Here is a 55892-nt window from a genome sequence, read left to right as displayed (position 1 = left end):
CGTCTGAACGACGCGCGGCGTGATGAAAACTGCCAGTTCGCTGCGTTGGTCGCGATGAGCCCGATGGCGGAAAAGCGCACCTAGAATCGGTATTTTGCCCAGGAGCGGCACCCGAGTCACATCGTCCCGGCCGTCGGTCGCGTAAATTCCTCCAATCGACACCGTACCACCGTCTTCCACCTCGACCCGCGTCTGCACGTGCTTCGTGTTGATTGCAGGCCCGGCGTCGGTCTGTTCGCCGACGCTGTCCTTGGCAACATCCAGGTCCAGCACCACGCGGCCGTCCGGCATGATCTGCGGCTCGACTTCGAGCTTCAGCGTGGCGCGGCGAAATTGCACACCCGATACGCCCTGCCCGACTTTGGCCTGATAAGGCAACTCGGTGCCTTGCTCGACCACGGCCTTCATCCGGTCGGCGGTAACGACGCGCGGACTTGAGACGATTTCGCCGCGCCCCTCGGCCTCCAACGCGCTCAGCTCGACGTTCAGAAGCCGCGTCGCGCCCGCCGCGAACAGCGTCAAGCCGGCCGTCGCCGCGTCGAAACCCGCAATCGGGCGGGCAGACAGATCGTAGACGAGACCGTCCTTGCCGCCGCTCAAACCACGCGTGGTGCCGTCGGCGTTCGTACCCGCCATCGAGAGCCGCACGCCGAGATTGCGAGAAAAACCATACTCACCTTCGACGATGCGCGCCTCGATCAGCACCTGGCGCGTGGGCCGGTCGACGGAAGCAAGCAGCGCGGCAATCTGCGCGAGGCGCCCCTCCAGATCCGTGACGAACAGTAGATTGGTGCGCGGATCGGCAGTCACCGCGCCGCGTTTGGACAACACCCGCTGATTCCCCGAGCCGGTCAGCAGGCGCCGCACGTCCTCGGCGCGCGCGTAGTGCAGCTCGAACGTGCGGCTTGCGAGCGGCTCAAGATCTGCCGTCCGCGCGTGCGCCTCGAAGCGCTGCCGCTCGCGCGCAGCCAGATCTGCGATCGGCGCAACCCAGACCACGTTGCCGTGGCGCTCCATGGCGAGACCGTTGACGTCGAGCAGCGTGTCGAACGCGACGCGCCACGGAACCTTGTCGAGGCGCAGTGAAACGGCCCCGCGCACTCTCTCGCTCGCGACGATGTTCAAGCCGGTGAACTGTGCGAACGCATTGAGCACGGCACCGAGTTCGGCGCGCTGAAAGTTGAGCGAAATCGGCTTGTCGTCGGCGGCAAGCGACGCGTCCGCGGCGGTTTTCGGTGCGCCGCTCAGACGCGCGAGCGGAGGCAATGGCACCGGCGGACCTTCGAGCGCCGACGCGCTCGCGCCGGCCTGGCTGGTGGCAGCGGCAGGTTGCCGGCCGAGAGGCACTGAGCCATCGGCGTCGTCCATTGCATCGTCTGGGCGGCTTTGCCGCGCCTCCGTCGGCGTGCGCGAGACGGCGGTGGCATCCGCGGAATCCTCGCGGAACGGGTTCGGTGTTTCGGAGGCTGAACCGCGAGGCAGCGGCGGCGCATTGTATGGCGAGTCGGACGATGCCACCGCATCGTCGAGCGGCATGTAAGCAGGCAACGGAGGCAGCGATGGAATCGCAGCACCTGCCGCGCCGGTGGTTAGCGCCGCGCCGAGAAACAAGGTCACCGACAGTCCCACGCGAACGCGGGCACGAACACTCAAGACTGCGGCAACACCGATAGATGCATGCCGGTCGCCGCGCAATAGCTCCGTTGTGCTCATGACGAAGCCTCTGCGAGATCGAGCGTCCGCGTTGCAGCGCCTTTGGCGAGCGTGATGCCGAACGTGTCGAAGCGCGTGACGCGCTCGTCGCCGATCTGCTGGCCGGACGCGACAGTGGTCGCGCCCTCGGGCGTATCGAACAATGCGAGCCCGCGCGCGCGATCGTGCAGCAATCCGACAAGACGTAGTTGCGGCTGCCCGGGCAAATCGACAGTCGCCTGCATTTGCGCGGGCGAGAATGGATCGAAGAACACCACGTCTTCTTCGTCATCCGAATCAAGGCTCGCGTCGGCAAGCTCCTGCGTCGTGAGGCCGGCAGGCGCCGGGCGTAGACCGCTGTACACGCGCAGTGCCGCGCTCACCGAAAGCGCAGACCCGTCGCGCTTGATGACGACATCGACGGGAACCATCAGCACCGGCAGTTCGACCAGTCCACGCATGAATGACATCAGGTGAATGAAGTCGGTGCGCGCGGCAAGCTGAAGCGGACGCTCGCTCTGAGCGCCCGTTCCGCTCGCGGCGCCGGGCTCGACCGCCAGTAACGCCACGCCGTTCTGCGCGGCGAGTTCTGAAACGACGCGCACGTCATCGGCCGAAGTCCATTGCTTCGACGCACGCGATGCAGTGACTATGGCCGCGGGGGTGGCGTCTGACGCCGTGTCTTCGCGGCGCAGCGACGGCAATTGCGCAAGCGCTCGCCTTGCGTCGGCTAGATGGTCCGCGCTTGCAAGGAGCGCCGCGCGGCTCGCTGCCAGACGCCCCAGATCGGCCACGATCCAGCCGTGCGCCCCAAGGCTGAACACGACGAGCGCAATCAACAACGCAATCGCCCAGCGGCGACGCGGGCTCCAGGTGTGAAGCGGCGCGCGCAGGCGTTTGAGCGCATGCGACAGCGACACTCGAGGCCGCGGCACGCCGCTAAATCCGGCAAATGTCGTACTCATTTCGAACCTCCAATGTGCCCGGCTTTTGCTATTTGCGATGCCGCGACGCCAGCGCGTTTGTCTGTCATGTTCGCAGCGCCCTCCCAATGCAGGCGAGCGCCGAACTCAAATGCAGCGGCTGCTCCTGCGCTTGCATTCGTAGCTGGACTCGCATGCGGCGACGAGCGGTGCGACTCGCTCATTTCCGCCCCTGTCACGCCGGGAATCCCACCGAGGCGCTTAAGCCACTGCGCAGAATCGATATGCGCTCGCGAGGTCGCCACCAGTTCCGTCTCGTGCTCGCGCTGGCGAAGCTGCTGCAATAGAACGCCGTCGCCGGGTTCGAAACTCAGCGCGTCGAGCAAGTCGCGCAGATAGGTGAGCGGCTCGGACAAACGCTTTGCGCGAGCGGCCTTGTCGCGTTGCTCGTCGCGCGCCCGTAGCAGGCGCGCATGCTCGGCGAGCGGCGCGGCGAGTTGCGCAAGCGACTGCTCGATCGACGCACGCTGTGACTCGAGCCGCGCCTTTTCTATCGCCTGATATCCGGCAAGCGCGAAGACCGCTGCGCAACCGGCCAACGCTGCAATCGCCAATGTCAGCAGACATCGCCGACGCGCGAGCCGGGCTTTGCGTTGCCGGTGAGGCAGTAAATTGAAGCCGCCGAGCCATGGCTTGACAGGACGAACGGCGCGCCGCCCGCGCATGTCGCGCCCGACATGAAGTCGCGCCGCCGCGTTGAAGCGGCCTTCATCGAAAACCGCGGCGCTCATTCGAATACCCCGCGCAATGCAAGCCCGAACGCGACGGCGCCCGCCGCTTCATGCAGGAGCGGATCGTTCAATTGACGTGGTACAGCGCCCAGCGCCGCGCACTCGAACGGCAGGACCGTGCAGCCCAGAATGTCTGCGATATCCGCGATCGAAAAGCCAACGCCCTCCAGCAGTTCCACCTCGCCGCTCACGAGCGCGCAGTCGAGCATCGGACCATGCGCGAGGTCGCGCAACGCGTCTGCGAGATCCGAATGCTCCGGCGCGGGGTAGTGCATCTCGGCTGCGATGGTGTCGTCGACGAGACGCCAGCCATGCACGCCGTCCGTGCCGATCCATAACGCGACATACGGTTCGTGCGGATCGAGTTCATGACTCGCCGCGTAGCGCATGGCCCGCAGCGCGGCATGCGGTTCGCCGTCGATCGCTGTGAGCGATATGCCCGCGGCGGCCGCGCATTCGATCCGCGCTTCGAGATGTTGACGCCCGGTCGCGGCAATCGTCACAGAACGAGCGAGCGACGGCCTGTCGTCGACGAACCAGTCGACAGCCAGCGCGTGCCGCTCGAGTCCTGCAATGCGTTCCACTTCGTTCATGACTGCCGGTTCGAGCTCGGCGAGTTCGTGCCCGCCGTCTTCCGCGCAACCGCTTTGCATCGCAAGCCGCGCGAGCGGCACAGTGGCGGTCATCGTTGCTGATGCGGGCACGGCCATCGCGCATCGCAACGCCTGTGTCGCGCAAGAGTGAGGCATATCGGCGAACGCGTCGCGCAACGCGCGAGCGACTGACTGCCGGTCAGCGATCTCGTTGCCGGCCATCGCATTAGCGGGAAGCGGCACTGTGCACGCATACTCGATCTGCATCGAAGCGCATGCGCGTGCACGCTGGCTCACTACGACGAGCCGCACGTTTTGCGAACTCACGTCGATACCTGCAGCGAAACGCTGCACCCCTGCCTGCACGGCTTCAAGCCATGAATTTCTTAACGTCATCACGCCCTCCCTGAGACTCACGCGGCGAACCATTCGAGCGCGAGTAGCGAGAGAGAATTGTGCGTAAGCACGCCGCTGGGCGACACTCAGCCAAACGGCTAACGTTGAAGGCCGGCCGCCCCGACGTTCGTCAAAGCAGCTACAGTGAAGCCTCATTTCACGCGGTGCAGAGACTTGTAAAGAACTGTCGGTAAGCACGCCGAAAGCTGAAAAGCTGGGCGGCTATAATCGCGGGACTGTTTTTTGGTGCCTATATGCAATCCACGTCTCCCACGTCTCCGCCGCCCGCGCCGCAGAAGCGCAAACGCCCGTTGTGGCTCAAGCTCCTGCTGGGCTTTTTCGGGTTGATCGTCGCGGGCATTGTGTGCGTGCTGCTGGTGGTCGGCTATGCGCTCGTCGTGGCCACGCCCAATCTGCCCTCGCTCGACGCGCTTACCGACTACCGGCCGAAAGTGCCGCTGCGCATCTATACCGCCGACCACGTGCTGATCGGCGAATTCGGCGAAGAACGGCGCGACATCGTCCGCATTCAGGAGGTGCCCGACAGCCTGAAGAAAGCCGTGCTCGCCATCGAAGACGCGCGCTTTTACGACCATGGCGGCGTCGACCTGACCGGTATCGCTCGCGCCGGTATCGTCGCGCTGACCAATGGCCATGCGACGCAAGGTGCAAGCACGATCACGATGCAGGTCGCGCGCAACTTCTTCCTTTCAAGCGAGAAGACGTACACGCGCAAGATTTACGAGATGCTGCTCGCCTACAAGATCGAGTCGAAGCTTTCGAAAGATCAGATTCTCGAGGTCTACATGAATCAGATCTATCTCGGCCAGCGCGCGTACGGTTTCGCGAGCGCGGCGCGCGTGTACTTCGGCAAGGACATGAAAGATCTGACGCTCGCGGAGTCCGCCATGCTGGCGGGCTTGCCGAAAGCGCCGTCCGCGTATAACCCGGTGGTGAATCCGAAGCGCGCGAAGGTGCGTCAGGAGTACATTCTTCAACGCATGTACGAGCTGCATTACATCAACCAGCAGCAATACGACGAAGCGAGCCGTCAGGCTCTCGTCGTAAAGGGCGCTGGCAAGGAATTCAGCGTGCACGCCGAGTACGTGGCGGAAATGGTGCGGCAGATGATGTACGCGCAATACCGCGAGGAAGCGTACACGCGTGGTCTGAACGTAGTCACGACGATCGACTCCGCGGACCAGGACGTCGCCTACCGCGCCTTGCGCAAAGGCTTGATGGACTATGAGCGGCGCCACGGCTATCGCGGCCCCGAAGCGTTCATCAATCTGCCGTCCGACGCGGACGACCGCGAGCAGGCCATCGACGACGCCTTGCTCGAACATCCGGACAACGGCGAAATCATTGCGGCGGTTGTGACAGCGGCGAGCCCGAAGCAGGTGCAGGCGACGTTCATCGACGGCAATGTGGCGACCGTTCAGGGTGACGGGCTGCGCTTTGCGCAGTTCGCATTGAGCGCGCGCGCTCAGCCGAACCAGCGCGTGCGGCCGGGCGCGATCGTTCGCCTCGTCAAGAACGACGACGGTCAGTGGGCAATCACGCAATTGCCGCAAGTAGAAGGTGCGTTTGTTTCCGTGGTGCCGCAAGACGGTGCGATTCGCGCGCTCGTCGGCGGCTTCGACTTCAACAAGAACAAGTTCAACCATGTCACGCAGGCATGGCGTCAGCCGGGCTCGAGCTTCAAGCCGTTCATCTATTCCGCGTCGCTTGAAAAAGGGCTTGGACCGGCAACCGTGATCAACGACGCGCCGCTATTTTTCAGCGCAGCGGAGACGGGCGGCCAGGCGTGGGAACCGAAGAATTACGGCGGCGGCTTCGACGGTCCTATGACCATGCGCACCGCGTTGCAGAAGTCGAAGAACCTGGTGTCGATCCGCATCCTCAACCACATTGGTACGAAGTATGCGCAGCAGTACATCACGCGCTTCGGGTTCGATGCGGACCGTCACCCGGCTTATCTGCCCATGGCGCTGGGCGCGGGTCTCGTCACGCCGCTGCAAATGGCGGGCGCATTCTCGGTATTCGCGAACGGCGGCTATCGGATCAACCCGTACCTGATCGCCGAAGTCACCGATCCGCGCGGCGTCGTAGTCGCGCATGCGCAACCGCTCGTCGCCGAGCAAAGCGCGCCGCACGCCATCGAACCGCGCAACGCCTATGTGATGAACAGTCTGCTGCAGAGCGTCGCGCAGCGCGGTACCGGCGCCAAGTCGAACGCACTCAAGCGCACGGACCTCGGCGGCAAGACGGGTACGACGAACGATTCGCGCGACGCGTGGTTCGCCGGTTATCAGCACACGCTCACCGCGATCGCGTGGATCGGCTACGACAACCCTCGCAGCCTCGGCGACAAGGAAACCGGCGGCGGCCTCGCATTGCCGGTCTGGATCGAGTACATGGGACGCGCGCTCAAAGGCGTGCCGGAGTACAAGATGCCGATGCCCGACGGAGTGACCGAAGTCGGCTCAGAACTGTATTTCGACGAGTTCACGCCGGGCCACGGTTTCGTTGGGACGGTCGGCATCAGTCAGGCGGCACTCGACGAAGCAAGCGCTGCGTCCGCAGCACCGGGACAGGTCGGCGAACAGGAGAAGCAGGACATCATGAATCTGTTCCGCGGGCACTAACGCAGCGCCCTGCATGCCGCAAAAAAAGCCGCCGCGCAGATCCTGCGCGGCGGCTTTTTGTTTTGTTAAGCGTCTAACCGCTCGATGCTGGGTTCAAGCCTCGAAATGCACCGGCTCGCCGGCCTGCTCCGTCGCGTACTCGGACAGCGCCGCGAAAAACTCGTTGCCGCTGCGCGTGTCGCGCCACTCGCCATCGACAAAACGGTAGTGGAAACCGCCCGCTTTCGCGGCTATCCAGATCTCGCTCATCGGCGGTTGCAGATTCACGATGATCTTCGAGCGATTCGCGAATTCGAGGGTCAGCACGTTGCCGCTGCGCTCGAGTTCGATGTCGGCCTCGGTGTCGTCCAGCGCGCGCTCGATGGCGGCTAGCGCGGCCTCTGCACGGGTCAGGTAATCACTATCGGACATGCTAAACTCCATCGATTATTTATTCAGGGACAGTCATGCGAGTCGTATCTCGGATGCGCGCGGCGGCGCCCGGCCGCGCGATTGTAGCGGGTTTAGCCATTCTCGCAGGTTGCGCACTCGGTGGCTCGCTCGCCGGCTGCGGACAACGCGGTTCGCTCTATTTGCCTACCGTGCCACCTTTGCCGGAAAAGCCCATCGACCGCACACAGCCGCCGTCTCCTGACGAAGTACAACCCGGCGCCGAAACCGCGTCCGACGCAGACTCCATTCCTGACACTTCCGGCACACCGCTCTCGCTCGCGCCCGCGAACGAACTGTCGGCGCCTCCTTCATCTGCTGGTTCCGCTGCTTCGGCTTCGCAGCCCGCTTCCGCCGCCACTCCCGTTCAATAAGACCTCCGCATGACTCGACCTGCATTTGACTACGTCAACGGCGTGCTTCACGTCGAAGGCGTGTCCGCCGTTTCGCTCGCCGAACAGTTCGGCACGCCGCTTTATGTGTACTCCCGGGCCGCGCTCACCGACGCGTGGAACGCGTACGCAGGCGCGTGCGCCGGCCGTCGAGCGAGCGTGCACGTGGCCGTGAAGGCCAATAGCAATCTCGCGGTGCTGAACGTGTTCGCGCGTCTCGGTGCGGGCTTCGACATCGTGTCGGGCGGCGAACTGGCCCGCGTGCTGGCGGCCGGCGGCAAAGCGGAAAAGACCGTGTTTTCCGGCGTCGGCAAACACGCGAGTGAGATGCGCGAGGCACTCGCGGCGGGTGTGAAGTGCTTCAATGTCGAATCCATTCCGGAACTCGATCGCCTGAACACGGTGGCCGCGGAAATGGGCAAGATCGCGCCCGTCTCGCTGCGCGTGAATCCCGACGTCGATGCGAAGACGCATCCCTACATCTCCACTGGGCTGAAGTCGAACAAGTTCGGCGTCGCGTTCGAAGATGCACGCGCCACATATCAGGCGGCCGCAGCCATGGCGAACCTTGAGGTTGTCGGCATCGACTGCCATATCGGCTCGCAGATAACCGAGATTGCGCCTTATCTGGACGCGGTAGACAAGCTTCTGGAACTGGTCGAACTGATCGAGAAAGACGGCATTGCAATTCGTCATATCGACGTAGGCGGCGGCCTCGGCATCACCTACGACGACGAAACGCCGCCGGACATCGGCGAATTCGTACGCACGGTGCTCGATCGCATCGAGGCGCGCGGTCACGGCCACCGCGAGGTGTATTTCGAGCCGGGCCGCTCGCTAGTTGGCAATGCGGGCGTGCTGCTCACGCGCGTCGAATTCCTGAAGCCGGGCGCTGAGAAGAATTTCGCCATCGTGGACGCGGCCATGACCGAACTCGCCCGCCCGGCGATGTACGAGGCGTACCACGCTATCGACGCCGTTGTTGAGCGCGACGTCCCCGCTCATGTGTACGACATCGTGGGACCGGTATGCGAAAGCGGCGACTGGCTGGGGCGCGAACGGCTGCTTTCCGTCGAGCCCGGCGATTTGCTCGTGATTCACTCGGCAGGCGCCTATGGCTTCGTGATGAGCTCCAACTACAATACCCGCCCGCGTGCAGCGGAGGTGATGGTTGATGGTACACAAGCGCATGTAGTTAGGGCGCGAGAAGAAGTCCAGCAGCTGTTCGCGGGCGAAACGGTTTTGCCGGCGTAACCAGCGTCACAAGTTCGCTTCAAGTAAAAAAGGCGATGCCATTGCGGCATCGCCTTTTTTCTTAGCGCTTACGCTCGCGCGCTGTCAGCGCAGCTTTAACTTGCGCCGCTCGCGTAGCCACACAATCAGACGCCAACCCAGCAGCGCCAGCATGATCGCGCCGTAGATCTTCGGCAGGATCAGGTCGTGCTTGCCCGCTTTCATCCACCAGAAATGCAGAATCGCCAGCGCGCCAATCGCGTAGATCGCGCGGTGCAACGTCTGCCAGCGGCGGCCGAGCTTGCGCACCATTGCGCGCGGCGACGTTGCGGCCAACGCGATCAGCAGCACGAACGCTGCAAAACCCACAGTAATGAACGGCCGCTTGCCGATGTCCTTGACGATCTCCGCCACGTCGAACCATTTGTCGAACCAGAGATAAGTCGTGAAATGCAGCGTCGCGTAGAAGAACGCGTATAGCCCGAGCATGCGGCGAAACCGCACGAACGCCGCGATGCCCGTGAGCCGGCGCAGCGGCGTCACGGCCAGCGTGATGCAGAGGAACACGAGCGTCCAGAGGCCCGTTGAGCGCGTGATGAACTCGATCGGGTTTGCGCCGAGCCGGTCGGTCACGCCGAACAACACGATCCGCGCCAGCGGATACCACGCCGCGATGAACACCGCGATTTTCGCGGGCACGACCCAGCGCGAGCCAGCGGCGGGACGCTTGGCCGGCGCCGTAGCGGGCGCATTGGCTCGCGGCGCGCTATGCCCGGTACGAGTGACAGATTGGGTATCGGAAGCCATCGTCATGTCGCTCAGAAGTTCTTCTTCAGGTCCATGCCCTGATAAAGAGACGCCACCTGATCGCCATAGCCGTTGAACAGCAACGTCTTGCGCTTGGGCGTGAAAAAGCCGTCTTCGCCGATGCGCCGTTCAGTCGCCTGACTCCAGCGCGGATGGTCGACATTCGGGTTCACGTTCGAATAAAAGCCGTACTCGCTCGACGCATAGGTGTTCCAGCTCGTCGCGGGCTGTTTCTCGACAAAGCGGATCTTTACCAGCGACTTGGCGCTCTTGAAGCCGTATTTCCACGGCACCACGACGCGAACCGGCGCGCCGTTCTGGTTCGGCAGCACCTGACCGTACACACCCATGGTGAGCAGCGTGAGCGGATTCATCGCCTCGTCCATACGCAAGCCTTCGGAGTATGGCCAGTCGAGTATAGGCGTGGAGAGTCCCGGCATCTGCGACGGGTCGGCCAACGTAATGAACTGAACATATTTCGCGTTGCCTGTCGGCTGCACGCGCTTGATCAGCTCGGCGAGCGGCACGCCGATCCACGGAATCACCATCGACCAGCCTTCGACGCAACGCAGCCGATACACGCGCTCCTCGAGCGGCGCGAGCTTGAGCAGTTCGTCGATGTCGTAGACCTTCGGGTTCTTGATCTCGCCTTCGACACTGACCTTCCACGGACGAGGCCGCAATGTTCCGGTGTTATGTGCCGGATCGGACTTGTCGGTGCCGAACTCGTAGTAGTTGTTGTATGTGGTGATGTCCTTGAACGGCGTGATCTTGTCCAGCGCGACGAACTTCGTGTTCGTTTTGGCCGCCAGTTTCTGCGCCTTCGGATCGGTCGACGTGTAAGCCGCCAGTGCTTCGCCGTTCACGCCGATCAGACTGCCGAGCGCCAGCGCGCCTGCGGCCTGCAGCACGCGCCGCCGGTTCTCGAAAATGTGCTGCGGCGTGATTTCGCTGCGAGCGATATCGTCGCCGGTAAGTTGAATCCTGTCGCTTCGCTTGATCCACATCATGCTGCTCCTTGCCGGCCGCCGCCTCAGACATCTGACGGGGCCAGGGTGATGATCGCTCGTCGGGCCATCTATGCGTACTCACATGGACGAACACATTTGGCGCGCAAATATTCCGCTGGCCATAAAAAAACCGCCGGTGCGAAACACGCGGCGGTTCTTTGTCGGTTGGGAACAGCGGAAATTACAGTTTGCCGTAACTATGCAAGCCCGACAGGAACATGTTCACGCCAAGGAACGCAAAGGTCGTGACGAGCAGGCCGGTCAGCGCCCACCACGCGGCGACCGCGCCGCGCAAGCCTTTCATCAGACGCATATGCAGCCAGGCTGCATAGTTCAGCCAGACGATCAGTGCCCACGTTTCCTTGGGGTCCCAGCTCCAGTAGCCGCCCCACGCTTCTGCCGCCCACAACGCACCGAGAATCGTCGCAATCGTGAAGAACGCGAAGCCGACGGCAATCGACTTGTACATGACGTCGTCGAGCACTTCGAGCGCCGGCAGGCGATCGGCCAACATGCCGCGCTCCTTCGCCAGATAAGCGACTGCGACCATTGCCGACAACGCAAAGCTGCCGTACCCGATGAAGTTCGCCGGCACGTGGATCTTCATCCACCAGCTTTGCAGCGCCGGAACCAGCGGCTGGATCTGCTGCGCGTCGCGGGCGACCGAATACCACATGAGGAAACCGACGGCGGCGCTGATCACCAGCAGCACGAACGCACCGAGCGCGCGCGTGTTGTAGTGCTGTTCATAGTAGAGATAGAACAGCGCCGTGATCAGGCTGAACAGTACGAAGACTTCGTACAGGTTCGAAATGGGAATATGGCCGACGTCCGCGCCGATCAGATACGACTCGTACCAGCGCACCATCAGACCGACGAAGCCCATCAGCACGGCGGCCCATGTCATTTTCGAGCCGATCGCGGCGCCGGTGGGCGAGCGCGAGAGCAGGCCGATCCAGTAGAAAACGGTGGCGAACACGAAAAGCGCGCTCATCCACAGAATCGCGGACTGGCTCGACAGGAAATACTTGAGGAAGAAGGCGTTGTCCGCCCGGCTCAGATCGCCGTGATAGATCTGGATGGCCAGCAGCGACAGTGCGGCAATGCCGACCATCAGCGGACGCACGGGCTTCCAGCGCCAGCCGAGCACGACGAAAACCGGCACCGCGCAAACCAGCACCAGCTTGTCGTAGTAATTCATGAACGGGTAATAGCGCGACAACGCGAACCCGGCGCCTGCGACCATGGCGAGGGCGAATAGCCAGTCGACGATGCCAAGCCGTTTCAGGAACGGCCGCTCGTCATATTGGGCAGCGTTGAACGCTTCGTCGGCAGACGCCTTGGCGGGTCGGGCGGATGAAGGGGAAGATGAGGAAACCTGAGTCAAGTCCATGGTATTACCGGGTCGAATCTTGTGAGCTTGCGGACGGCGTGCCGGCGTTGCCGGACGATGCATCGGTGAGCTTCGCGCCCAACGCGGCGCCAACCGCGTCGCGCGTCTGAACAAATTCTTTTTCGAAGTCGAGCGTTTTGCGCGCGCTCGACATGGCCATCACGACATTGGTGCCCTGCTCAGTATCTTTGAGCCAGAACCACAGGCGCCGTTCGCGGACGTAGAACATCGAGAAGATGCCCAACACGAGAAGCAGGCTGCCAAGATACACGACTTTTTTGCCGGGTGCGCGCGTCAGCTGAAATACCGAGGCTTGCACCTGCTTGAAGGAGTCGAGCTGCAAGTAGACCGGCGATCCATACAGAAAGCTGTCGGATATCGCATTGATCGAGCTTTGTACGAAGCGGCTCGAATCCGCGTTGGCCTGCGCCTCTGGCTCGCCGACTTGATGGCGCGACAGTTGCCAAAGGTCCCACATCGAGCCTTCGAGCATGCGCAACAGGAGGCCTGCCGCCTTTTCCTGCTCGCCCTTCGGCACTGAATGGTCGATAAACTCGGCAATCGCCTGGAAGCCGCCGACCGGCTGACCGTTCGGCATTTTGACGGTGTTGTCCGCGCCCGCAAAAAGGGTCAGCACGCGCAGCGCGCTTTCTTCCAGATGCTGCTGCAATTCCGTGTTCGCTTCGGGCACCGAGCGCTGGGCGAAGCGGTGAGCGGCTTGCGCGCGCATTCCCGGGTTCTCGAGCGTTGCGCGCAGGTTCATCCAATCCTTCACGGTACCGCCGCTGTCGGCGGGAATGCGCAGATAGCGGAACGGATCGTCGGGATTCAGGCGCATGCCGGCAAGGAAGAATCGTTCCCCGGCAACCGCGACCGGCAGCATGTAGTTGTTGTACTCGCGTGCCTGGCCGTCCTTGTCGCGTACCTTGTACTGCACCGACGGGCCGACGTTATGGAGGTCGAGCGGCTTGGACGTCTTCGCGCCCGAGCCGAGCCGCTCGTCGAATGCTTCCTTCAGCGAGCGATGGGCGGCGACGCCGCGGGCGTCCGTCTGGCCGCTGCCATTGGAAATGTTCTCTACGTTGATCGCGCGGAAGTCGGTGAACTCGACCGTCTGCCCGTCCGCAAGCGACGTGGCTGAACTCAACGGCGCATTGCCTCCGATCGTGCCGCCGAAAGGCGCGGTTTTCGCGCTCGGGCCCGTCATAGGATAGGCCGTCATCTGCATTTGCGAGCCGCCGTCCTGGAAGCTCGATTGATAGATCGACACGCCGTCGTATTCGAACGGCTTGTTCACTTCGATACGAGCCGGCACGCGCGCGCCGGTCTTGTGATCTACCACGACGATGTCGCTAGCGAACAGCTTCGGCATGCCCGTCGAGTAATAATCGACGATGAATTTCTGTAACTCGATCGAAAACGGCAGGTCCTGGATCAGCGAGCCGTCCGGCTGGTTGAGGATCGCGGTGGACACGTGCTGCCCTTCCGGCACCCATGCGTATCCGCGGAACGTCGGATTCGATTGCGACAGGCGATGTTCCGGCGGGATGTCGTTGATGACGGTGTTCGCGCGGATCGGCGATTTGTCGAACAGCCACATTTGCAGTTTGATCGGCAGATTGCTGTCGAGCAGCCCGCCAAGGCAGATCACCACGATCGCAATGTGCGCGGAAATGTAGCCGAGCTTGGTCAAGGCGCCGCGCTTGGCCGCGATCAGCGTGGCGCCGTCCGACTCGCGCGTGACGAACTTGTAGCCGAGCTTGGCGGACAGTCTGGCGAGCACTGCCGACGTCTGGGCACGCGTGCCGTGCACCGCGAATTCGCCCTTGTGATGGAACGCGCGGAGGCTGGCTTCGCGGACCTTGTCTTTCCAGCTCTTGGTGTCGGCAATCATTTTCGGCGCGTTGCGGATCACGCACAGCGACACCGACACCATCAGAAAGCCGAGAATCAGCATGAACCACCACGAGCTATAAACCGTGTAAAGGCTTAGCGCGCGGAAGATGTCCGCCCAGAACGGGCCGAACTGGTTGACGTAATTGGGATAGGGATCGTCCTGCGTAAGGACGGTGCCGATAATGCTGGCGATCGACAGGATCACGAGCAGCGCAATGGCAAAACGCATCGAACTCAATACTTCGACAACGTTGCGCACGATGCGATTGCTCGACTTCGACTGCAAACCCGACGTGGTGACGCTCATTCATACTCCGACTGAACAGCAAAAAAGGGTGAAGGGCGACCGTTGACACGACGCCCCCACCCTTTTCTTGTTTTTTACCGGCCTCGGCGGGCCGGTTGCAATTGCGCGCGGGCCTCTTAGTGCAAGCCCGCGATGTAATCGGCCACAGCTTTGATCTCGCTGTCCGACAGACGCGATGCGACAGCATGCATCGCCTCGTTGTTATTGCGCGCTCCGGGGCCCTGCGTGAACGCGTTCAACTGCGCCACCGTGTATTCAGCCCATTGGCCGGACAAGCGCGGATATTGCGACGGAATACCCTGACCCGTGGGCCCGTGACAACTGGCACAGGCCGGCACGCCCTTGTCCGCGATACCGCCTCGATAAATCTTCTGCCCGAGCGGCACCGTGTCCTTGTTGTGCGCATAACCGGGCTTTGGAGCCTGCGCCGCGAAGTAGGCTGCGACGTTGACCATATCCTGGTCGGACAGCGCGGCCGCCATAGCCGTCATGATCGCATTGTTACGCGCGGGCTGCTTGGCGCCGGGCTGCGGCTTGAAATCCTTGAGTTGCTTGACGAGATAGTCGGGATGCTGGCCCGCCAGTTTCGGGTATGCGCCGCCGGCACTGTTGCCGTCTGCGCCGTGACATGACGCGCAAACCTGCACTGCGATTGCCTGCCCCCGATTGACGTCCGGCTTTGCCGGATCTGCTGCTCGTGCCTGAATTGCCAAACTTGAAAGACCTGCTGCTACATGAAAAACCATCAGAGCCTTGCACAGTCGATTCATTCGCACACCCTGTCTCGTCTTGTGGATTTTAGAGGTTTTGCACAATACGACGGCGACCCGAGTGACCGCCAGGAGCCGCCGAGGCACGCGGGCTGGCCCCCTCAGGTTTTCAGTAAACCATCGTATTGTACAATAACTCGCTAATCGCTAAGACGCCAGTCGGGCTTGACCCGTCCCCACTCCGGGTTCCCCGGCGTCTCGAAATCTGGCCTGATCATGTCCTTCCTGCTCCACCAATCCCGCTTTTTCACGACCGTCAATCACCTTCGTGATCTGCCGGCCACCGCTCAGCCTGAGATTGCTTTTGCCGGGCGCTCGAATGCAGGCAAGTCGACGGCCATCAATATCCTGTGCAACCAGAAGCGGCTCGCATTCGCGAGTAAGACACCGGGACGCACCCAGCACATCAATTACTTCTCCGTCGGCAAGGCGGACGAACCCACGGCCCATCTTGTCGATCTGCCCGGATACGGCTATGCGGAAGTGCCCGGCGCAGCCAAGGCACATTGGGAAGCGCTGCTTTCTACGTATCTGCAATCGCGTTCGCAATTGCGCGGCATGATCCTCATGATGGACTCGCGCCGGCCGCTGACCGATCTCGATCGGCGAATGATCGAATGGTTCGCTCCGACCGGAAAGCCAATCCACGCGCTGCTCACCAAATGCGACAAATTGACGCGTCAGGAAAGCGTGAATGCGTTGCGCGCGACACAAAAGGGTTTTGACGAATATCGTGCCGCGGGCTATCAAGGCGAGCTGACGGCGCAACTCTTCTCCGCGCTCAAGCGGGTCGGCATCGACGAAGCTCACGAACTGATTGAAAGCTGGCTGATCCCCGAAACGAAGGGCGCAACCGACGCCGCACAGTAACCTCGCGGTGTGTTTGCTGAAAGCCTGAACGCGCTCTTTCCGCCGCCCATAAAAAAACCCGCCGCTTTAACGGCGGGTCAAACAGCCTAATCGAAAAACGACAGGCACCCGCTCAGGGAGGAGAAGCGGGGAGGTCAGCGCCAAGCGCCTTGCTCGATCGGTATGATATACCATTGTCTTGAAAAGTTTCCGTGAGCGGCCGCCGTCTCCCGAGCACCTCTCTGGGCACTGTCCTACGTCAAGACATCCACGATCTTCAATTCCATGAGCTTCTACCCGCACTATCGTCCTCGCCGCATGCGCCGCGACGACTTCTCGCGCCGCCTGATGCGCGAGAACATCCTCACCACCAACGATCTGATTTACCCCGTTTTTGTAGTCGAAGGCACTAACGTGCGGCAAGCCGTGCCGTCGATGCCTGGCGTCGAGCGGGTTTCGGTCGACTTGCTGATGAAAGTCGCCGAGCAATGTGTCGAGCTCGGCGTGCCGGTGCTGTCGCTGTTTCCGGCGATCGAGCCGTCGCTCAAGACGCCCGATGGCCGCGAAGCGACCAACGCCGCTGGTCTGATCCCGCGGGCGGTTCGCGAGCTGAAGAAGCACTTCCCGGATCTGGGCGTTCTCACCGACGTCGCGCTGGATCCGTACACGAGCCACGGCCAGGACGGCGTGCTCGACGAAAACGGCTACGTGATTAACGATGAGACCGTCGACATCCTGATCGAACAGGCACGCGCGCAAGCTGAAGCCGGCGTAGATATCGTCGCGCCTTCGGACATGATGGACGGCCGAATCGGCGCCATCCGCGAAATGCTGGAAAGCGAGGACCATGTCCACACGCGCATCATGGCCTATGCGGCCAAATTCGCGTCCGCGTTCTACGGCCCGTTCCGCGACGCCGTGGGCTCCGCGACGAACCTCGGCAAAAGCAACAAGATGACGTACCAGATGGACCCCGCCAACTCCAACGAGGCGTTGCGCGAGGTGCAAGCGGACATCAACGAAGGCGCCGACATGGTCATGGTCAAGCCGGGCATGCCTTACCTGGATATCGTGCGCCGGGTAAAGGACGAGTTCCAGTTCCCGACCTACGTCTATCAGGTCAGCGGCGAATACGCGATGCTGAAGGCAGCGGCTCAGAACGGCTGGCTGGACCACGACAAGGCGATGATGGAATCGCTGCTCGCCTTCAAGCGCGCGGGCGCGGACGGCATTCTGACCTATTTCGCGCTGGATGCAGCGAGGATTCTTCGCTCGCAGAAGTAGTTGCGCCGCGTTTGGCGGCAGCTAGCTCGTCTGGCGGGGACTGAGTCGATTCGCGTGCGAGTCACCAAGGGCCAGAACGTGAAACGGAGGCGGACTTTTGGTCACGCCTCCGTTTTTTTATCCACTCGCGCTTGCCGCTCGTTCATGCGGTCGATGCGATCACGCCTGAGGTCGGCTCGCCCGTTCGAGCGTGCGCAGAAATTTGTCGGCCGACTCGTAACCGACGACGCGCAGTACCTCCTTGCCGCCGCGGTCGAAGAAGATAATTCCCGGCGGGCCGAAAAGGCCAAAGCGCTTGAGCAGTGCCTGGTCGTCGGTGTTGTTGGCCGTCACGTCGGCGCGCAGCAGGTTCATCTCCTTCAATTTCGCCTGGACGCGCGGGTCGCTGAACGTGAACTTCTCCATCTCCTTACAACTGACGCACCAGTCGGCGTAGAAATCGAGCATGGCCGGCTGTGCGGCTGCTTTGACGGCCTCGTCCAGTCCGACCGATGATCGCACCGGTTGAAACGCCAGATCGCCCTGCGACGCATTCTGGGGCGAGCCAGCCACACGATCCGGCACCGGCGCGCCCCCGCGCGTCGCCAGCACGGCCAACGGACGCAGCGGATCTGACGAGCCAGCGGCGAGTCCAACAAGCAGCACCGCAGCCCAAACGGCAAAGGCAGCGCCGATACCTCGGCCAAGCCGGCGCCATATCGACGCTTGCTCCAAAGGTGCCGAAAAGAGACCCAGCGACGCCGCGGTGATCAAGAGCCAGAATGCACTCAGGAGCATGGCAGCCGTTGCCCCGAGCACCGGCCAGACGATCCAGAGCGCCGCGGCGAGCAGCACGACACCGAACAGCACTTTGACGCTGTCCATCCACGCGCCGGCGCGCGGCAGCAAGGTTCCGGCGCCAAATCCGATGATGAGCAGCGGCACGCCAAGCCCGAGTCCCATGGAGAACAGCGCGGTGCCACCGAGCACCGCATTCCCCGTGTGCGCAATGAAGGCGAGCACCGCGAAAAGCGGCGCAGTCATGCAGGCACCCACGACCAACGCGGACAGCGCGCCCATTCCGGCAACGGCTGCAAACTTGCCGCCAGAGCGCCGCGCCGACACGTGCGAAACGCCTTCCTGCCAACGCTGCGGCAGTGCGATATCGAAACCCGCAATTAACGTGAGCGCAAAAACGGTCAGTAGCACGCCGAATGCACCCAACACCCACGGATTTTGCAGCCACGCGCCCAGGCTTTGCCCAACGAGCGCGGCGGCAATTCCGAGCGCGGTGTAAACGAGCGCCATTCCGATTACATAGGCGAGCGATAGCGCCAAGCCCCGCGCGCGCGTGACCCGTGCGCCCTCGCCGATGATGATTGCCGAAAGAATCGGAATCATCGGGTAGGAGCACGGCAGCAGGCTCAGCACCATGCCCGCAACGAAGTAAAGCCCGATGATCGTGAGGAAACCGCCGCCTTGGAGCAGCGATTGCGCGTAATCGGCGTTGGTGGCCCGCTCGTACCACGGCGTATCGCTTGCCTCAGATTGCGGCGCGCCCGCGCTGCCCGCCGGTTGCAGAGCAGCACCGCTTACATGGTAGACGCGCTCCATCGGCGGATAGCAGATACCGGCGTCCGCACACCCTTGGGATGTGATGGCCAGATCGAACCCTCCGGCGGCCTGCTTAACCGGGATGCGGATCGTCAGTTCGTTGCGATACGTCTCGACGTTCTTGTTAAATGTCTGATCGAACTTGATATGGCCCGCCGGCAACTGCGGCTCACCGATTGTCGCGTTGCCACTGCGGGTTGCGAATGCGAAACGCTCCCGGTACATGTAGTAGCCGTCAGCAATTTTGTACGTAATGTCGACTTCGCCCGGCCTTTCAGCCGCACTGAACTTGAACGCTACCGCGGGATCGAGGAAGTCGTCTGCCGCATGGGCGAGCGTGCAGAACTGCGCCAGGATCAGGCCGGCAAAGAGGAGGAATGCGGCACGAAGCGCATGGCGCGCGCGCCCGTCGAGACAGTTAAACATGTAGAGGGCGTTGGGTTTCTGCAAGGATCCACTGACCGTAAGCGGCCGAGGCCATGGCTTGCCACGACAGAATTTCCGGCGTGTCGTATGGATGGTGCGTCTGTATGTACTGCTCAAGCTCAAGAGCACGTGCGGCGCTCGTCTTGAACAACAACTGTATTTCTTGTGCCGTTTCGACCTGCCCTTGCCAGTGGTAGCGCGATTGCACGGCGCCGAGTTGCGTTACGCAGGCGCATAGCCGGGCAGCGAGCGCGTCTGCGGCGAGCTTGTCAGCAACGGTCGCGTCGGGCACCGTCGTCAGGATCAAGGTAACACTCACGCTCACTGAAAGCTCCGGCAAGGCACGATTCGGGTGGCAATATCGTATCACCTGGCAGTCAAGTGCCGCAGGCAGCGCGGGCTCGCGTGTGCGGCATTTGGCCACTGCGGATTGACTGGCTGCGCGCTTGAACTTGGATTCCGAAAGCGCTGCGGCCGTGGTGGGTGGCTTTCAGGCATGCATGCTGCCGCGATGCGACCGGTTGGTCATGCGCGCGTTGACCTCCTGGCGTGGCGCTTTTCGATCGGCTTTTCCTACCCAACCCTGCGACTCACGAAGACATTTGCCTAGCCCGAAAAACAAAACCCCACGCTCCGAGAAGCGTGGGGTTCGTCTGCATTCTGTAACCAAGCGTGACGCCTAGCTCTTTAGTACCTTGAAGCTTACTCGGCTTCTTGCACTTCAACTTCTTCAACTTCCGGACGATCGAGCAATTCGACCAGAGCCATCGGTGCATTGTCGCCGACGCGGAAGCCAAACTTCAGCACGCGCAGGTAGCCGCCCGGACGGGTAGCGTAGCGCGGGCCGAGGACTTCAAACAGCTTCGTGACCGAGTCACGGTCGCGCAGGCGGTTGAATGCCAGACGGCGATTTGCCAGCGACGGCTTCTTGCCCAGCGTGATCAGCGGCTCGACAACTTTACGGAGTTCTTTCGCCTTCGGCAGCGTGGTCTTGATGACTTCGTGCTCGATCAGCGAGTTGGACATATTACGGAGCATTGCCAGACGGTGGCTGCTCGTGCGGTTCAGTTTCCGCAGACCATGACGGTGACGCATGTTGATTCCTTCGATTCAGAGTTTTGGTCCAGCTCTTCTATCGCGCTCGATCTACTGCAAATTCGAGTGCACGGGCCGGTAGTGAAAAAGGCAAGACGCGGATTTTAAAGGAAAATCCGCGTCTTTGCCAGTGCAGCGACGGGTTCTGTCCCGAGACGAAGCGCCGACTTACTTGTCCAGCCCAGCGGGCGGCCAATTTTCGAGCTTCATGCCGAGCGTCAAACCACGCGACGCCAGTACTTCTTTGATTTCGTTCAACGACTTGCGGCCCAGATTCGGCGTTTTGAGCAACTCGTTTTCCGTGCGCTGGATCAGATCGCCGATGTAGTAGATGTTCTCGGCCTTCAGACAGTTCGCTGACCGAACCGTCAATTCGAGATCATCGACCGGACGCAGCAGGATCGGATCGATCTGCGGCGCGCGCGACGGCGCTTCAGCCGTTGCTTCGGTGCCTTCCAGTGCAGCGAACACAGACAGCTGATCAACGAGAATGCGAGCCGATTGACGAATCGCTTCTTCCGGCGAGATGACACCGTTCGTTTCGATGTTCATCACGAGCTTGTCGAGGTCGGTACGCTGTTCGACGCGAGCGCTTTCAACGGCGTAGCTCACGCGGCGAACCGGCGAGAACGACGCGTCCAGCACGATACGGCCGATGATCTTGGCCGACTCTTCGCCGTAACGACGCACATTGCCCGGCACGTAACCGCGGCCCTTCTCAACCTTGATCTGGACGTCGAGCTTGCCGCCCTTCGACAGATGCGCAATCACGTGATCAGGGTTGATGACTTCGCAATCATGCGCGAGTTCGATGTCGCCAGCAGTGACAACGCCTTCGCCTTCCTTGCGCAGCGTAACCGTCACTTCGTCACGGTTATGCAACTTGAACACTACGCCCTTCAGGTTCAACAACAGGTTGACCACGTCCTCTTGCACACCGTCGAGCGTCGAATACTCATGTACGACGCCTGCGATCGTCACTTCGGTCGGCGCGTAGCCGATCATCGACGACAACAGCACGCGCCGGAGCGCGTTACCCAAGGTGTGGCCGTAACCGCGTTCAAACGGTTCCATGACCACTTTCGCGTGGCTTTCGCCCAGCGATTCAACTGCGATGATCTTGGGCTTCAACAAACTGGTTTGCATAGGTTTTCCTTTTCAATACCCTCGGCTCGTTACACCGATAAGGCTGACCGGTAACAACCTGAAAATAAACAGCCGAGACTCCCCCTTGCGCAACGCAATCGGGGTGCCCCGGCCGTTAATCCGATTACCGCGAATACAATTCGACGATCAGGCTTTCGTTGATATCGCCAGCGATGTCGCTGCGTTCCGGCTTGGACTTGAACGTGCCTTCGAACTTCTTCGAATCGACAGCGACCCAGCTGGGCATGCCGCCTTGTTCAGCCAGCGACAGCGCTTCGAGGATACGCGCTTGCTTCTTCGATTGTTCGCGCACTGCGACGACGTCGCCTGCCTTCACTTGCATCGACGGGATGTTTGACACAACGCCGTTCACCGTGATCGCCTTGTGGCTCACGAGCTGACGCGCTTCAGCACGCGTCGAGCCGAAGCCCATGCGATACACGACGTTATCCAGACGCGACTCGAGCAATTGCAGCAGGTTCTCACCCGTGTTGCCCTTCAGACGGTCGGCTTCAGCGAAGTACCGGCGGAATTGGCGCTCGAGGACACCGTAGATGCGCTTCACTTTTTGCTTTTCGCGCAACTGCGTGCCGTAGTCGGACGTACGTGCACCCGACGTGCGGCCATGCTGGCCAGGCTTGCTGTCAAGCTTGCACTTGTCAGCGAGCGAACGACGGGCGCTCTTCAGGAACAGGTCAGTGCCTTCACGGCGGGACAGCTTGGCCTTAGGGCCGATATAACGTGCCACGTTGATTCCTTCGTTGATTGATCACGCGAATGCAGACACTCGCGCTAGTCCGAACCCTTTGGGTCGAACAGTGGGCTTAGTCAATTCAATAGCGCAAGCAGCCTGTTTCGCCGGTTACTAAATCCGGCGGCAACAGGCGCTAGCGAAAACAGCGTCTTAGATACGACGACGCTTCGGCGGACGGCAGCCGTTGTGCGGGACCGGAGTGACGTCGGAGATCGCCGTGATCTTGATGCCAAGACCATGCAACGCACGCACCGCCGACTCACGGCCAGGACCCGGGCCCTTGATCCGCACTTCGAGGTTCTTCACGCCGTATTCCATCGCCACGCGGCCAGCCGATTCGGCTGCCACCTGGGCTGCAAACGGGGTCGATTTACGCGAGCCCTTGAAGCCCTGACCACCCGACGTTGCCCAAGCAAGTGCATTGCCTTGACGATCGGTGATCGTGATGATGGTGTTGTTGAACGACGCGTGAACGTGAACCACGCCCTCGGCGACGTTCTTCTTGACCTTCTTGCGAACGCGTTGCGCCGCGGAGTTGTTCGAAGCCTTAGCCATTACGTTTTCCTGTAACTGTCAGTTCCGCTTACTTCTTCAGCGATTGCGCTGCACGACGCGGACCCTTGCGCGTACGGGCATTCGTACGCGTACGCTGGCCGCGCAGGGGCAAGCCCTTACGATGCCGAACGCCACGGTAGCAGCCGAGATCCATCAGGCGCTTAATGTTCATCGTCGTTTCACGGCGCAGATCGCCTTCAACGATGAACTTGCCGACTTCTTCACGCAGCTTTTCGAGGTCTGCGTCGTTCAGGTCTTTGACCTTCTTCGAAAATGCCACACCAGCAGCGACGCAAATGTCGCGCGAGCGCGTGCGGCCGATACCGTAAATAGCCGTCAGGCCGATTTCAGTATGCTGGTGATTCGGGATGTTAACCCCTGCGATACGAGCCATTGTTTTTCCTCAAACAAAAAGCGCAAGCAAAAGCGCGGCGTTCAGCCTTGACGCTGTTTGTGGCGCGGATCAGAGCTGCAAATCACGCGCACAACGCCTTTGCGCTTGATGATCTTGCAATTGCGGCAAATGCGCTTAACCGATGCCATCACTTTCATGATATTACCCTTTTTTCAAATCACTTCGCCCGGAACACGATCCGCGCACGCGACAGATCGTAAGGCGTCAATTCAACCGTCACCTTGTCGCCCGGCAAGATTCGGATGTAGTGCATCCGCATCTTCCCGGATATGTGTCCCAATACGACATGGCCGTTTTCCAGCTTCACCCTGAAGGTAGCGTTAGGCAGGTTTTCGATGACTTCACCCTGCATCTGGATAACATCGTCTTTGGCCATAAGTCCTTTCAACGCATCGGGACGCCGCCGCCTTTGAAATTAGCTTTCTTCAGCAGCGATTCATACTGTTGCGACATAACGTACGACTGCACCTGCGCCATGAAATCCATTGTGACGACGACAATGATCAGCAGCGACGTTCCACCAAAATAAAACGGCACGTTCCAGCGCAGCACCAAGAACTCGGGCAGCAGACAAACAAACACGATGTAGATCGCACCGGCCAGCGTCAGACGCGTCAGGATGCGGTCGATATATCGCGCCGTTTGATCGCCCGGGCGGATGCCAGGAACGAATGCGCCACTCTTCTTCAGGTTGTCGGCCGTCTCCCTGCTGTTAAACACCAGAGCGGTGTAGAAAAAGCAGAAGAATACGATCGCCAACGCGTACAGCAACACGTACACGGGTTGGCCGGGCTTGAGGGCTTCGGCCACATTATGCAGCGTGTCTGCGAACCAGCCGGTACGCGACCCCGAACTAAACCAGTTCAGGATGGTTGCCGGGAAGAGAATGATCGACGATGCAAAGATCGGCGGAATCACGCCCGACATGTTCAGCTTCAGCGGCAAATGCGAGGATTGACCGCCGTAAATCTTGTTACCGACTTGCCGCTTTGCGTAGTTCACAAGGATCTTGCGCTGGCCGCGTTCGATGAACACCACCAGATACGTCACAGCAGCAATCAGCGCGACGACAATAATCGCCGAGATGATACTCATCGAGCCGGTTCGGACCAGTTCAAACAGACCACCGATTGCATTCGGGAAACCCGCTGCAATACCGCCGAAAATGATGATCGAGATACCGTTGCCGAGTCCGCGCTCCGTAATCTGCTCACCGAGCCACATCAGGAACATCGTACCCGTTACCAGCGTCACGACCGTCGTCAGCCGAAACACCATTCCCGGATCGATCACGAGAGCCGGCTGATTTTCCAATGCCACGGCGATGCCGAATGCCTGGAACGTCGCCAGCAAGACCGTGAAGATCCGCGTGTACTGCGTGATCTTCCGCTGCCCCGCCTGCCCTTCCTTTTTCAGCGCTTCCAGCTGCGGCGAGACAATCGCCAGCAACTGCATGATGATCGACGCCGAGATGTACGGCATGATCCCAAGCGCGAAAATCGTGAACCGCGAAAGTGCGCCACCCGAAAACATGTTGAACATGCCAAGGATGCCGCCCGACTGGCTCTGGAACAACTTTGCCAGCTGGTCCGGGTCGATACCCGGCACCGGAATGTGCGCGCCGATACGGTAGACGATCAGCGCCAGCAGCAGAAACACTGCCCGCCGACGCAGATCGCCAAACTTCGCCGCGCTCCGACCGGGTTTTGCGAGACTCGGGCTGTTAGCCAAGTACCTTCTCCGATGCAAATGCTAGTGACGGCAAATAACTTGCGCGTTACTCGGCAAAAGAGCCGCCGGCTGCTTCAATAGCAGCGCGCGCACCCTTCGTCGCACCCAGACCCTTCACAACGATCTTGCGCTTGAGCTCGCCCGTCGCGATGATCTTGGCGCTCTTGATCAGCTCGCCAACCAAACCGGCTTGCTTCAGAGCCAACAGGTCGATTTCGTCGACCGGCAGCTTTTCCAGATCGGAGAGACGCACTTCACCAACGAACTCCTTCGTCAGCGAGGTGAAGCCACGCTTCGGCAGGCGACGTTGCAGCGGCATTTGACCGCCTTCGAAGCCAACCTTGTGAAAGCCGCCCGAACGCGACTTCTGACCTTTGTGACCACGGCCGGCGGTCTTGCCCAGGCCAGAGCCGATGCCGCGACCAACGCGACGTTTTGCGTGCTTCGCGCCTTCAGCCGGCTTCAGGTTATTCAATTCCATTATCAACTCCTTGAGTCCCGGTCAGCCGCTTAGCTGATGACCTTAACGAGGTACGAAACCTTGTTGATCATGCCGCGCACGGCCGGCGTGTCCTGCAATTCGCTAACCGAGTTGAGTCGGCGCAGACCGAGGCCACGCACCGTTGCACGGTGCGTTTCGCGGGTGCCGATCAGGCTCTTGACGAGCTGGACCTTGACAGTTTTATCAGACATGGTGTCCACCTTAGCCCAGAATATCTTCGACGGACTTGCCGCGCTTCGCCGCGATGTCGCCCGGCGTGGACTGCTTGCGCAGACCGTCGAGCGTTGCACGAACGAGGTTGTACGGGTTCGTCGAACCGTGGCTCTTGGCCACAACGTTCTGCACGCCCATCACGTCGAACACTGCGCGCATCGGACCGCCAGCGATCACACCGGTACCGTCCTTCGCCGGAGCGAGGAGGACCATCGATGCGCCGTGCTTGCCGTGCACTTCGTGTTGCAGGGTACCGTTCTTCAGCGGCACCTTGAACATGTTGCGGCGGGCTTGTTCCATCGCCTTCTGGACAGCGACAGGCACTTCCTTCGCCTTGCCCTTGCCCATACCGACGCGGCCATCACCGTCGCCGACCACGGTCAGTGCGGCGAAACCGAGAATACGGCCACCCTTCACGACCTTGGTCACGCGGTTGACCGAAATCATCTTTTCACGCAGGCCGTCGTCGCGTTCGTCAGCCTGAACTTTCGCTTGCATCTTTGCCATGACGAATTCTTCCCTTAGAACTTGAGTCCGGCTTCGCGCGCCGCATCAGCCAGCGCTTTCACGCGGCCGTGGTAACGGAAACCCGAACGGTCGAAGGCGACGGATTCGATGCCGGCAGCCTTAGCCTTTTCTGCAATGCGCTTGCCGATCAGCGTAGCAGCAGCGACGTTGCCGCCCTTGCCCGTTTGATCAGCCAGTTGCGCACGCACTTCGGCCTCGAGCGTCGACGCGCTGGCGAGCACCTTGGTGCCGCACGGCGAGAACACTTGCGCATAGATGTGCGTATTCGTGCGATGCACGGCGAGACGCGCGACCTGCAGCTCAGCGATCTTGATACGCGTCTGACGAGCGCGGCGCAGGCGAGATTGAGTCTTATCCATGATTGCGCACCCTTACTTCTTCTTCGTTTCTTTGAGGATCACGACCTCGTTGGCGTAGCGCACACCCTTGCCCTTATAGGGCTCCGGCGGACGATAGCCGCGCACTTCTGCCGCGACTTGGCCAACTTTCTGCTTGTCGATCCCCTTGATCACGATTTCGGTTTGCGACGGGGTTTCAGCCTTGACGCCTTCCGGCATCTGGTGCACCACGGGGTGCGAGAAACCCAGCGACAGGTTCAGCTTGTCGCCTTGCGCCTGTGCGCGGTAACCGACGCCAACCAGCGTCAGCTTGCGCTCGAAACCCTTCGTCACGCCGTTCACCATGTTCGCCACCAGTGCGCGCATCGTGCCCGACATCGCATTCGCTTCGCGGCTTTCGTCAACCGGCTCGATCTTCAGAATGCCGTTGTCGTTTACCACTTTCACGAGGCGGTTAGCCGCCTGCGTAATCGTACCCAGCGGGCCCTTGACGGTAATGCGATCGTCGCTCAGGGCCACTTCTGCGCCTTGCAGCGCGATCGGGCTTTTACCTACTCGAGACATGTTTCTCTCCTTTCGGCCTTAAGCGACGTAGCAGATGACTTCGCCGCCAACGCCCGTTGCGCGCGCCTTGCGGTCCGTCATCACGCCCTTCGGCGTCGACACGATTGCCACGCCGAGGCCATTCATGACCACGGGGATGTCGTTACGGCCGCGGTACACACGCAGACCAGGCTTCGAGACGCGCTCAATGCGCTCGATCACCGGACGGCCAGCGTAGTACTTCAACACGATGTTCAATTCAGACTTCGCACCTTCGGACTTCACTGCGAAATCATCGATATAGCCTTCGTCCTTCAGGACCTGCGCAATCGCAACCTTGACTTTCGACGAGGGCATAGTCACCGAGACTTTCTCAACCATCTGCGCGTTGCGGATGCGAGTCAGCATATCGGCGATAGGATCACTCATGCTCATTTACGTTTCTCCTATTACCAGCTCGCCTTGGTCAGGCCAGGGATCTCGCCGCGGAACGCGATTTCGCGAATCTTGTTACGCGCCAGCCCGAATTTACGGAACGTACCGCGCGGACGACCGGTAATTGCGCAACGATTGCGCTTACGGGTCGGGTTAGAGTTGCGCGGCAGTTGTTGCAGTTCCAGACGTGCTGCGTAATGCTCTTCGTCCGACTTGCTCATATCGCCAATGATCGCCTTCAACTCTGCACGCTTGGGCGCGTACTTAGCGGCGAGGCGAGCACGCTTCTTTTCACGTTCGATCAGTGCCAGTTTAGCCACGGTAACCTCAGTTTCTGAACGGGAACTTGAAGCTGGCGAGCAGAGCCTTTGCTTCGTCGTCGGTCTTCGCAGTCGTCGTGATGCTGATGTTCAGCCCACGCAGTGCGTCGATCTTGTCGTAGTCGATTTCGGGGAAAATGATCTGCTCTTTCACACCGATGTTGTAGTTGCCGCGACCGTCGAACGCACGACCCGACACGCCACGGAAGTCACGCACACGGGGGAGCGCAACCGTCACGAAACGGTCCAGAAATTCGTACATTGCCTGACCACGCAACGTCACCATTGCACCGATCGGGTATCCCTGACGGATCTTGAAGCCAGCGATTGCCTTGCGTGCCTTCGTGATCACCGGCTTCTGGCCTGCGATCTTCGTCAGGTCGCCAACGGCGTTTTCGATGATCTTCTTGTCAGCAACCGCTTCGCCAAGGCCCATGTTCAGGGTGATCTTGGTGATGCGCGGCACTTCCATCACGGACTTGTAACCGAACTTCTCGATGAGGCCGGGTACAACCTTTTCTTTGTAAAACTCTTGCAAACGAGCCATTTTTTTACTCCGCAGCGTCAGGCGCTCAGCTCGGCACCAGTCGTCTTAAGGAAACGGACCTTCTTGTCTCCTTCGACCTTGATGCCTACACGCGACGCCTTGCCATTCGCGTCGACCAATGCGACGTTCGAAATTTGCAGCGGCATCGTCTTGGCTTCCACACCACCCGTCGTACCCTTCATCGGGTTCGGCTTGACGTGTTTCTTGACGAGATTGATACCCTCGACAGTGACCTTGCCTTCGCCAACGGACAGCACGACGCCGCGCTTGCCTTTATCTTTGCCGGTGATGACGATAACTTCGTCACCTTTGCGAATCTTGTTCATCGCGACTCCTTACAGCACTTCAGGTGCCAACGAAACGATCTTCATGAATCGTTCGCTGCGCAACTCGCGCGTGACAGGCCCGAAAATACGGGTGCCAATAGGTTCGAGCTTGGCATTCAACAACACTGCGGCGTTGCCATCGAACTTGATCAGCGAGCCGTCCTGACGGCGCACGCCCTTGGCGGTGCGAACCACCACGGCGTTATAAATTTCGCCTTTCTTCACGCGCCCGCGCGGCGTTGCTTCTTTGACGGTCACCTTGATGATGTCGCCAATGCTGGCATAACGACGCTTCGAGCCGCCGAGCACCTTGATGCACATGACTTCACGCGCACCCGTGTTGTCGGCCACTTCAAGCCGAGTTTCGGTCTGGATCATGGTTTATCTTTCCCAACTTAATCCGGTCACACCACCATGGCGTACCCGGTCAGTCTTGGTCCCGTCAGCCAATCGGCTGCTTGGGTTAGAACAGCAGCGACGGCAAACGAAACCCGCCATCGCAATCCGGTGAATCCTTCGGGACAGACTGGCGCCTGAACCGCTTCCCCCACCAACTTCGCCCGCGACGGGGCTCCCATAAAGAGGGAAGACCGAGATTATAACAAATAATCTCGGTCTTGCAAGCGAAATCTACTGCGATTTCAACAACTTCTACTACTCAGCGGCGTCAGATGACGCGAGCAGCCTCGACCAGGCGAGCCACAACCCAAGCCTTCGTCTTCGAAATCGGACGAGTTTCCTGGATTTCAACGAGGTCACCCTCGTTGTACGTGTTCGCGTCGTCGTGCGCGTGGTACTTCTTCGAGCGCACAACATACTTGCCGTAGATCGGGTGCTTCACGCGGTGCTCAACCAGCACGGTGACCGTCTTGTCCATCTTGTTGCTGACGACCTTGCCGACCAGCGTCCGCTTGAGCGAGGTTTTTACGCTATCGTTCATTTCTGGTTCGCCTTCTCAGTCAGGACGGTCCGCACACGTGCGATGTCGCGACGAACCTTCTTCAGCTGGCTCGTGTTCGTGAGCTGCTGGGTCGCGAGTTGCATGCGCAGGCCGAATTGCGCCTTCAGCAGGTCCGACAGCTCCTTGTTGAGCGCGGCCTGATCTTTCTGGTGAAGTTCGGAAGCCTTCATCATTTGCTCCTTAGGCGCCGAGCTGACGCACGATGAAGGTCGTCTTCAGCGGCAGCTTAGCTGCAGCCAGACGGAACGCTTCGCGTGCCAGCTCTTCGGTTACGCCGTCCATTTCGTACAGCATCTTGCCCGGTTGAATCTCTGCGACGTAGTACTCAGGGTTACCTTTACCGTTACCCATACGTACTTCAGCCGGCTTGTGCGAGATCGGCTTGTCCGGGAAGATGCGGATCCAGATGCGGCCACCACGCTTGATGTGACGCGTCATTGCACGACGTGCCGCTTCAATCTGGCGCGCGGTCAAACGACCACGACCGATAGCCTTCAGGCCGAATTCACCGAACGACACCGCGTTACCGCGGGTAGCGACACCGGTGTTACGACCTTTCTGCTCTTTGCGATACTTTCTGCGTTTCGGTTGCAGCATCGTTATTCTCCAGTCTTCCCGTCGCCGCCGGCACCGCCAGCACGACGAGGAGCGCCACGGCGTGCACCTGCCGGGCCACCACCTTCACCATCGCGACGCGGACGGCGATCGCCACCCGGACGTGCGTTGCGACGCGGACGCTTTTCTTCGGCGACTTCTTCAACCACCGGTGCGTCGTTGCGGCCGAGCGTATCGCCCTTGTAGACCCACACCTTCACGCCGATGATGCCGTACGTCGTCTTCGCTTCCGAAGTCGCATAGTCGATATCTGCGCGCAGCGTATGAAGCGGAACGCGACCTTCGCGATACCATTCCGTACGAGCGATTTCGATACCGTTCAGACGACCAGCGCTCATGATCTTGATGCCTTGAGCACCCAGACGCATCGCGTTCTGCATCGCACGCTTCATCGCGCGGCGGAACATGATCCGGCGCTCGAGCTGTTGCGTGATCGAGTCGGCGATCAGTTGCGCATCGGTTTCCGGCTTGCGGATTTCTTCGATGTTGACGTGGACCGGAACGCCCATGCGGCGTTGCAGTTCCGACTTCAGCAGCTCGATATCCTCGCCCTTCTTACCGATGACCACACCCGGACGCGAGCTATAAATCGTGATGCGCGCGTTTTTCGCCGGACGCTCGATAACGACGCGACCAACCGAAGCGTTCTTCAGCTTCTTCTTCAGGTATTCACGAACACCGATGTCTTCCTGCAACATCGCCGCGAAATTGTTGTTGTTCGCGTACCAACGCGACGCCCAATTGCGGCTGACGGCCAAACGGAAGCCAGTCGGATGAATTTTCTGTCCCATCGTATGACCCCTTAATTCCCGACCGTCACAGTGATGTGACAGGATTGCTTCTCGATGCGGTTACCACGGCCTTTAGCGCGCGCGGTAAAACGCTTGAGCGACGCAGCCTTGTCGATGTAAATGCTCGTGATCTTGAGCTCATCGATATCGGCGCCTTCGTTATGCTCCGCATTCGCGATCGCCGACAGCACGACCTTTTTCACGATTCCCGCAGCCTTCTTCGGCGAGAACGTCAGAACGTTCAGCGCCTTGTCGACCGGCAAACCGCGGATCTGGTCAGCCACAAGGCGCGTTTTCTGCGCCGAGATGCGGGCACCGCGATGAATTGCTTTCACTTCCATCTTGAGCCCCTTATTTCTTAGCCTTCTTGTCGGCTGCGTGACCCTTGAACGTACGGGTCAGTGCGAACTCGCCAAGCTTGTGGCCGACCATGTTTTCCGAGATGTACACCGGAACGTGTTGACGGCCGTTATGAACGGCGATCGTCAGACCGATGAAATCCGGGAGGATCGTCGAGCGACGCGACCAGGTTTTGATCGGCTTCTTATCCCGCGAAGCTGCTGCCGCCTCAACTTTCTTCAGCAAATGGGCGTCGCAGAACGGACCTTTTTTTACAGAACGTGCCATTGCCTACTCCTTAACGCTTGTGACGGCGCTGGACGATCATGCTCGTCGTGCGCTTGTTGCTGCGGGTGCGATAACCCTTAGCAGGCGTGCCCCACGGGCTCACCGGATCGCGACCTGCAGCCGTCTTGCCTTCACCACCACCGTGCGGGTGATCGACCGGGTTCATTGCAACGCCGCGCACCGTCGGGCGGATACCGCGCCAGCGGTTTGCGCCAGCCTTACCGATTTGACGGAGGCTATGCTCTTCGTTGCCAACTTCACCAATCGTCGCGCGGCACTCAACGTGGACGCGGCGGATTTCACCCGAGCGCAGGCGGACCTGTGCGTAGATGCCTTCACGAGCCAGCAACATCGCCGACGTGCCAGCCGAACGCGCCATTTGCGCGCCCTTGCCCGGCAGCATTTCGATGCAGTGGATCGTCGTGCCGACCGGAATGTTGCGGATCGGCAGCGTGTTGCCTGCGCGAATCGGCGCTTCCGAACCGGACATCAGCTGCTGACCGACGGTGATACCCTTCGGAGCGATGATGTAACGGCGCTCGCCGTCCGCATACAGAACTAGCGCGATGTTCGCGCTACGGTTCGGATCGTATTCGAGACGTTCGACCTTCGCTGCGATACCGTCCTTGTTGCGACGGAAATCGACGACACGGTAATGATGCTTGTGACCACCACCCTTGTGACGCGTAGTGATGTGGCCATTGTTGTTACGGCCGGCGGTGGAGGATTGCGAGTCGAGCAGCGGTGCAAACGGCTTGCCCTTGTACAGATCCTTGTTGACCACCTTGACCATCGCGCGGCGACCCGGCGAAGTCGGCTTAACTTTAACGATTGCCATGATTACTTGGCCTCCGCTTCAAAGTTGATTTCCTGGCCGGGCTTCAGGCAGACGTATGCCTTCTTCACGTCTTTGCGCTTGCCCATGAAGCGGCCAAAGCGCTTGGCTTTGCCCTTCGAGACCAGCACGTTGACGGAATTGACTTCCACCTTGAACAGCAGCTCGACTGCAGCTTTCACTTCCTGCTTCGTGGCATCGGGCGCGACTTCGAACACGACTTGCTCGTTCTTGTCGGCCACCAGCGTCGCCTTTTCGGAGATCACCGGCGCGAGCAGGACCTGCATCAAACGATGATCGTTTTTGCGAATCTCGCTCATGACAGCAACTCCTCGATCTGGGCGACCGCAGCCTTCGTGATCAGGATCTTCTTGAAGTAGATCAGCGACAGCGGGTCGGCGTAACGCGGCTCGACAACCGCCACATGGGCGAGGTTGCGCGACGCGAGGTACAGGTTTTCGTCAACCGTGTCGGTAATCACCAGCACGGAGTCGAGACCCATCGCCTTGAATTTTTCGGCCAGCAGCTTGGTCTTCGGAGCTTCGAGCGTCAGCTCGTCGACAACGGAGATACGGCCTTCGCGGGCCAGCTGCGAGAAGATCGAGCAGAGACCTGCGCGATGCATCTTCTTGTTAACCTTGTGCGAAAAGTTTTCTTCCGGCGAATTCGGGAAGATCCGGCCACCGCCGCGCCACAACGGGCTCGACGACATACCGGCACGGGCGCGGCCCGTACCCTTCTGACGCCACGGCTTCTTGGTCGTGTGCTTGACTTGCTCACGATCCTTCTGCGCGCGGTTGCCGCTACGGGCATTCGCTTGATACGCAACCACCACCTGGTGAATCAGGGCTTCGTTGTAATCGCGGCCGAACACGACGTCCGACGCGCTAACGCCTGCACCTTCCTGACCATTGGCATTCAGGAGCTTAAGTTCCATTATTTCGCTCCTTTCACGGCACGCGTCTTCACGGCCGGCGTAACGAATACCTTGCCACCCTTCGCACCCGGAACGGCGCCCTTGACCAGCAACAGCTTGCGGTCAGCGTCGATACGAGCGATTTCGAGGTTTTGCACCGTTACCGTGTCGTCACCCATGTGACCGGTCATGCGCTTACCCGGGAAAACACGACCCGGATCCTGCGCCATACCGATCGAACCCGGCACGTTGTGCGAGCGCGAGTTACCGTGCGATGCACGGCCGGATGCGAAGTTGTAACGCTTGATGGTACCGGCGTAGCCCTTACCAATCGACACGCCTTGCACGTCGACCTTCTGGCCTACTTCGAACAGGTCAGGACCAACTACGGTGCCGTTCGACAACTCGGCAGCCTTAGCGGCGTCGATCTGGAATTCTTTGAGGATTTCACCGGCTTGAACACCGGCTTTGGCGAGATGACCGGCCAACGGCTTCGTCACACGCGATGCACGGCGCGTACCGAATGCAACCTGCACGGCCGTGTAGCCGTCGGTTTCAACAGTCTTGATCTGCGTCACGCGGTTGTCGGACACGTCCAGCACGGTAACGGGAATCGAATCCCCTTCTGCCGTGAAGATACGGGTCATGCCAACCTTGCGACCTACGAGTCCAAGGCTCATCGTTTTCTCCATTCCCGACTGCGATTGGTCGGGGCTAATTTACAAAATGCCGGTGCCGTTTCGGGCATGAATTCATGCTGCAGCACACCGACTTTTTTGCGCAAATGCGCGAAAAGCCTTGCATTATAGCGAGGCTTTTCGTTTTCTGCAAGCAATCAAAGACTTAGCGTTGTCAGCGGCGCTGAGCAACGCTCGAAGCCCTTATTGCAGCTTGATTTCGACGTCCACGCCAGCCGGCAAGTCCAGCTTCATCAGTGCGTCGACGGTCTTGTCCGTCGGATCGACGATGTCCATCAGGCGCTGGTGCGTGCGGATTTCGAGCTGATCGCGCGACGTCTTGTTGACGTGCGGCGAACGCAGGATGTCGAAGCGTTGAATGCGGGTCGGCAGGGGCACCGGACCACGAACGATTGCGCCAGTCCGCTTTGCCGTGTCGACGATTTCAGCAGCCGATTGGTCGATCAGGCGATAGTCGAAAGCCTTCAGGCGAATGCGGATTTTCTGGTTCTGCATGACAATTCCTTGAAAAAGAGCGAGGCGGTATTGCGCCGCCAGACAGTAAAAGAACGTAGAGCCGGGCGCCCGCTGAGGGCCGGCGCCCGGCTCCGGGCACCACTTACAGCAAATACGTCAATCCGCGATCTTACTCGAGAATCTTGGCAACGACACCGGCGCCGACGGTACGGCCGCCTTCGCGGATAGCGAAGCGCAGACCTTCTTCCATCGCGATCGGGTTGATCAGCTTCACCGTGATCGACACGTTGTCGCCCGGCATGACCATTTCCTTGTCCTTTGGCAACTCGATCGAGCCCGTCACGTCCGTCGTACGGAAGTAGAACTGCGGACGATAGTTGTTGAAGAACGGCGTGTGACGGCCGCCTTCGTCCTTGCTCAGCACGTACACCTCAGCCGTGAAGTGCGTGTGCGGGTTGATCGAACCCGGCTTGGCCAGCACCTGGCCACGCTCCACGTCTTCGCGCTTCGTGCCGCGCAGCAGGATACCGACGTTGTCGCCCGCCTGACCCTGGTCGAGCAGCTTGCGGAACATTTCCACGCCCGTGCAGGTCGTCTTCACCGTCGGCTTGATACCAACGATTTCGATTTCCTCGCCGACCTTCACGACGCCACGCTCCACGCGACCCGTCACCACCGTGCCGCGACCCGAGATCGAGAACACGTCTTCCACCGGCATCAGGAATGCGCCGTCCACTGCGCGCTCCGGCGTCGGGATGTACGTGTCCAGCGCGTCGGCCAGATTCATGATCGCCACTTCGCCCAGCTCGCCCTTGTCGCCTTCCAGCGCCAACTTGGCCGAACCCTTGATGATCGGCGTGTCGTCGCCCGGGAAGTCGTACTTCGACAGAAGCTCGCGCACTTCCATCTCGACCAGCTCCAGCAGCTCAGCGTCGTCCACCATGTCGCACTTGTTCAGGAACACGATGATGTACGGAACGCCAACCTGACGCGCCAGCAGGATGTGCTCACGCGTTTGCGGCATCGGGCCGTCAGCGGCCGAGCACACCAGGATCGCGCCGTCCATCTGCGCGGCGCCCGTGATCATGTTCTTCACATAGTCAGCGTGGCCCGGGCAGTCAACGTGTGCGTAGTGGCGGTTAGCCGTTTCGTACTCGACGTGCGCCGTGTTGATCGTGATACCACGTGCCTTTTCTTCCGGCGCCGCGTCGATCTGGTCGTATGCCTTCGCTTCGCCGCCGAACTTCTGCGTCAGAACCGTCGTGATCGCTGCCGTCAGCGTGGTCTTGCCGTGGTCAACGTGACCGATCGTGCCGACGTTCACGTGCGGCTTGGTCCGTTCGAATTTACCTTTAGCCATGTTTCTCTTCTTTCAAAAAGTTAATCGTTGAATGACTTGCCGCGCAATTACTTCGACTTCGCGTTGATGATTGCTTCCGACACGTTACGCGGTGCTTCGGAGTAGTGCTTGAACTCCATCGTATACGTTGCGCGACCCTGGGTCAGCGAACGCAGCGACGTCGAGTAGCCGAACATTTCGGACAGCGGCACTTCGGCGCGAACAATCTTGCCACCGCCAACCATATCGTCCATACCCTGGACGATACCGCGACGGCCCGACAGGTCGCCCATCACGTTGCCCATGTAGTCTTCCGGCGTTTCGACTTCCACAGCCATCATCGGTTCGAGGATGACCGGTTGAGCCTTGCGCATTGCTTCCTTGAACGCCATCGAGCCGGCCATGCGGAACGCATTTTCGTTCGAGTCAACGTCGTGGTACGAACCGAACGTCAGGTGAACCTTGACGTCGACAACCGGGAAGCCCGCCAGCACGCCTGCCTTCAGCGTTTCCTGGATACCCTTGTCCACCGCCGGGATGTATTCGCGCGGAATCACACCGCCCTTGATCTCGTCGAGGAACTCGTAACCCTTGCCTTGCTCGTTCGGCTCGAGCGTGATGACCGCGTGACCGTACTGGCCGCGACCACCCGACTGCTTGACGAACTTGCCGTCAACGTCTTCTGCCTTGCCACGAATCGTTTCACGGTAAGCAACCTGCGGCTTGCCGACGGTCGCTTCCACGCCGAATTCGCGCTTCATACGGTCGACGAGAATTTCCAGGTGGAGCTCGCCCATGCCCGAAATAATCGTTTGGCCCGATTCTTCGTCCGTTTGAACGCGGAACGACGGATCTTCCTGTGCCAGACGGTTCAGCGCCAGACCCATTTTTTCCTGGTCGGGCTTCGTCTTCGGCTCAACAGCCTGCGAAATCACCGGCTCCGGGAAAATCATGCGCTCGAGGACGATCGGGCTTTGCGGATCGCACAGCGTGTCGCCGGTCGTTGCGTCTTTCAGGCCGACTGCTGCAGCGATGTCGCCCGCGCGAACTTCCTTGATTTCCTCGCGCTGGTTCGCGTGCATCTGCAGAATACGACCCAGACGTTCCTTCTTGTCTTTGGTCGCGTTCAGCACGGTGTCGCCCGAATTGACGACGCCCGAGTACACGCGGAAGAAGATCAGCTGGCCGACGAACGGGTCGGTCATGATCTTGAATGCCAGAGCCGAGAACTTTTCGTCGTCGGCAGCGCGGCGCTCGCCTTGCTCACCGTTTTCCAGCTCGCCAGTGACCGGCGGGATGTCGATCGGCGACGGCAGGAAATCGAGCACGGCATCCAGCATGCGTTGCACGCCCTTGTTCTTGAACGCGGTGCCGCACAGCATCGGCTGGATTTCGCAAGCGATCGTACGGTCGCGCAGACCCTTGATGATTTCCTCTTCCGTCAGTTCGCCCGACTCGAGGTACTTGTTCATCAGATCTTCGCTCGATTCAGCCGCTGCTTCGACCATCTTTTCACGCCATTCATTGCACGTGTCGGCGAGCTCAGCCGGAATTTCTTCGTACGAGAACTTGGTGCCTTGGGACGCGTCGTCCCAAATGATCGCTTTCATCTTCATCAGGTCGACGACACCCGTGAAGTTTTCTTCCGCGCCGATAGGCACCACGACCGGAACCGGGTTTGCCTTCAGACGCAGCTTCAGCTGGTCGTAAACCTTGAAGAAGTTCGCGCCGGTACGGTCCATCTTGTTGATGAACGCGAGACGCGGAACCTTGTACTTGTTAGCCTGACGCCACACGGTTTCCGACTGGGGCTGCACGCCACCCACAGCGCAGTACACCATGCACGCGCCGTCGAGCACGCGCATGGAGCGCTCAACTTCAATCGTGAAGTCGACGTGGCCCGGGGTGTCGATGATGTTGATGCGGTGCTCAGCGCGGTCGCCGGCCATGCCTTTCCAGAACGCCGTCGTAGCAGCCGACGTAATCGTGATGCCGCGTTCCTGCTCCTGCTCCATCCAGTCCATGGTGGCAGCGCCGTCGTGAACTTCACCAATCTTGTGGTTCACGCCGGTATAGAACAGGATGCGCTCGGTCGTCGTCGTCTTGCCGGCGTCGATGTGAGCGCTAATACCGATGTTACGGTAGCGCTCGATAGGTGTCTTGCGAGCCACTTTGATCCTCTATGGGGATGACGCGATGCGAGAAAATACCCATCGCGCTGTAACACAAACGGGCGAGGCGCTTTGTAAGCGCACCCGCCCGGAATTTCTTTCCGTTTTTGTCTGCTAACCCGGATTCGGGAAGCTTAGAAACGGAAATGCGAGAACGCCTTGTTGGCTTCTGCCATCCGGTGAACTTCGTCGCGCTTCTTCATTGCGCCGCCACGGCCTTCGGCCGCTTCGGAAAGTTCACCTGCCAGACGCAGGGCCATCGACTTCTCGCTGCGCTTCTTCGCGGCTTCACGCAGCCAACGCATCGCCAATGCCATACGACGCGACGGGCGCACTTCGACCGGAACCTGATAGTTCGCACCACCAACGCGGCGGCTCTTGACTTCGACCACCGGCTTGACGTTGTTGAGCGCTACCGTGAACACTTCCAGCGGGTCCTTGCCACCCTTGGTCTGGATCTGTTCGAAAGCGCCGTACACAATGCGCTCAGCAACCGACTTCTTGCCGGAGAGCATCAGCACGTTCATGAACTTAGCTACATCAACGTTACCGAACTTCGGATCCGGCAACACTTCCCGCTTGGGGACTTCGCGACGACGCGGCATGATTCTTCCTTTAACTTTTCAGTTGGAGCTGTTTTAGCCCCGCGGCCACCAACTAACCCGATTCATCTCTAACGACTTACCAGCCTGGTCGGGTGACCACTTACTCGACAGCACCGGCGATTCCGGCACCACCGCTATTACCGCCTTTGCAGGCGACCTGAACTACGGACCGGCTGATGATTACTTGCCAGCCTTGGCACGCTTCGCACCGTACTTCGAGCGAGCCTGCTTACGATCCTTGACGCCCTGGGTATCCAGCGAGCCGCGAACCATGTGGTAACGCACACCCGGCAAGTCCTTCACACGGCCGCCGCGAATCAGCACGACCGAGTGTTCCTGCAGGTTGTGGCCTTCACCACCGATGTACGAAATGACTTCGAAACCGTTCGTGAGGCGCACCTTAGCAACTTTACGCAGTGCCGAGTTCGGCTTCTTCGGCGTCGTGGTGTACACACGGGTGCACACGCCGCGACGCTGGGGGCAGTCCTGCAAGGCCGGGCTCTTGCTCTTCGTCGTTTCCGACGCGCGGCCTTTGCGAACCAGTTGATTGATGGTTGGCATTGTCTATTCCTGAAATTGAACAAAATCGACGCATCTGTTTCCGGGCAAAGCAGAAACGATTGCGCATCGAACTTCCGGCTTCGACTACAAGTACGTGGACGGAGTCCGCGCGCGTGCATCCCAAAGACCGGAACCTAGCATAATATTCCGAAAAGGCTAAGCGAGTCAACAGGTTGCAATGTTTCGCAGACCTGCGCACGTTGGCTGACGACGGCGCTCCACTTAATCAGCGGCAACGACTTCGAGCAGTTCGTCCCCGAAACGATCGAGCTTGCGCGCGCCCATGCCCGGAATGCCGCGCAAATCTTCAATGGAATCGGGGCCGTTTCGAGCGATCTCCGCAAGCGTCGCGTCGTGGAAAATCACGTAGGCGGGTACGCCGTCGCTCTTCGCGGTTTCCGTGCGCCATGCGCGTAGCCGATCCCAGCGCGCGCGCTCCCGCGGCCCCATGCCGATCGTCGGATCCGCTCGTTCGCTGGTTCGACCAGACGACTGGCGAGTACGCGTGGGCTTTACATAACGGCGCATCGTGACATTTTGCTCGCCCTTTAAAACGGGTTTGCTGGCCTCGGTGAGAACGAGCGAGCCGAATCCTTCGTGATCGACTGTCAGATAACCGAACGCCACCAACTGGCGAAACACCGCGCGCCACTCCGGTTCGCCGAGTGCCGCGCCAATGCCGAATGTGGTCAGTTTTTCGTGCCCGCGCTGCAGTATTTTCTCGCTGCGATTGCCGCGCAGAATGTCGATGAGATGGCCCGCGCCGAAGTGAAAACCGCTCGCCCGCTGCGCGCGAAACACGCACGACAGCGCCATCTGCGACTCGCGCGTCGCGTCCCACGTGTCGGGTGGCTCAAGGCAGTTGTCGCAGTTACCGCAAGGTTTGCTCGATTCGCCGAAATACGCGAGAAGGCGCACGCGCCGGCACGTCGCCGCTTCGCACAAACCAAGAAGCGCATCCAGCTTGCCGGTCTGGACGCGCTTGTGTGCGTCGTCCGCATCAGACTCGTCGATCATCTTGCGCTGCTGCACGACGTCGCCTAGACCGTAGGCCATCCATGCATTGGCCGGCATGCCATCGCGGCCGGCGCGGCCGGTTTCCTGGTAATACCCTTCGACACTCTTCGGCAAATCGAGGTGAGCGACGAACCGCACGTCCGGCTTGTCGATGCCCATGCCGAACGCGATCGTCGCGCACATCACAATGCCTTCCTCGCGCTGAAACATCTCCTGGTGCTTCTGACGCGTCTCGAATTCCATGCCTGCGTGATACGGCAACGCGCGCATACCCTTTTCTTTGAGCCATTCGGCCGTCTCTTCGACTTTGCGCCGCGACAAGCAATAGACCACCCCTGCGTCGGTCGTCCCGTCCGCCCGCGTGTGTTCGGCGCGAATAAAGTCGAGCAACTGCGTGCGCGCGTTGTCCTTTTCGACGATGCGATAACGGATATTGGGCCGATCGAAACTCGAAACGAAAATGCGCGCGTCGTCGAGTGCGAGACGGTGAATGATTTCGTCTCGCGTGATGGCGTCCGCGGTCGCGGTCAGCGCAATGCGCGGCACATTCGGGAAGCGCTCGTGCAGAACCGAGAGCTGGATATATTCGGGCCGGAAATCGTGCCCCCATTGCGAGACGCAATGCGCTTCGTCGATGGCGAAAAGTCCAATCCGGGTGCGCTCCAGCAACTCCTGGAATCGCGGCGTCATCAAACGTTCGGGCGCGACGTAGAGCAGATCGATGTCGCCGTCACGCAGCGCACGCTCGGTAGCCATCGCCTCCGCGCTCGAAAGCGTGGAGTTCAGGTAAGCGGCGCGCACGCCGACTTCCGTGAGCGCGGCCACCTGATCCTGCATCAGCGCGATCAACGGCGAGACCACGATACCCGTGCCGAAGCCGCCTTCGCGGCGCACCAGCGACGGGATCTGATAACACAGCGACTTCCCGCCGCCCGTTGGCATCAGTACGAGACAATCGCCGCCGCCAGCGACGTGTTCGACAATTTCGCCTTGCTGTCCTCTGAACGCGGGGTAACCAAAAACTTCGTTGAGGATTTCGAGCGGACGGGACATGAATTTGAGAGAAGCAGCGTAAAGCGGGTGACACGAATTTTACCAACGCATTCGCGCTGCGCCCGCGCTTTGCAACAACGTTAGCCATCTGGCCTGCGAATGGACAAGAACGCGTAAAAAAGCGGCGCAAAAAAAAGCCGCTCAGTCGAAACTGAGCGGCTTCGCTGGCTAGAGCCCCAAGCGGCTTACGCCGCCGGGACTTATTCGCCTGAGTGCTGCTGTTCGGCGGCCGGGGTTTCCGGCGTACCGAATTCGAACGACTCTTCCGCTGCGATCTGATCGAAACGCTCGCGGTCGGACAGTTCCTTGCTCTTGCGTGCCTTGTGGAACGCGAGACCCGTACCGGCCGGAATCAGACGGCCAACGATCACGTTTTCCTTCAGACCACGCAGATCGTCGCGCTTGCCCATAATCGCCGCTTCGGTCAGCACGCGGGTCGTTTCCTGGAACGATGCCGCAGAGATGAACGAGTCGGTCGACAGCGACGCCTTCGTGATACCGAGCAACACGTTTTCGTACGTTGCCGGACGCTTGTCTTCCGCGATCATACGGTCGTTCTCGTCGAGCATATCCGACCGCTCGACCTGTTCGCCCGGGATGAAACGCGTATCGCCGTTGTCCGTAATCTGCACGCGGCGCAGCATCTGACGAACAATCACTTCAATGTGCTTGTCGTTGATCTTCACGCCTTGCAGACGGTACACGTCCTGCACTTCGTCCACGATGTAGCGCGACAGCGCTTCGACGCCCTGCAAACGCAGGATGTCGTGCGGATCCGCCGGTCCGTCCACGATCATTTCGCCCTTGTTGACGACCTGACCATCGTGAACCAGAACCTGCTTTTCCTTCGCGATCAGGAACTCGTGCTGGTTGCCCTCGAGGTCCGTGATAACGAGACGCTGCTTGCCCTTCGTGTCCTTACCGAACGACGTCGTACCCGTGACTTCCGCCAGGATACCTGCGTCCTTCGGCGAACGTGCTTCGAACAGTTCCGCCACACGCGGCAGACCGCCGGTAATGTCACGCGTCTTTTGCGATTCAGTCGGGATACGTGCGAGCACTTCACCGACCTGCACTTGCTGACCGTCCTTCACGGTGATCAGAGCGCCGACCTGGAAGCCGATCTGCACCGAGTGCTCGGTGTTGGGGATCTTCACTTCCTCGCCGTTCGCGTCGAGCAGCTTGACCTGCGGACGCACCGTCTTCGAAGCTTGCGAACCGCGGCGCTTCACGTCGATCACGACGAGAGTCGAAAGACCCGTCACGTCGTCGATCTGCTTCGCAACGGTCACGCCTTCTTCGACGTTCTCGAACTTCACCGTACCACCGTACTCGGTGATGATCGGACGCGTCATCGGGTCCCACGTCGCCAGTTGCGTGCCGGCCTTGATCTGCGCGCCGTCCAGCTGCAACAGCGTCGCGCCGTACGGCACCTTGTGACGTTCGCGCTCGCGACCGTGGTCGTCGGTGATCATCGCTTCGCCCGAACGCGAAATGACGATCTGCTCGCCCTTCGCGTTAGTGACGTAACGCATCGTCGACGTGAAGCGCACCGTACCGTTCGACTTGGCTTCAACCGACGAAGCCACTGCCGCACGCGACGCCGCACCACCGATGTGGAACGTACGCATGGTCAGCTGCGTGCCCGGCTCACCGATCGACTGAGCGGCGATCACACCGACTGCCTCACCGACATTCACGAGCGAGCCGCGGCCCAGGTCGCGGCCGTAGCAAGCTGCGCACAGACCGTAACGTGTTTCGCACGTCAGCGGGGTACGAACGCGCACTTCGTCGATGCCGAGGCGCTCGATTTCTTCGACCGCATCTTCGTCGAGCAGGCTGCCCGCTTCGTACAGCGTTTCCTGCGATTCCGGATTGACGACGTCAGCCACCGCGACGCGACCGAGAATACGGTCACGCAGTGCTTCGACGACTTCACCGCCTTCGACCAACGCCTTCATCGCCACGCCGTTGGACGTACCGCAATCGTCCTCGACCACCACCAGATCCTGCGTCACGTCGACGAGACGTCGCGTCAGGTAACCGGAGTTTGCCGTCTTCAGTGCCGTATCAGCCAGACCCTTACGTGCGCCGTGGGTCGAGATGAAGTACTGCAACACGTTCAGACCTTCACGGAAGTTCGCCGTAATCGGCGTCTCGATGATCGAGCCGTCCGGCTTCGCCATCAGGCCACGCATACCGGCCAGCTGACGAATCTGAACTGCGGAACCACGAGCGCCCGAGTCCGCCATCATGTAGATGGAGTTGAACGATTCCTGACGCGTTTCGTTGCCGTCGCGATCCACCACCGGTTCCGTCGACAGCTGTTCCATCATCGCCTTGCCGACCGCTTCCGACGTTGCCGACCAGATGTCGACGACGTTGTTGTAGCGCTCTTGCGACGTGACGAGACCCGACATGTACTGACGGTCGTATTCCTTCACCTTCTTCGCGGCGTCGCCGACGATGGTTTCCTTCTGCGGCGGCACGAGCATGTCGTCGACGCAGATCGAGATACCAGCGCGCGTGGCCAGACGGAAACCCGACTGCATCAACTGGTCGGCGAAAATCACCGTTTCACGCAGACCGCACTTGCGGAACGCGGTGTTGATCAGACGCGAGATTTCCTTCTTCTTCAGCGGCTTGTTCAGCACCGAGAACGGCAGGCCCGGCGGCAGAATTTCCGACAGGATTGCACGGCCGACGGTCGTCGCGTACAGCGAGATCTTCGGCACGAACGCCGGCGCACCTTCCGACTTGTCTTCGTTGTGGACCATTTCGGTGATCCGCACGTTGACGCGCGAGGCGAGCTCGACTTCCTTGTTCTCGTATGCACGCAGCGCTTCCGAAACGCCGGTGAACGTCAGGCCTTCGCCCTTCGCGTTCACAGCTTCACGGGTCGCGTAGTACAGACCGAGCACGATATCCTGCGACGGCACGATCGACGGATCGCCGTTAGCCGGGAACAGCACGTTGTTCGACGCCAGCATCAGCGTGCGCGCTTCCATCTGCGCTTCGAGCGACAGCGGAACGTGAACAGCCATCTGGTCACCGTCGAAGTCGGCGTTGAACGCCGCGCAAACGAGCGGGTGCAGCTGGATCGCCTTACCTTCGATCAGCACCGGCTCGAAAGCCTGAATGCCAAGACGGTGCAGCGTAGGCGCGCGGTTCAGCATGACCGGATGTTCGCGAATGACTTCTTCGAGAATGTCCCACACCACCGGCGTCTGGTTCTCGACTTCCTTCTTCGCAGCCTTGATGGTGGTAGCAACACCCATCACTTCCAGCTTGTTGAAGATGAACGGCTTGAACAGTTCGAGCGCCATCAGCTTCGGCAGACCGCACTGATGAAGCTTGAGCGTCGGGCCGACCACGATCACCGAACGGCCCGAATAGTCGACGCGCTTACCGAGCAAGTTCTGACGGAAACGACCGCCTTTACCCTTGATCATGTCAGCGAGCGACTTCAGCGGACGCTTGTTCGCGCCGGTCATTGCCTTACCGCGACGACCGTTGTCGAGCAGCGAATCGACGGCTTCCTGCAGCATCCGCTTTTCGTTGCGGACGATGATTTCAGGCGCCTTCAGTTCGAGCAGACGCTTCAACCGGTTGTTACGGTTGATCACGCGGCGATACAGGTCGTTCAGGTCCGACGTCGCGAAGCGGCCGCCATCCAGCGGCACCAGCGGACGCAGTTCCGGCGGCAGCACCGGCAGCACTTCGAGCACCATCCAGTCAGGCTTGATGCCCGAACGCTGGAAAGCCTCGAGCACCTTCAGGCGCTTCGCATACTTCTTGATCTTCGCTTCCGAACCCGTGTTCTTGAGTTCGGTACGGAGCATTTCAACCTGTTCGTCGATATTGATCGCGCGCAGCAGCTCGCGAACGCCTTCCGCGCCCATTTCGGCACGGAATTCGTCACCGTATTCTTCGACCTTGTTGTAGTAATCCTCTTCGGTCATGATCTGCCGCGCTTTCAGCGGCGTCATGCCCGGATCGATCACCACATATGCTTCGAAGTACAGCACGCGTTCGATGTCGCGCAACGTCATGTCGAGCACCATGCCCAGACGCGACGGCAGCGACTTCAGGAACCAGATGTGCGCAACCGGCGAGGCCAGTTCAATGTGGCCCATCCGTTCGCGACGCACCTTCGCCAGCGTCACTTCGACGCCGCACTTCTCGCAGATCACGCCACGGTGCTTCAGGCGCTTGTACTTGCCGCAAAGGCATTCATAGTCTTTGATCGGCCCGAAAATTTTCGCGCAGAACAAACCATCGCGTTCCGGCTTGAACGTCCGGTAGTTGATGGTTTCCGGCTTCTTCACTTCACCGAACGACCACGAACGGATCTTGTCTGGCGAAGCCAGACCGATCTTGATCGCGTCAAAAACTTCAGGTTGTTGGACTTGCTTGAATAGATCGAGCAAAGCTTTCATCGCTTCTCTCCAGTAGTCCGATTAGTTGCGGTCGAGGTCGATGTCGATACCGAGCGAGCGGATTTCCTTCACCAACACGTTGAAGGATTCCGGCATGCCTGCATCGATCACGTGATCGCCCTTGACCAGGTTCTCGTACACCTTGGTCCGGCCTGTCACGTCGTCCGACTTCACCGTCAGCATTTCCTGCAGCACGTACGATGCGCCGTACGCTTCGAGCGCCCACACTTCCATTTCACCGAAACGCTGGCCACCGAACTGCGCCTTACCGCCCAACGGCTGCTGCGTCACGAGCGAGTACGGGCCCGTGGAACGCGCGTGCATCTTGTCGTCGACCAGGTGGTGCAGCTTCAGGTAGTGCATGTAGCCGACCGTCACCGTACGTTCGAACATTTCGCCGGTCCGGCCGTCGTACAGACGCACCTGATTCTTCGACGGCGTCATGCCGAGGTTCTTCGCGATGTCGTCCGGGAATGCCAGATCCAGCGCGCGCGACATTTCTTCTTCCGTCGCACCGTCGAACACCGGCGTTGCGAACGGCACGCCTTCGCGCAGGTTCTTCGCCAGTTCGACGATTTCGTCGTCGGTGAAGCTGTCAAGCTCTTCGGCGCGGCCCGACTCGTTGTAGATCTTGGTCAGGAATTCGCGCAGTTCAGCGATCTTCGCCTGACGCTGCAGCATTTCGCCGATACGCCAGCCGAGACCCTTCGCGGCCCAACCCAGATGCACTTCGAGAACCTGACCGACGTTCATCCGCGACGGCACGCCGAGCGGATTCAGAACGACGTCAGCCGGACGGCCGTCGGCCATGTACGGCATGTCTTCGATCGGAACGATCTTCGACACGACACCCTTGTTACCGTGACGGCCGGCCATCTTGTCGCCAGGCTGCAGGCGGCGCTTCACTGCCAGGTACACCTTGACCATCTTCAACACGCCCGGCGGCAGTTCGTCGCCTTGCGTGAGCTTCTTGCGCTTCTCTTCGAACGCCAGATCGAACTGGTGACGCTTCTGTTCGATCGAGTCCTTGATGGCTTCGAGCTGTGCCGCTGCTTCTTCGTCCGCGAGGCGGATGTCGAACCAGTGGTAATGATCCAGATCTTGCAGGTAAGCCTGTTCGATCTTCGTGCCCTTTGCCAGCTTCTTAGGACCGCCGTTCGCGACCTTGCCGTCGAGCATACGTGCGAGACGCTGGAACGCGTCGCCTTCCACGATGCGCAACTGGTCGTTCAAGTCGAGGCGATAGCGCTTCAGTTCATCGTCGATGATCTGTTGCGCGCGCTTGTCGCGCTGAATGCCTTCACGCGTGAACACTTGCACGTCGATGACCGTGCCGCTCATGCCCGACGGCACGCGCAGCGACGTGTCCTTCACGTCCGAAGCCTTTTCACCGAAGATCGCGCGCAGCAGCTTTTCTTCCGGCGTCAGCTGGGTTTCGCCCTTCGGCGTGACCTTGCCGACCAGCACGTCGCCTGCTTCGACTTCCGCGCCGATGTAGACGATGCCCGACTCATCGAGACGGCCGAGTTGCACTTCAGCCAGGTTCGAGATGTCGCGCGTGATTTCTTCCGGTCCGAGCTTCGTGTCGCGAGCCACGACGTTCAGTTCTTCGATGTGGATCGACGTGTAACGGTCGTCTGCAACCACCTTCTCCGAGATCAAAATCGAGTCTTCGAAGTTGTAGCCGTTCCACGGCATGAACGCGACCAGCATGTTCTGGCCAAGAGCCAGCTCACCCAGATCGGTCGATGCGCCGTCAGCCAGCACGTCGCCACGCGACACGATGTCGCCGACCTTCACGATCGGGCGCTGGTTGATGTTCGTGTTCTGGTTCGAACGCGTGTACTTGATCAGGTTGTAGATGTCCACGCCGACGTCGCCAGCAACGGCTTCATCGTCGTTCACGCGGATCACCATACGGCCGGCGTCGACATAATCGACCACACCGCCGCGGAATGCCTGAACCGTCGTACCCGAGTCGACCGCCACCGTACGCTCGATACCCGTACCCACCACGGCCTTTTCGGGACGCAGACACGGCACAGCCTGACGCTGCATGTTCGAGCCCATCAACGCGCGGTTCGCGTCGTCGTGCTCGAGGAACGGAATCAGCGATGCAGCCACCGACACGATCTGCGACGGCGCCACGTCCATGTACTGGATACGGTCCGGCGTGACCATCAGCGTTTCGCCCGCTTCACGCGACGACACGAGTTCGTCGGTTAGCGTGCCGTCTTCAGCCACTGCCGCGTTCGCCTGAGCGATCACGTAACGACCTTCTTCGATCGCCGACAGGTAATCGATCTGGTCGGTCACCTTGCCGTCCACGACCTTGCGATACGGCGTTTCGAGGAAGCCGTATTCGTTCAGGTGCGCGTACAGAGCGAGCGAGTTGATCAGGCCGATGTTCGGACCTTCAGGCGTTTCGATCGGGCAGACACGACCATAGTGCGTCGGGTGGACGTCGCGGACTTCAAAGCCTGCGCGCTCACGCGTCAAACCGCCCGGGCCAAGTGCCGAGACACGGCGCTTGTGGGTGATTTCCGACAGCGGATTCGTCTGGTCCATAAACTGCGACAGCTGCGACGAACCGAAGAACTCGCGAATTGCCGACGAAATCGGCTTCGAGTTGATCAGGTCGTGCGGCATCAGGTTTTCGCTTTCGGCCTGGCCGAGGCGTTCCTTCACAGCACGTTCGACACGCACCAGACCGGCGCGGAACTGGTTTTCCGCCAGTTCGCCGACGCAACGCACACGGCGATTGCCCAAGTGGTCGATGTCGTCGACTTCACCCTTACCGTTACGCAGTTCGACCAAGATCTTGATCGTAGCGAGGATGTCGTCGTCTTGCAGCGTCATCGGGCCGACGATTTCATCGCGGCCGACACGGCGATTGAACTTCATACGACCCACCTTGGACAGGTCGTATGCGTCTTCGCTGTAGAACAGACGGTTGAACAGCGCCTCGACCGCTTCTTCGGTCGGCGGTTCGCCCGGACGCATCATGCGGTAGATCGCGATGCGAGCGGCCATCTTGTCCGCGGTTTCGTCGATACGCAGCGTCGACGAGATGTACGGACCTTGATCCAGATCGTTCGTGTAGAGCGTCTGGATGTCTTTGATCTTCGATTCGCGCAGCTTCTCGAGGACGGTCTCGGTGATTTCGTCATTCGCGTTGGCGATGACTTCACCGGTGTCGCCGTCGACGACGTTTTTCGCCAGCACGCGGCCGAGTAGATAGTCTTCCGGGACCGAGATGAACTTGGTCTTCGCGTTGTCCAGATCGCGAATGTGCTTCGCGTTGATCCGCTTGTCCTTCTGGACGATCACGTTGCCATCACGGTCCGTGATGTCGAAACGCGCGACTTCGCCACGCAGACGCTCCGGCACGAACTCCATCTGCGCGCCTTCCGGCATCAGCGTGAAGTTATCGAACACGAAGAAGTTTGCGAGGATCTGTTCCGGCGTGAGGCCGATTGCCTTCAGCAGGATCGTGACCGGCATCTTGCGGCGACGGTCGACGCGGAAGTACAGCACATCCTTCGGGTCGAACTCGAAATCGAGCCACGAACCGCGGTAAGGAATGATACGCGCCGAAAACAGGAGCTTGCCCGAGCTGTGCGTCTTGCCCTTGTCGTGTTCGAAGAACACGCCAGGCGAACGGTGCAGCTGCGAAACGATCACACGTTCCGTGCCGTTGATGACGAACGAACCCGTCGGCGTCATGAGCGGAATTTCGCCCATGTACACTTCCTGTTCCTTCACTTCCTTGACGACCGGTTTGCTCGGCGACTCCTTGTCGAGCAGCACCAGGCGCACTTTGGCGCGCAGGGCGGAGCAGTACGTCAAACCGCGCTGCTGACATTCCTTGATGTTGAATGCCGGCGGCGACAGCATGTAGCTGACGAACTCGAGACGTGCGAACCCATTGTGCGAAACAATCGGGAAAACGGATGTGAACGCGGCTTGCAGGCCTTCCGGCTTGCGTTGCGTGGAGGACGTGTCTGCTTGCAGAAACGTGCTGAATGATTCAAGCTGGGTAGCCAGCAGGAAAGGTACTTGGTGAACGATGGGGCGCTTCGCAAAACTCTTGCGAATACGCTTCTTCTCGGTGAAGGAATATTGCATACGATCTCCGAATCACGGCGGGCATTGTTGTCGAGGCAGGATACCTTGATGAGACAACCCGAGTGTTCACCGACTGAGACCCGATGGCCGTCCGATGGCTTGAACGAGCCTAGAAGCTTGGTGGTTGGCCTCTACCAACCGCTGGCTGACGGCAGCGGATGCCTGTCGCATGGAACCTTAACCGCTACCCGACCAAACTTGCCTTCTGCAGTCGCTTCAGAAGACAAAGAGAAGCGCCGGTCAATGTTGCCGATAGGCGGTTTTCTTTGGCTTCTGGGAGTCGCATTGTTGCTAAACAACGATGCAAAAACGCGTCCCCCACAAAGCACAAAAAGGCCGGCGGTGGAAAACCGCCAGCCTTCGCACAGCGCGCTGAAACTTACTTGATTTCAGCCTTCGCGCCGGCTTCTTCCAGCTTCTTCTTCGCTTCTTCGGCAGCAGCCTTCGGTACCGATTCCTTCACAGGCTTCGGTGCACCGTCGACCAGGTCCTTCGCTTCCTTCAGGCCGAGACCCGTCAGTTCACGAACTGCCTTAATGACGGAAACCTTGTTCGCGCCAACTTCAACCAGGTTCACCGTGAATTCAGTTTGCTCTTCAGCTGCAGCAGCGCCGCCGCCTGCACCTGCGGGGCCTGCCACTGCAACAGCAGCTGCCGACACGCCAAACTTTTCTTCGAACGCCTTAACCAGCTCGTTCAGTTCCAGAACCGACATCGAGCCTACGGCTTCGAGGATGTCTTCTTTTGCGATTGCCATTTGAAATACTCCTAAATTGAATTCGGATACAGCTAGCGATCAATACGCTCGGCTGAAGTGCATTACGCAGCGGATTCTTCGCCTTGTTTCTTTTCTGCCAGCGCGGCCAAAGCGCGCGCGAAGCCAGAAACAGGTGCTTGCATAACGAACAACAGCTTGGAGAGCAGCTCCTCGCGGCTCGGGATGTTGGCCAGCGCTTGCACGCCCGCCTTGTCCATCACGTTGCCTTCGTAGGCGCCAGCCTTGATGACCAACTTATCATTGCTCTTGCTGAAGTCATTGACGACCTTAGCGGCAGCAATTGCATCTTCAGAGATGCCGTAGATCAGGGGGCCAGTCATCTGCTCTGCCAGCGGAGCGAACGGGGTACCTTCGACAGCGCGACGCGCCAGCGTGTTTTTCAACACGCGAAGGTACACCTGTTGCTCACGCGCTTTCGCGCGCAGCTTGGTCAGATCGCCAACCGTGATCCCACGATACTCAGCCAGAACCACGGTCTGGGCTTTCGCGACTTGCGCGGCAACCTCAGCGACGACGGCCTGCTTGCTTTCTTTGTTGAGTGGCACGGTTAACCTCCAGATTCGATACACGCGGCGTGCGCCTTGTGTACCGCGTTCAATAACGGCGTCCGACCAGTCAGGAGTATTTCGACCGCGCGACACCCGCACTGCTGCAAGCGTCTAACGGCTTCATCACTACAAAACCTTTTCGGGTTCGCCATCTGCGTTGGCTTTACATTAAGAGTCCGCCTACCTGCTGCGTGCCCGCCAACGGTCTTTGACAACCGGTTGCGCGATGCCAACTACTGACATCTCACAACCGCCCAAAGCCCATAAACGCCCCGACTTTCGTCGAGGCGATGAATTACTTTATTGTGCAGCGAGCGACGTCTGATCGACGCGAACGCCGACGCCCATCGTGCTCGACAGTGCAACCTTACGCAGGTAAACACCCTTGCTCGTTGCCGGCTTGGCCTTCTGCAGCGCGTCGATGAGAGCGCTCAGATTGCTACGCAGAGCCGTCGGTTCGAACGAAGCACGACCAATGGTGGCGTGGATAATACCGGCCTTGTCGACACGGAATTGTACCTGGCCAGCCTTGGCATTCTTCACGGCCGTTGCGACGTCCGGCGTGACCGTGCCGACCTTCGGGTTCGGCATCAGGCCGCGCGGGCCGAGGATCTGACCGAGCGTACCGACCACGCGCATCGTGTCCGGCGAAGCGATCACGATGTCGAAGTCCAGATTGCCAGCCTTCACCTGCTCAGCCAGGTCTTCCATACCGACGACTTCAGCGCCGGCTGCGCGAGCCTGTTCAGCTTTTTCGCCCTGTGCGAACACGGCGACGCGAACCGACTTGCCTGTACCTGCCGGCAGAACGACCGAACCGCGGACCACTTGGTCCGACTTCTTCGCATCGATGCCGAGTTGCACTGCCACGTCGATCGACTCGTCGAACTTTGCGCTCGCGCACTCCTTGACCAGCGACAGCGCGTCGTCGATCGGGTACAGCTTCTGACGGTCAACCTTTGCTGCAAAAGCCTGCAGACGCTTAGAAAGCTTAGCCATTTACACGCCCTCCACGGTGATGCCCATCGAGCGGGCGCTACCAGCGATCGTACGAACCGCTGCGTCCAGATCAGCCGCGGTCAGATCGGGCATCTTGGTCTTGGCGATGTCTTCAGCTTGAGCGCGGGTGATCTTGCCGACCTTGTCGGTGTGCGGCTTGCTCGAACCCTTGTCGATCTTCGCTGCCTTCTTGATCAGAACCGTTGCCGGCGGCGTCTTCAGGACAAACGTGAAGCTCTTGTCAGCAAACGCGGTGATCACGACCGGAATCGGCAGACCCGGCTCCAGTGCTTGAGTCTGCGCGTTAAACGCCTTGCAGAACTCCATGATGTTCAGGCCGCGCTGGCCCAGTGCCGGACCGACCGGCGGCGACGGGTTGGCTTTACCTGCAGGAATCTGCAGCTTGATAAAGCCGATGATTTTCTTTGCCATGTTGAAAACCTCTTTGGAACGTCACCTTTCAAGCGAACGTTCAGTGAGTAGTAGCGCGCGTTCGCCGGACCCCGGGTACTTGCGCTCCTCAACGGCCATTACGCGGACCGTAAGCGCGAAGTACGGAACGCGCCGACTGGCGCGCTGCGTAGAATCTGGATTACAACTTCTCGACTTGGCCGAATTCCAGCTCGACCGGCGTAGCGCGGCCGAAGATTGTAACGGAAACACGGACGCGCGACTTTTCGTAATTGACTTCTTCGACGCTGCCGTTGAAATCGGTGAAAGGACCGTCCTTCACCCGAACCATCTCGCCTACTTCAAACAGGGTCTTCGGACGCGGCTTCTCCACACCCTCCTGCATCTGCGACATAATCTTCTCGACTTCGCGCGGAGAGATCGGACTCGGCCGATTACGCGCACCGCCTACGAAGCCCGTGACCTTCGCCGTATTCTTCACGAGGTGCCACGTCTCATCCGTCATTTCCATCTCAACCAGTACATAACCGGGGAAGAAACGACGCTCGGTCACCGATTTGTGACCACCCTTCACCTCGACCACCTCTTCGGTCGGCACGAGGATTTGACCAAACTGGTCTTGCATGCCGGCGCGCTCAATGCGCTCCTGAAGCGCACGCTGCACGCTCTTCTCCATGCCGGAGTAGGCGTGCACGACGTACCAACGTTTGCCGCTCGGAGATGCCGGAGTATTGCTCATATCATTTCCAACCCAGAATCACCGAGAAAATCGCCCATTCGATGGATTTATCACTAACCCACAGAAAGATCGCCATCACGAACACGAAGCCGAAAACCACCAACGTCGTCTGAGTAGCCTCTTTGCGAGTCGGCCAGACGACCTTGCGGACTTCCTTGTACGAGTCTTTGGCGAAAGCGATGAAACCCTTGCCAGGCGCGGAGAGAAGACCGACTGCAACACCCGCGATTGCACCAACAGCCAAGGCGGCTCCGCGGACGTACCATTCCTGACCATTGAGCCAGAAGAACCCCACGAACCCGGCCAAGACCAGCAATACGCCCGCGACGAGCATCAGCTTGTCGCCGGATGTATTTACAGTTTCGACGGAAGGATTCGCCATAACACCTTAACGAAGCGCCACAGTTGACGCGAGAGTTGGCAGGGGCAGAGGGAATCGAACCCCCAACCTTCGGTTTTGGAGACCGACGCTCTGCCAGTTGAGCTATACCCCTAAACCATTTGGGGCTGACGACACCGCCAACCCCGAAACTACAGATTAACGAGAACTATCTGGCGTTACTCGAGAATCTTGGCAACGACACCGGCGCCGACGGTACGGCCGCCTTCGCGGATAGCGAAGCGCAGACCTTCTTCCATCGCGATCGGGTTGATCAGCTTCACCGTGATCGACACGTTGTCGCCCGGCATGACCATTTCCTTGTCCTTTGGCAACTCGATCGAGCCCGTCACGTCCGTCGTACGGAAGTAGAACTGCGGACGATAGTTGTTGAAGAACGGCGTGTGACGGCCGCCTTCGTCCTTGCTCAGCACGTACACCTCAGCCGTGAAGTGCGTGTGCGGGTTGATCGAACCCGGCTTGGCCAGCACCTGGCCACGCTCCACGTCTTCGCGCTTCGTGCCGCGCAGCAGGATACCGACGTTGTCGCCCGCCTGACCCTGGTCTAGCAGCTTGCGGAACATTTCCACGCCCGTGCAGGTCGTCTTCACCGTCGGCTTGATACCAACGATTTCGATTTCCTCGCCGACCTTCACGACGCCACGCTCCACGCGACCCGTCACCACCGTGCCGCGACCCGAGATCGAGAACACGTCTTCCACCGGCATCAGGAATGCGCCGTCCACTGCGCGCTCCGGCGTCGGGATGTACGTGTCCAGCGCGTCGGCCAGATTCATGATCGCCACTTCGCCCAGCTCGCCCTTGTCGCCTTCCAGCGCCAACTTGGCCGAACCCTTGATGATCGGCGTGTCGTCGCCCGGGAAGTCGTACTTCGACAGAAGCTCGCGCACTTCCATCTCGACCAGCTCCAGCAGCTCAGCGTCGTCCACCATGTCGCACTTGTTCAGGAACACGATGATGTACGGAACGCCAACCTGACGCGCCAGCAGGATGTGCTCACGCGTTTGCGGCATCGGGCCGTCAGCGGCCGAGCACACCAGGATCGCGCCGTCCATCTGCGCGGCGCCCGTGATCATGTTCTTCACATAGTCAGCGTGGCCCGGGCAGTCAACGTGTGCGTAGTGGCGGTTAGCCGTTTCGTACTCGACGTGCGCCGTGTTGATCGTGATACCACGTGCCTTTTCTTCCGGCGCCGCGTCGATCTGGTCGTATGCCTTCGCTTCGCCGCCGAACTTCTGCGTCAGAACCGTCGTGATCGCTGCCGTCAGCGTGGTCTTGCCGTGGTCAACGTGACCGATCGTGCCGACGTTCACGTGCGGCTTGGTCCGCTCAAACTTACCCTTGGCCATTTTCGACTCCTAAGAGGATTTTTCCGTACGTTGCGCCGGGCGCAAACAATCACCGAGTACTTCTGGTGCCCATGGGCAGGATCGAACTGCCGACCTCTCCCTTACCAAGGGAGTGCTCTACCACTGAGCCACATGGGCGCTACTTTTGTGTAGCTGGAGCGGGTGAAGGGAATCGAACCCTCGTCGTAAGCTTGGAAGGCTTCTGCTCTACCATTGAGCTACACCCGCAAGATCATGGATTCCCAACAACTGCTTCAACTTGCATTCTGGTGGAGGAGGTTGGATTCGAACCAACGTAGGCGTAAGCCAACAGATTTACAGTCTGCCCCCTTTAGCCACTCGGGCACCCCTCCGAAGAGAACTGATGATTATGGGGGAACAACCGCTTGATGTCAAGACTTGCCTGACTGTTCCAACCCAAACGCTCTCACTTATATGCAGTGATCGCGGTGCTGCGGTAAACGCAGAAACCCCACCTTTTGTGGGGTGGGGTTTCTGATGCTGCTGGGGAGCCTGACAATTACCTACTTTCACACGGGCAATCCGCACTATCATCGGCGTGGAGTCGTTTCACGG

General features: G+C 60.0%; 60 protein-coding genes and 4 tRNA genes (1 of these 64 running past the window's edge). 5 read left to right on the top strand and 59 right to left on the bottom strand.

Features of this window, described 5'->3' with window-relative positions:
- The 4 genes in view from ACTJLB_RS29740 to pilM are tightly spaced (each overlapping or abutting the next) and all read right to left on the bottom strand, a layout consistent with a single transcriptional unit that may run on beyond the window.
- Positions 1–1713 carry the 5' portion of a type IV pilus secretin PilQ gene (locus ACTJLB_RS29740; RefSeq protein WP_440785360.1) on the bottom strand. Its footprint begins 6 nt before the window's first position, so 1713 of the gene's 1719 nt are visible here — the first part of the coding sequence; it begins with the start codon at positions 1711–1713; its stop codon lies beyond the left edge, outside the window.
- On the bottom strand, positions 1710–2657 hold the full coding sequence (locus tag ACTJLB_RS29735; protein ID WP_440785359.1) for a hypothetical protein: 948 nt from the start codon (positions 2655–2657) through the stop codon (positions 1710–1712). Before ACTJLB_RS29735 ends, ACTJLB_RS29740 begins: the two co-directional genes overlap by 4 nt.
- A complete protein-coding gene (locus ACTJLB_RS29730) occupies positions 2654–3406 on the bottom strand; it encodes a fimbrial assembly protein (RefSeq protein WP_088176474.1) in 753 nt (250 codons plus the stop codon). Before ACTJLB_RS29730 ends, ACTJLB_RS29735 begins: the two co-directional genes overlap by 4 nt.
- Positions 3403–4395 carry a type IV pilus biogenesis protein PilM gene (gene pilM / locus ACTJLB_RS29725; protein WP_440785358.1) on the bottom strand — a complete coding sequence of 331 codons (993 nt, stop codon included), beginning with the start codon at positions 4393–4395 and terminating at the stop codon, positions 3403–3405. Before pilM ends, ACTJLB_RS29730 begins: the two co-directional genes overlap by 4 nt.
- Before the next feature lie 254 nt (positions 4396–4649).
- On the opposite strand from pilM, the gene ACTJLB_RS29720 reads away from it, so the two are divergent.
- On the top strand, positions 4650–7043 hold the full coding sequence (locus ACTJLB_RS29720) for a penicillin-binding protein 1A (RefSeq protein WP_020070600.1): 2394 nt from the start codon (positions 4650–4652) through the stop codon (positions 7041–7043).
- A gap of 93 nt (positions 7044–7136) precedes the next feature.
- On the opposite strand, the gene cyaY is transcribed toward ACTJLB_RS29720, so the two are convergent.
- Positions 7137–7454, bottom strand: a complete 318-nt coding sequence (gene cyaY / locus ACTJLB_RS29715; RefSeq protein WP_020070599.1) for an iron donor protein CyaY — start codon at positions 7452–7454, stop codon at positions 7137–7139.
- A gap of 35 nt (positions 7455–7489) precedes the next feature.
- Here cyaY and ACTJLB_RS29710 point away from each other — a divergent pair, with 35 nt between their 5' ends.
- Both ACTJLB_RS29710 and lysA read left to right on the top strand, forming a co-directional pair.
- Complete coding sequence (locus tag ACTJLB_RS29710; protein ID WP_440785356.1) at positions 7490–7846, top strand: lipoprotein; 357 nt, start codon at positions 7490–7492, stop codon at positions 7844–7846.
- 9 nt (positions 7847–7855) lie between these two features.
- A complete protein-coding gene (lysA, locus tag ACTJLB_RS29705) occupies positions 7856–9118 on the top strand; it encodes a diaminopimelate decarboxylase (RefSeq protein ID WP_440785355.1) in 1263 nt (420 codons plus the stop codon).
- Positions 9119–9202: 84 nt separating this feature from the next.
- On the opposite strand, the gene msrQ is transcribed toward lysA, so the two are convergent.
- From msrQ to ACTJLB_RS29680, 5 genes are all read right to left on the bottom strand, one after another.
- Positions 9203–9904 (bottom strand): protein-methionine-sulfoxide reductase heme-binding subunit MsrQ, encoded by a 702-nt coding sequence (gene msrQ, locus ACTJLB_RS29700; RefSeq protein WP_179214137.1) that lies wholly within the window; start codon positions 9902–9904, stop codon positions 9203–9205.
- Positions 9905–9915: 11 nt separating this feature from the next.
- Positions 9916–10911 (bottom strand): protein-methionine-sulfoxide reductase catalytic subunit MsrP, encoded by a 996-nt coding sequence (msrP, locus tag ACTJLB_RS29695; RefSeq protein ID WP_440785385.1) that lies wholly within the window; start codon positions 10909–10911, stop codon positions 9916–9918.
- Between the two features lie 184 nt (positions 10912–11095).
- Positions 11096–12307 (bottom strand): c-type cytochrome biogenesis protein CcsB, encoded by a 1212-nt coding sequence (gene ccsB, locus ACTJLB_RS29690; RefSeq protein WP_087751792.1) that lies wholly within the window; start codon positions 12305–12307, stop codon positions 11096–11098.
- A gap of 4 nt (positions 12308–12311) precedes the next feature.
- Entirely contained in the window at positions 12312–14510 is a 2199-nt protein-coding gene (locus ACTJLB_RS29685; protein ID WP_408166585.1) for a cytochrome c biogenesis protein ResB, read from the bottom strand.
- Positions 14511–14626: 116 nt separating this feature from the next.
- Positions 14627–15280 (bottom strand): c-type cytochrome, encoded by a 654-nt coding sequence (locus ACTJLB_RS29680; RefSeq protein ID WP_088176469.1) that lies wholly within the window; start codon positions 15278–15280, stop codon positions 14627–14629.
- Positions 15281–15496: 216 nt separating this feature from the next.
- Between ACTJLB_RS29680 and yihA the strand changes: the two genes are divergently transcribed.
- Together yihA and hemB are read left to right on the top strand one after the other, a co-directional pair.
- On the top strand, positions 15497–16150 hold the full coding sequence (gene yihA, locus ACTJLB_RS29675; protein WP_020070591.1) for a ribosome biogenesis GTP-binding protein YihA/YsxC: 654 nt from the start codon (positions 15497–15499) through the stop codon (positions 16148–16150).
- A 264-nt stretch (positions 16151–16414) separates the two neighbouring features.
- A complete protein-coding gene (gene hemB, locus ACTJLB_RS29670; protein ID WP_027805034.1) occupies positions 16415–17413 on the top strand; it encodes a porphobilinogen synthase in 999 nt (332 codons plus the stop codon).
- Positions 17414–17572: 159 nt separating this feature from the next.
- On the opposite strand, the gene dsbD is transcribed toward hemB, so the two are convergent.
- From dsbD to ACTJLB_RS29425, 49 genes are all read right to left on the bottom strand, one after another.
- Positions 17573–19432 (bottom strand): protein-disulfide reductase DsbD, encoded by a 1860-nt coding sequence (gene dsbD, locus ACTJLB_RS29665; protein WP_440785354.1) that lies wholly within the window; start codon positions 19430–19432, stop codon positions 17573–17575.
- Positions 19425–19757 (bottom strand): divalent-cation tolerance protein CutA, encoded by a 333-nt coding sequence (gene cutA / locus ACTJLB_RS29660; RefSeq protein WP_440785353.1) that lies wholly within the window; start codon positions 19755–19757, stop codon positions 19425–19427. Before cutA ends, dsbD begins: the two co-directional genes overlap by 8 nt.
- 377 nt (positions 19758–20134) lie before the next feature.
- A complete protein-coding gene (gene rplQ / locus ACTJLB_RS29655; RefSeq protein ID WP_006052227.1) occupies positions 20135–20527 on the bottom strand; it encodes a 50S ribosomal protein L17 in 393 nt (130 codons plus the stop codon).
- Between the two features lie 168 nt (positions 20528–20695).
- Positions 20696–21673, bottom strand: coding sequence for a DNA-directed RNA polymerase subunit alpha (locus ACTJLB_RS29650; RefSeq protein ID WP_006052226.1), 978 nt, complete (start codon positions 21671–21673; stop codon positions 20696–20698).
- Positions 21674–21797: 124 nt separating this feature from the next.
- Positions 21798–22421 carry a 30S ribosomal protein S4 gene (gene rpsD / locus ACTJLB_RS29645; protein ID WP_020070587.1) on the bottom strand — a complete coding sequence of 208 codons (624 nt, stop codon included), beginning with the start codon at positions 22419–22421 and terminating at the stop codon, positions 21798–21800.
- A gap of 156 nt (positions 22422–22577) precedes the next feature.
- The gene (rpsK, locus tag ACTJLB_RS29640) at positions 22578–22982 is read right to left on the bottom strand and encodes a 30S ribosomal protein S11 (protein ID WP_006052224.1); all 405 of its coding nucleotides are present in this window, start codon (positions 22980–22982) and stop codon (positions 22578–22580) included.
- 28 nt (positions 22983–23010) lie between these two features.
- Entirely contained in the window at positions 23011–23376 is a 366-nt protein-coding gene (gene rpsM / locus ACTJLB_RS29635; protein ID WP_006052223.1) for a 30S ribosomal protein S13, read from the bottom strand.
- 41 nt (positions 23377–23417) lie between these two features.
- Positions 23418–23534, bottom strand: a complete 117-nt coding sequence (gene rpmJ / locus ACTJLB_RS29630; RefSeq protein WP_004199844.1) for a 50S ribosomal protein L36 — start codon at positions 23532–23534, stop codon at positions 23418–23420.
- Between the two features lie 20 nt (positions 23535–23554).
- The gene (gene infA / locus ACTJLB_RS29625; protein ID WP_004521905.1) at positions 23555–23773 is read right to left on the bottom strand and encodes a translation initiation factor IF-1; all 219 of its coding nucleotides are present in this window, start codon (positions 23771–23773) and stop codon (positions 23555–23557) included.
- Positions 23774–23781: 8 nt separating this feature from the next.
- Entirely contained in the window at positions 23782–25128 is a 1347-nt protein-coding gene (secY, locus tag ACTJLB_RS29620) for a preprotein translocase subunit SecY (RefSeq protein ID WP_025601778.1), read from the bottom strand.
- Positions 25129–25174: 46 nt separating this feature from the next.
- Entirely contained in the window at positions 25175–25609 is a 435-nt protein-coding gene (rplO, locus tag ACTJLB_RS29615; protein WP_020070585.1) for a 50S ribosomal protein L15, read from the bottom strand.
- 29 nt (positions 25610–25638) lie between these two features.
- Positions 25639–25821: a 50S ribosomal protein L30 gene (gene rpmD, locus ACTJLB_RS29610; RefSeq protein ID WP_007180126.1), complete on the bottom strand. Its 183-nt coding sequence runs from the start codon at positions 25819–25821 to the stop codon at positions 25639–25641.
- A 10-nt stretch (positions 25822–25831) separates the two neighbouring features.
- Positions 25832–26350, bottom strand: coding sequence for a 30S ribosomal protein S5 (rpsE, locus tag ACTJLB_RS29605; RefSeq protein WP_006052219.1), 519 nt, complete (start codon positions 26348–26350; stop codon positions 25832–25834).
- 14 nt (positions 26351–26364) lie between these two features.
- Positions 26365–26730, bottom strand: coding sequence for a 50S ribosomal protein L18 (rplR, locus tag ACTJLB_RS29600; RefSeq protein WP_006052218.1), 366 nt, complete (start codon positions 26728–26730; stop codon positions 26365–26367).
- A 12-nt stretch (positions 26731–26742) separates the two neighbouring features.
- Positions 26743–27273: a 50S ribosomal protein L6 gene (gene rplF, locus ACTJLB_RS29595; protein WP_006052217.1), complete on the bottom strand. Its 531-nt coding sequence runs from the start codon at positions 27271–27273 to the stop codon at positions 26743–26745.
- An 18-nt stretch (positions 27274–27291) separates the two neighbouring features.
- On the bottom strand, positions 27292–27687 hold the full coding sequence (gene rpsH / locus ACTJLB_RS29590; RefSeq protein WP_006052216.1) for a 30S ribosomal protein S8: 396 nt from the start codon (positions 27685–27687) through the stop codon (positions 27292–27294).
- A gap of 14 nt (positions 27688–27701) precedes the next feature.
- The gene (gene rpsN, locus ACTJLB_RS29585) at positions 27702–28007 is read right to left on the bottom strand and encodes a 30S ribosomal protein S14 (protein ID WP_006052215.1); all 306 of its coding nucleotides are present in this window, start codon (positions 28005–28007) and stop codon (positions 27702–27704) included.
- A 7-nt stretch (positions 28008–28014) separates the two neighbouring features.
- Positions 28015–28554 carry a 50S ribosomal protein L5 gene (gene rplE / locus ACTJLB_RS29580; RefSeq protein WP_006052214.1) on the bottom strand — a complete coding sequence of 180 codons (540 nt, stop codon included), beginning with the start codon at positions 28552–28554 and terminating at the stop codon, positions 28015–28017.
- A 17-nt stretch (positions 28555–28571) separates the two neighbouring features.
- A complete protein-coding gene (gene rplX, locus ACTJLB_RS29575) occupies positions 28572–28880 on the bottom strand; it encodes a 50S ribosomal protein L24 (RefSeq protein ID WP_020070584.1) in 309 nt (102 codons plus the stop codon).
- A gap of 9 nt (positions 28881–28889) precedes the next feature.
- Entirely contained in the window at positions 28890–29258 is a 369-nt protein-coding gene (rplN, locus tag ACTJLB_RS29570) for a 50S ribosomal protein L14 (protein WP_006052212.1), read from the bottom strand.
- Between the two features lie 289 nt (positions 29259–29547).
- Positions 29548–29820 carry a 30S ribosomal protein S17 gene (gene rpsQ / locus ACTJLB_RS29565; RefSeq protein WP_007180129.1) on the bottom strand — a complete coding sequence of 91 codons (273 nt, stop codon included), beginning with the start codon at positions 29818–29820 and terminating at the stop codon, positions 29548–29550.
- The gene (gene rpmC, locus ACTJLB_RS29560) at positions 29817–30011 is read right to left on the bottom strand and encodes a 50S ribosomal protein L29 (RefSeq protein WP_007180130.1); all 195 of its coding nucleotides are present in this window, start codon (positions 30009–30011) and stop codon (positions 29817–29819) included. The genes rpsQ and rpmC overlap by 4 nt, the downstream gene beginning before the upstream one ends.
- Positions 30012–30021: 10 nt before the next feature.
- Positions 30022–30438 carry a 50S ribosomal protein L16 gene (rplP, locus tag ACTJLB_RS29555; RefSeq protein WP_013340739.1) on the bottom strand — a complete coding sequence of 139 codons (417 nt, stop codon included), beginning with the start codon at positions 30436–30438 and terminating at the stop codon, positions 30022–30024.
- Positions 30439–30440: 2 nt separating this feature from the next.
- Positions 30441–31247 (bottom strand): 30S ribosomal protein S3, encoded by an 807-nt coding sequence (gene rpsC, locus ACTJLB_RS29550; RefSeq protein WP_020070582.1) that lies wholly within the window; start codon positions 31245–31247, stop codon positions 30441–30443.
- An 11-nt stretch (positions 31248–31258) separates the two neighbouring features.
- Positions 31259–31588 (bottom strand): 50S ribosomal protein L22, encoded by a 330-nt coding sequence (gene rplV / locus ACTJLB_RS29545; protein ID WP_011490054.1) that lies wholly within the window; start codon positions 31586–31588, stop codon positions 31259–31261.
- A gap of 10 nt (positions 31589–31598) precedes the next feature.
- On the bottom strand, positions 31599–31874 hold the full coding sequence (gene rpsS, locus ACTJLB_RS29540) for a 30S ribosomal protein S19 (protein WP_004199273.1): 276 nt from the start codon (positions 31872–31874) through the stop codon (positions 31599–31601).
- A 10-nt stretch (positions 31875–31884) separates the two neighbouring features.
- Positions 31885–32712: a 50S ribosomal protein L2 gene (rplB, locus tag ACTJLB_RS29535; RefSeq protein WP_020070581.1), complete on the bottom strand. Its 828-nt coding sequence runs from the start codon at positions 32710–32712 to the stop codon at positions 31885–31887.
- Between the two features lie 2 nt (positions 32713–32714).
- Complete coding sequence (rplW, locus tag ACTJLB_RS29530) at positions 32715–33029, bottom strand: 50S ribosomal protein L23 (protein ID WP_007180135.1); 315 nt, start codon at positions 33027–33029, stop codon at positions 32715–32717.
- A complete protein-coding gene (rplD, locus tag ACTJLB_RS29525) occupies positions 33026–33646 on the bottom strand; it encodes a 50S ribosomal protein L4 (RefSeq protein WP_007180136.1) in 621 nt (206 codons plus the stop codon). Before rplD ends, rplW begins: the two co-directional genes overlap by 4 nt.
- Positions 33646–34305, bottom strand: coding sequence for a 50S ribosomal protein L3 (gene rplC, locus ACTJLB_RS29520; protein ID WP_007180137.1), 660 nt, complete (start codon positions 34303–34305; stop codon positions 33646–33648). Before rplC ends, rplD begins: the two co-directional genes overlap by 1 nt.
- A 201-nt stretch (positions 34306–34506) precedes the next feature.
- A complete protein-coding gene (gene rpsJ, locus ACTJLB_RS29515) occupies positions 34507–34818 on the bottom strand; it encodes a 30S ribosomal protein S10 (protein ID WP_006998489.1) in 312 nt (103 codons plus the stop codon).
- 130 nt (positions 34819–34948) lie between these two features.
- Positions 34949–36139, bottom strand: a complete 1191-nt coding sequence (gene tuf / locus ACTJLB_RS29510) for an elongation factor Tu (protein WP_012434572.1) — start codon at positions 36137–36139, stop codon at positions 34949–34951.
- A 47-nt stretch (positions 36140–36186) separates the two neighbouring features.
- Entirely contained in the window at positions 36187–38289 is a 2103-nt protein-coding gene (gene fusA / locus ACTJLB_RS29505; protein ID WP_020071567.1) for an elongation factor G, read from the bottom strand.
- Positions 38290–38423: 134 nt separating this feature from the next.
- Positions 38424–38894, bottom strand: a complete 471-nt coding sequence (rpsG, locus tag ACTJLB_RS29500; RefSeq protein WP_006053291.1) for a 30S ribosomal protein S7 — start codon at positions 38892–38894, stop codon at positions 38424–38426.
- Positions 38895–39074: 180 nt separating this feature from the next.
- Positions 39075–39455, bottom strand: coding sequence for a 30S ribosomal protein S12 (gene rpsL / locus ACTJLB_RS29495; protein ID WP_006998493.1), 381 nt, complete (start codon positions 39453–39455; stop codon positions 39075–39077).
- Between the two features lie 222 nt (positions 39456–39677).
- Positions 39678–41525, bottom strand: coding sequence for a DNA helicase RecQ (recQ, locus tag ACTJLB_RS29490; RefSeq protein WP_087751799.1), 1848 nt, complete (start codon positions 41523–41525; stop codon positions 39678–39680).
- 200 nt (positions 41526–41725) lie between these two features.
- The gene (gene rpoC, locus ACTJLB_RS29485) at positions 41726–45964 is read right to left on the bottom strand and encodes a DNA-directed RNA polymerase subunit beta' (RefSeq protein ID WP_020071565.1); all 4239 of its coding nucleotides are present in this window, start codon (positions 45962–45964) and stop codon (positions 41726–41728) included.
- Positions 45965–45985: 21 nt separating this feature from the next.
- Entirely contained in the window at positions 45986–50092 is a 4107-nt protein-coding gene (gene rpoB / locus ACTJLB_RS29480) for a DNA-directed RNA polymerase subunit beta (RefSeq protein WP_020071564.1), read from the bottom strand.
- A 379-nt stretch (positions 50093–50471) separates the two neighbouring features.
- Positions 50472–50849 carry a 50S ribosomal protein L7/L12 gene (rplL, locus tag ACTJLB_RS29475; protein ID WP_020071563.1) on the bottom strand — a complete coding sequence of 126 codons (378 nt, stop codon included), beginning with the start codon at positions 50847–50849 and terminating at the stop codon, positions 50472–50474.
- Positions 50850–50911: 62 nt separating this feature from the next.
- Complete coding sequence (gene rplJ, locus ACTJLB_RS29470) at positions 50912–51415, bottom strand: 50S ribosomal protein L10 (RefSeq protein ID WP_013340748.1); 504 nt, start codon at positions 51413–51415, stop codon at positions 50912–50914.
- A 303-nt stretch (positions 51416–51718) separates the two neighbouring features.
- Positions 51719–52417, bottom strand: coding sequence for a 50S ribosomal protein L1 (gene rplA, locus ACTJLB_RS29465; RefSeq protein ID WP_020071562.1), 699 nt, complete (start codon positions 52415–52417; stop codon positions 51719–51721).
- Entirely contained in the window at positions 52418–52849 is a 432-nt protein-coding gene (gene rplK / locus ACTJLB_RS29460) for a 50S ribosomal protein L11 (RefSeq protein ID WP_007180146.1), read from the bottom strand.
- Between the two features lie 160 nt (positions 52850–53009).
- A complete protein-coding gene (gene nusG, locus ACTJLB_RS29455; RefSeq protein WP_440785345.1) occupies positions 53010–53567 on the bottom strand; it encodes a transcription termination/antitermination protein NusG in 558 nt (185 codons plus the stop codon).
- A 1-nt stretch (position 53568) separates the two neighbouring features.
- Positions 53569–53949 (bottom strand): preprotein translocase subunit SecE, encoded by a 381-nt coding sequence (gene secE, locus ACTJLB_RS29450; RefSeq protein ID WP_015003929.1) that lies wholly within the window; start codon positions 53947–53949, stop codon positions 53569–53571.
- Between the two features lie 36 nt (positions 53950–53985).
- Positions 53986–54061: transfer RNA gene (locus tag ACTJLB_RS29445), tRNA-Trp, on the bottom strand.
- Between the two features lie 64 nt (positions 54062–54125).
- The gene (gene tuf / locus ACTJLB_RS29440; protein WP_012434572.1) at positions 54126–55316 is read right to left on the bottom strand and encodes an elongation factor Tu; all 1191 of its coding nucleotides are present in this window, start codon (positions 55314–55316) and stop codon (positions 54126–54128) included.
- A 63-nt stretch (positions 55317–55379) separates the two neighbouring features.
- Positions 55380–55454: transfer RNA gene (locus ACTJLB_RS29435), tRNA-Thr, on the bottom strand.
- A 16-nt stretch (positions 55455–55470) separates the two neighbouring features.
- A tRNA-Gly gene (locus tag ACTJLB_RS29430) sits at positions 55471–55544 on the bottom strand.
- A 39-nt stretch (positions 55545–55583) separates the two neighbouring features.
- Positions 55584–55669, bottom strand: a tRNA-Tyr gene (locus tag ACTJLB_RS29425).
- Positions 55670–55892 lie beyond the last annotated feature (223 nt).

Source organism: Paraburkholderia sp. 22098 (genome assembly GCF_052045935.1).
Classification (GTDB): domain Bacteria; phylum Pseudomonadota; class Gammaproteobacteria; order Burkholderiales; family Burkholderiaceae; genus Paraburkholderia; species Paraburkholderia caledonica.
The sequence above is the reverse complement of the archived record's forward strand: the minus strand, read 5'-3'. Positions and strand labels throughout refer to the sequence as shown.

Excerpts from the sequence above, each read along its gene's own strand:
- ACTJLB_RS29650 (WP_006052226.1), bottom strand. The coding sequence starts at position 21,673 with ATGCAAACCAGTTTGTTGAAGCCCAAGATCATCGCAGTTGAATCGCTG.
- rplX (WP_020070584.1), bottom strand. The coding sequence starts at position 28,880 with ATGAACAAGATTCGCAAAGGTGACGAAGTTATCGTCATCACCGGCAAA.
- tuf (WP_012434572.1), bottom strand. The coding sequence starts at position 36,139 with ATGGCTAAAGGTAAATTCGAACGGACCAAGCCGCACGTGAACGTCGGC.
- ACTJLB_RS29735 (WP_440785359.1), bottom strand. The coding sequence starts at position 2,657 with ATGAGTACGACATTTGCCGGATTTAGCGGCGTGCCGCGGCCTCGAGTG.
- rplA (WP_020071562.1), bottom strand. The coding sequence starts at position 52,417 with ATGGCTAAGCTTTCTAAGCGTCTGCAGGCTTTTGCAGCAAAGGTTGAC.
- rpoB (WP_020071564.1), bottom strand. The coding sequence starts at position 50,092 with ATGCAATATTCCTTCACCGAGAAGAAGCGTATTCGCAAGAGTTTTGCG.
- rpsJ (WP_006998489.1), bottom strand. The coding sequence starts at position 34,818 with ATGCAGAACCAGAAAATCCGCATTCGCCTGAAGGCTTTCGACTATCGC.
- rpsM (WP_006052223.1), bottom strand. The coding sequence starts at position 23,376 with ATGGCTCGTATCGCAGGGGTTAACATCCCGAATCACCAGCATACTGAA.
- rpsG (WP_006053291.1), bottom strand. The coding sequence starts at position 38,894 with ATGCCGCGTCGTCGCGAAGTCCCCAAGCGGGAAGTGTTGCCGGATCCG.
- hemB (WP_027805034.1), top strand. The coding sequence starts at position 16,415 with ATGAGCTTCTACCCGCACTATCGTCCTCGCCGCATGCGCCGCGACGAC.
- yihA (WP_020070591.1), top strand. The coding sequence starts at position 15,497 with ATGTCCTTCCTGCTCCACCAATCCCGCTTTTTCACGACCGTCAATCAC.
- ACTJLB_RS29730 (WP_088176474.1), bottom strand. The coding sequence starts at position 3,406 with ATGAGCGCCGCGGTTTTCGATGAAGGCCGCTTCAACGCGGCGGCGCGA.
- rpsE (WP_006052219.1), bottom strand. The coding sequence starts at position 26,350 with ATGGCAAAGATGCAAGCGAAAGTTCAGGCTGACGAACGCGACGACGGC.
- ccsB (WP_087751792.1), bottom strand. The coding sequence starts at position 12,307 with ATGGACTTGACTCAGGTTTCCTCATCTTCCCCTTCATCCGCCCGACCC.
- rplB (WP_020070581.1), bottom strand. The coding sequence starts at position 32,712 with ATGGCAATCGTTAAAGTTAAGCCGACTTCGCCGGGTCGCCGCGCGATG.
- rplQ (WP_006052227.1), bottom strand. The coding sequence starts at position 20,527 with ATGCGTCACCGTCATGGTCTGCGGAAACTGAACCGCACGAGCAGCCAC.
- ACTJLB_RS29720 (WP_020070600.1), top strand. The coding sequence starts at position 4,650 with ATGCAATCCACGTCTCCCACGTCTCCGCCGCCCGCGCCGCAGAAGCGC.
- lysA (WP_440785355.1), top strand. The coding sequence starts at position 7,856 with ATGACTCGACCTGCATTTGACTACGTCAACGGCGTGCTTCACGTCGAA.
- tuf (WP_012434572.1), bottom strand. The coding sequence starts at position 55,316 with ATGGCCAAGGGTAAGTTTGAGCGGACCAAGCCGCACGTGAACGTCGGC.
- ACTJLB_RS29680 (WP_088176469.1), bottom strand. The coding sequence starts at position 15,280 with ATGAATCGACTGTGCAAGGCTCTGATGGTTTTTCATGTAGCAGCAGGT.
- rplC (WP_007180137.1), bottom strand. The coding sequence starts at position 34,305 with ATGAGCCTTGGACTCGTAGGTCGCAAGGTTGGCATGACCCGTATCTTC.
- rpmJ (WP_004199844.1), bottom strand. The coding sequence starts at position 23,534 with ATGAAAGTGATGGCATCGGTTAAGCGCATTTGCCGCAATTGCAAGATC.
- cyaY (WP_020070599.1), bottom strand. The coding sequence starts at position 7,454 with ATGTCCGATAGTGATTACCTGACCCGTGCAGAGGCCGCGCTAGCCGCC.
- recQ (WP_087751799.1), bottom strand. The coding sequence starts at position 41,525 with ATGTCCCGTCCGCTCGAAATCCTCAACGAAGTTTTTGGTTACCCCGCG.
- rplV (WP_011490054.1), bottom strand. The coding sequence starts at position 31,588 with ATGGAAGTGAAAGCAATTCATCGCGGTGCCCGCATCTCGGCGCAGAAA.
- msrQ (WP_179214137.1), bottom strand. The coding sequence starts at position 9,904 with ATGGCTTCCGATACCCAATCTGTCACTCGTACCGGGCATAGCGCGCCG.
- secE (WP_015003929.1), bottom strand. The coding sequence starts at position 53,949 with ATGGCGAATCCTTCCGTCGAAACTGTAAATACATCCGGCGACAAGCTG.
- rpsL (WP_006998493.1), bottom strand. The coding sequence starts at position 39,455 with ATGCCAACCATCAATCAACTGGTTCGCAAAGGCCGCGCGTCGGAAACG.
- rplD (WP_007180136.1), bottom strand. The coding sequence starts at position 33,646 with ATGGAACTTAAGCTCCTGAATGCCAATGGTCAGGAAGGTGCAGGCGTT.
- rplR (WP_006052218.1), bottom strand. The coding sequence starts at position 26,730 with ATGGATAAGACTCAATCTCGCCTGCGCCGCGCTCGTCAGACGCGTATC.
- infA (WP_004521905.1), bottom strand. The coding sequence starts at position 23,773 with ATGGCCAAAGACGATGTTATCCAGATGCAGGGTGAAGTCATCGAAAAC.
- rpsQ (WP_007180129.1), bottom strand. The coding sequence starts at position 29,820 with ATGAACGATAGCGTAAAAACCTCGCTCAAGCGGACGCTGGTCGGCAAG.
- rplL (WP_020071563.1), bottom strand. The coding sequence starts at position 50,849 with ATGGCAATCGCAAAAGAAGACATCCTCGAAGCCGTAGGCTCGATGTCG.
- rplW (WP_007180135.1), bottom strand. The coding sequence starts at position 33,029 with ATGAGCGAGATTCGCAAAAACGATCATCGTTTGATGCAGGTCCTGCTC.
- nusG (WP_440785345.1), bottom strand. The coding sequence starts at position 53,567 with ATGAGCAATACTCCGGCATCTCCGAGCGGCAAACGTTGGTACGTCGTG.
- rpoC (WP_020071565.1), bottom strand. The coding sequence starts at position 45,964 with ATGAAAGCTTTGCTCGATCTATTCAAGCAAGTCCAACAACCTGAAGTT.
- dsbD (WP_440785354.1), bottom strand. The coding sequence starts at position 19,432 with ATGTTTAACTGTCTCGACGGGCGCGCGCGCCATGCGCTTCGTGCCGCA.
- ACTJLB_RS29710 (WP_440785356.1), top strand. The coding sequence starts at position 7,490 with ATGCGAGTCGTATCTCGGATGCGCGCGGCGGCGCCCGGCCGCGCGATT.
- pilM (WP_440785358.1), bottom strand. The coding sequence starts at position 4,395 with ATGACGTTAAGAAATTCATGGCTTGAAGCCGTGCAGGCAGGGGTGCAG.
- rpsS (WP_004199273.1), bottom strand. The coding sequence starts at position 31,874 with ATGGCACGTTCTGTAAAAAAAGGTCCGTTCTGCGACGCCCATTTGCTG.
- rplN (WP_006052212.1), bottom strand. The coding sequence starts at position 29,258 with ATGATCCAGACCGAAACTCGGCTTGAAGTGGCCGACAACACGGGTGCG.
- msrP (WP_440785385.1), bottom strand. The coding sequence starts at position 10,911 with ATGTGGATCAAGCGAAGCGACAGGATTCAACTTACCGGCGACGATATC.
- rplF (WP_006052217.1), bottom strand. The coding sequence starts at position 27,273 with ATGTCTCGAGTAGGTAAAAGCCCGATCGCGCTGCAAGGCGCAGAAGTG.
- rpmD (WP_007180126.1), bottom strand. The coding sequence starts at position 25,821 with ATGTCTGATAAAACTGTCAAGGTCCAGCTCGTCAAGAGCCTGATCGGC.
- rpmC (WP_007180130.1), bottom strand. The coding sequence starts at position 30,011 with ATGAAGGCTTCCGAACTTCACCAGAAAGATCAGGCCGCGCTCAACAAG.
- rplO (WP_020070585.1), bottom strand. The coding sequence starts at position 25,609 with ATGGAATTGAATAACCTGAAGCCGGCTGAAGGCGCGAAGCACGCAAAA.
- ACTJLB_RS29685 (WP_408166585.1), bottom strand. The coding sequence starts at position 14,510 with ATGAGCGTCACCACGTCGGGTTTGCAGTCGAAGTCGAGCAATCGCATC.
- rpsH (WP_006052216.1), bottom strand. The coding sequence starts at position 27,687 with ATGAGCATGAGTGATCCTATCGCCGATATGCTGACTCGCATCCGCAAC.
- rpsK (WP_006052224.1), bottom strand. The coding sequence starts at position 22,982 with ATGGCTAAGGCTTCGAACAACTCCGCGGCGCAACGCGTTCGCAAGAAG.
- rplK (WP_007180146.1), bottom strand. The coding sequence starts at position 52,849 with ATGGCAAAGAAAATCATCGGCTTTATCAAGCTGCAGATTCCTGCAGGT.
- rpsC (WP_020070582.1), bottom strand. The coding sequence starts at position 31,247 with ATGGGACAGAAAATTCATCCGACTGGCTTCCGTTTGGCCGTCAGCCGC.
- rplE (WP_006052214.1), bottom strand. The coding sequence starts at position 28,554 with ATGGCTCGTTTGCAAGAGTTTTACAAAGAAAAGGTTGTACCCGGCCTC.
- rplP (WP_013340739.1), bottom strand. The coding sequence starts at position 30,438 with ATGCTGCAACCGAAACGCAGAAAGTATCGCAAAGAGCAGAAAGGTCGT.